A 57,671-nucleotide genomic window follows, 5' to 3' on the forward strand; every position below is an offset into this window, starting at 1 on the left:
GTCGTCTTTCTTTCTGTTAAGGCATTGATAAATCATGGGCGATCAGCAAGCTGCATGTGGATAAGTGGGCGTCTGCTCGCTACAATGGCCGCTTGTTTTTGCCTCACCGGCTTTCAACTTAGGGGATATCCGTGTCAGTGGAACTTTGGCAGCAGTGCGTAGAGCTTTTGCGCGATGAGCTGCCTGCCCAACAATTCAACACTTGGATCCGTCCACTACAGGTCGAAGCCGAAGGCGACGAGTTGCGCGTCTACGCACCGAACCGTTTCGTTCTCGACTGGGTCAACGAAAAGTACCTGGGCCGGGTCCTTGAACTGCTCGACGAGCATGGCAATGGCATGGCGCCTGCGTTGTCCTTATTAATAGGTAGCAAGCGCAGCTCCGCACCGCGGGCCGCACCCAATGCCCCGCTGGCGGCTGCGGCTTCCCAGGCCCAGGCCGTAGCGGCGCCGGTTAACCATTCCGCACCGGCCCCCGCACCCGCGCCGAGCAAACGTAACGCGCAAAAGACGGCCGAGGTCAGCGAAGAGCCCTCTCGGGACAGCTTCGATCCAATGGCCGGTGCCAGCTCCCAGCAGGCTCCGGTGCGTGCCGAACAGCGCACCGTCCAGGTAGAAGGCGCGCTCAAGCACACCAGTTACCTGAACCGCACCTTCACCTTCGAGAATTTCGTCGAGGGTAAGTCCAACCAACTGGCCCGAGCGGCAGCCTGGCAGGTCGCGGACAACCCCAAGCATGGCTATAACCCGCTCTTCCTTTACGGTGGCGTGGGCCTGGGTAAGACCCACTTGATGCACGCGGTGGGTAATCACCTATTAAAGAAGAACCCGAATGCCAAGGTCGTGTACCTGCATTCCGAGCGTTTCGTGGCCGACATGGTCAAGGCGCTGCAGCTGAACGCGATCAACGAGTTCAAGCGTTTCTACCGTTCGGTGGACGCCTTGCTGATCGACGATATTCAGTTCTTCGCCCGCAAGGAACGTTCTCAGGAAGAGTTTTTCCACACCTTCAACGCATTGCTTGAAGGGGGGCAGCAGGTCATTCTCACCAGTGACCGCTATCCGAAAGAAATCGAAGGTCTTGAAGAGCGCCTCAAGTCGCGTTTCGGCTGGGGCCTGACGGTGGCTGTCGAGCCACCGGAACTGGAAACCCGAGTTGCGATCCTGATGAAGAAGGCCGACCAGGCCAAGGTCGAGTTGCCTCACGACGCCGCGTTCTTCATTGCCCAGCGTATCCGCTCGAACGTGCGTGAGCTCGAAGGTGCTCTCAAGCGTGTGATCGCTCACTCGCACTTCATGGGCCGCGACATCACCATCGAGCTGATTCGCGAATCCTTGAAGGATCTGTTGGCGCTCCAGGACAAACTGGTCTCTGTGGATAACATTCAGCGTACGGTTGCTGAATACTACAAAATCAAGATTTCCGATCTGCTGTCCAAGCGTCGTTCGCGTTCGGTGGCTCGCCCCCGTCAGGTGGCCATGGCCTTGTCCAAGGAACTGACCAACCACAGCTTGCCGGAAATCGGCGATGTGTTTGGCGGGCGCGACCACACCACGGTGTTGCACGCCTGCCGCAAGATCAACGAACTTAAGGAATCCGACGCGGACATCCGCGAGGACTACAAGAACCTGCTGCGTACACTGACCACTTGATGACCACCAGCGCAGCTTATTAAGGCAAGGGACTAGACCATGCATTTCACCATTCAACGCGAAGCCCTGTTGAAACCCCTGCAACTGGTCGCAGGCGTCGTCGAACGCCGCCAGACCTTGCCGGTACTTTCCAACGTGCTGCTGGTTGTCGAAGGCCAGCAATTGTCGCTGACCGGTACCGACCTGGAAGTCGAGCTGGTCGGTCGTGTGCAACTTGAAGAGCCGGCCGATCCGGGTTCCATCACCGTACCGGCGCGCAAGCTGATGGACATCTGCAAAAGCCTGCCCAATGACGCGCTGATCGACATCAAGGTTGATGAGCAGAAGCTCGTGGTCAAGGCTGGTCGCAGTCGCTTCACCTTGTCGACCCTGCCAGCCAACGATTTCCCGACGGTGGAAGAAGGTCCGGGCTCGCTGACCTGCAGCCTCGAGCAAAGCAAATTGCGTCGCCTGATCGAACGCACCAGCTTCGCCATGGCCCAGCAGGATGTGCGTTATTACCTCAACGGCATGCTTCTGGAAGTGTCTGCCGGCATCATCCGCGCCGTTGCAACCGACGGCCACCGTCTGGCGATGTGCTCGATGCAAGCCGATATCGGTCAGCCGGATCGCCACCAAGTGATCGTGCCGCGCAAGGGTATCCTTGAGCTGGCTCGCCTGCTGACCGAGCCGGACGGCAACGTCAGTATCGTGCTCGGCCAGCACCACATCCGTGCCACCACCGGCGAGTTCACCTTCACCTCGAAACTGGTGGACGGTAAATTCCCTGATTACGAGCGTGTGCTGCCTAAAGGTGGCGACAAGCTGGTCTTGGGCGACCGCCAGGCGCTGCGCGAAGCCTTCAGCCGTACGGCGATTCTGTCCAACGAGAAGTACCGCGGCATTCGCCTGCAACTGGCCAATGGTCAGCTGAAAATCCAGGCGAACAACCCGGAGCAGGAAGAAGCGGAAGAAGAAGTGGGCGTTGACTACAACGGCGGCTCCCTGGAAATCGGCTTCAACGTCAGCTATCTGCTCGACGTGCTGGGCGTGATGACCACTGAGCAAGTACGTCTGATCCTGTCTGACTCCAACAGCAGTGCGCTGGTGCAGGAGTCCGATAACGACGATTCGGCTTACGTTGTCATGCCGATGCGTCTGTAATCATGCCCAGCAGAAGCTAGATGTCCTTAAGTCGCGTCTCGGTCACCGCGGTGCGCAATTTGCACCCGGTGACCTTCTCCCCTTCCCCCCGAATCAATATTCTTTACGGCGCCAACGGCAGCGGCAAAACCAGTGTCCTGGAAGCCATACACCTGCTGGGGCTTGCCCGTTCGTTTCGCAGCAGCCGTCTGTTACCGGTCATCCAGTACGAGCAATTGGCTTGCACAGTGTTCGGGCAGGTGGAACTGGCTGAAGGGGGGCACAGCGCCTTGGGGATCTCCCGGGATCGGCAAGGCGAGTTCCAGATTCGCATTGATGGACAGAACGCCCGCAGCGCCGCGCAGCTGGCGGAGATCCTGCCGTTGCAATTGATCAACCCGGACAGCTTCCGTTTGTTGGAGGGGGCGCCGAAGATTCGTCGGCAATTCCTGGACTGGGGTGTGTTTCACGTGGAACCCCGTTTCATGTCCACTTGGCAGCGCTTACAGAAGGCGCTGCGCCAGAGAAACTCTTGGCTGCGGCATGGTACACTTGACGCCGTTTCGCAAGCGGTTTGGGACAGGGAACTGTGCCAGGCCAGCGCTGAAATCGATGAATACCGCCGCGCTTACATCAAAGCCTTGAAACCGGTCTTCGAGCAGACCTTGAGCGAACTGGTTGAGCTTGAGGGCCTGACGCTCAGCTATTACCGAGGCTGGGACAAGGACCGGGAATTGAGTGCCGTGCTGGCTGGCTCGCTGCAACGGGACCAGCAGATGGGCCATACCCAGGCTGGACCACAACGCGCTGACTTGCGTCTCAGATTGGGCGCACATAACGCCGCGGACATCTTGTCCCGGGGGCAGCAGAAGTTAGTGGTGTGTGCCTTGCGTATCGCCCAAGGGCACCTGGTGAGCCAGGCCCGTCGCGGTCAGTGTATTTATCTGGTGGATGACTTGCCGTCCGAGCTGGACGAAGCCCACCGTCGCGCACTTTGCCGCTTGCTGGAAGACTTACGCTGCCAGGTATTTATCACCTGTGTAGATCACGAATTATTGAGGGAAGGCTGGCAGACGGAAACGCCAGTCGCTCTGTTCCACGTGGAACAGGGCCGTATCACCCAGACCCACGACCATCGGGAGTGAAGGCATTGAGCGAAGAAAATACGTACGACTCAACGAGCATTAAAGTGCTGAAAGGCCTGGATGCCGTACGCAAACGTCCCGGTATGTACATTGGTGACACCGACGATGGCAGCGGTCTGCACCACATGGTGTTCGAGGTGGTCGACAACTCGATCGACGAAGCCCTCGCCGGCCATTGCGACGATATCAGCATTATCATCCACCCGGATGAGTCCATCACCGTTCGCGATAACGGCCGTGGCATCCCGGTAGACGTACACAAAGAGGAAGGCGTTTCCGCCGCCGAGGTCATCATGACCGTCCTCCACGCTGGCGGTAAGTTTGACGATAACTCCTACAAAGTATCCGGCGGTCTGCACGGTGTAGGTGTCTCGGTCGTGAACGCACTGTCCGAACAGCTTGTTCTCACGGTGCGCCGCAGCGGCAAGATCTGGGAACAGACCTATGTCCATGGCGTGCCTCAGGCACCGATGGCGATCGTTGGCGACAGCGAAAGCACCGGCACCCAGATCCACTTCAAGGCTTCCAGCGATACCTTCAAGAATATCCACTTTAGCTGGGACATCCTGGCCAAGCGGATTCGTGAGCTGTCCTTCCTGAACTCCGGTGTCGGCATCGTCCTCAAGGATGAACGCAGCGGCAAGGAAGAGCTGTTCAAGTACGAAGGTGGCTTGCGTGCGTTCGTTGAATACCTGAACACCAACAAGACGCCGGTCAACCAGGTGTTCCACTTCAACGTCCAGCGTGAAGACGGCATCGGCGTGGAAATCGCCCTGCAGTGGAACGACAGCTTCAACGAGAACCTGTTGTGCTTCACCAACAACATTCCGCAGCGCGATGGCGGTACCCACCTGGTGGGCTTCCGTTCGGCGCTGACGCGTAACCTGAACAACTACATCGAACAGGAAGGCCTGGCGAAGAAGCATAAAGTCGCCACCACCGGTGACGATGCCCGTGAAGGCCTGACGGCGATCATTTCGGTGAAGGTGCCGGATCCGAAGTTCAGCTCCCAGACCAAAGACAAGCTGGTGTCTTCCGAAGTGAAGACCGCGGTCGAACAGGAAATGGGCAAGTACTTCTCCGACTTCCTGCTGGAGAACCCGAACGAAGCCAAGTTGGTGGTCGGCAAGATGATCGACGCCGCCCGTGCCCGTGAAGCGGCGCGCAAGGCCCGTGAGATGACCCGCCGCAAAGGCGCGCTGGACATCGCCGGCCTGCCGGGCAAACTGGCGGACTGCCAGGAAAAGGACCCTGCCCTGTCCGAGCTGTACCTCGTGGAAGGTGACTCTGCTGGCGGTTCCGCCAAGCAGGGACGCAACCGCCGGACCCAGGCCATCCTGCCGCTCAAGGGTAAGATCCTGAACGTCGAGAAGGCGCGCTTCGACAAGATGATTTCTTCCCAGGAAGTCGGCACGTTGATCACCGCGCTGGGCTGCGGCATCGGCCGCGAAGAGTACAACATCGACAAGCTGCGTTATCACAACATCATCATCATGACCGATGCTGACGTCGACGGTTCGCACATCCGCACCCTGCTGCTGACATTCTTCTTCCGTCAGTTGCCGGAGCTGATCGAGCGCGGCTACATCTACATCGCTCAGCCACCGCTGTACAAGGTCAAGAAAGGCAAGCAAGAGCAATACATCAAAGACGACGACGCCATGGAAGAGTACATGACGCAGTCGGCCCTGGAAGACGCGAGCCTGCACCTGAACGAAGAAGCTCCAGGCATCTCCGGCGAAGCCCTCGAGCGCCTGGTCAACGACTTCCGCCTGGTGATGAAAACCCTCAAGCGTCTGTCGCGCCTGTACCCACAGGAACTCACCGAGCACTTCATCTACCTGCCGGCTGTCAGCATGGAGCAGCTGTCCGATCACGCGGCGATGCAGGATTGGCTGGCCCAGTACGAAGTTCGTCTGCGCACCGTAGAGAAGTCCGGCCTGGTCTACAAAGCCAGCCTGCGCGAAGACCGTGAACGTAACGTCTGGCTGCCGGAGGTCGAACTGATCTCCCATGGCCTGTCGAACTACGTCACCTTCAACCGCGACTTCTTCGGTAGCAACGACTACAAGACCGTTGTTTCCCTCGGCGCCCAGTTGAGCACGCTGTTGGATGATGGCGCCTACATTCAGCGCGGCGAGCGCAAGAAAGCCGTCACCGAGTTCAAGGAAGCCCTTGAATGGCTGATGGCCGAAAGCACCAAGCGCCACACCATCCAGCGATACAAAGGTCTGGGTGAAATGAACCCGGATCAGCTGTGGGAAACCACCATGGACCCAAGCTCGCGCCGGATGCTGAAAGTCACCATCGAAGACGCCATTGGCGCGGACCAGATCTTCAACACCCTGATGGGTGATGCGGTCGAACCTCGCCGTGACTTCATCGAGAGCAATGCGTTGGCGGTGTCTAACCTGGATTTCTGATCCAGCAGCCTGCTCCAACGAAAAAGGCCAACGCTCATGCGTTGGCCTTTTTTTATACCTGAAAATCACAAGGTGTTCCCCGACAAGACCCATCGGTCAAAAACCGGGTAAGCCAGTAACACCTGAAACAAAATCTTTTAATCTCAATGGGTTGAGATTGGGACATGGGCCCCGGGATACGGGGGGATGGAAAAGCCTGGCGTAGATCTTGCGTGTTAAATAAATTACACATCGTTTTTTTATATTTACAGGGAAACGATGGTACGAGGTGGTACGAATAAATCCAAATACCAAGGGTAGTCTCAATGAGCGGTACGCAAACATCCAACACTCTGGAGCAAGGACTTAAACCACGGCATGTGACCATGCTATCCATCGCCGGCGTGATTGGCGCCGGCCTGTTCGTCGGCTCCGGCCATGCGATCGCAGCGGCCGGTCCGGCCGTGTTGTTGGCCTACGCTGCTGCGGGTGCCTTGGTGGTGCTGGTGATGCGGATGCTGGGCGAAATGGCGGTGGCGTCGCCGGACACGGGTTCCTTCTCGACGTATGCGGACCGGGCGATTGGTCATTGGGCTGGTTTCACCATCGGCTGGCTCTATTGGTGGTTCTGGGTCCTGGTGATTCCGCTGGAGGCCAACGCTGCTGCAACAATCCTGCACGCCTGGTTCCCCAACGTGGCGATCTGGGTCTTCACGTTGGTCATCACCCTGCTGCTGACGGTGACCAACCTGTTCAGTGTGAAGAATTACGGCGAGTTTGAATTCTGGTTCGCCCTGGTCAAGGTCGTGGCGATCATCGGCTTCATTGGTCTTGGCATCCTGGCGATTTTTGGCTTGCTGCCCACTAGCCAGGTCAGCGGCGTTTCGCACCTGTTTGACACCCAAGGCTTCTTGCCAAATGGCATGGGCGCGGTGCTGGGGGCGATCCTGACCACCATGTTTTCGTTCATGGGCACCGAGATCGTGACCATCGCGGCCGCCGAATCGAAGAACCCAGGCCAGCAGATTTCCAAGGCAACCAACTCGGTGATCTGGCGGATTGGCTTGTTCTATCTCGTCTCCATCTTCATCGTCGTGGCCCTGGTGCCATGGAACGACCCGATTCTCGCCAGTGTGGGTTCCTACCAGACAGTGCTGGAGCGCATGGGCATTCCTAACGCCAAGCTGATCGTCGATATCGTGGTTCTGGTAGCGGTCACCAGCTGCCTGAATTCGGCGCTCTATACGGCTTCACGCATGATGTTCTCGTTGGGCAAGCGCGGTGATGCACCGGCTGTTTCCCAGCGTACCAACAAGAGCGGCACACCTTACTGGGCTGTGATGCTGTCCACTGCTGCAGCGTTCCTTGCGGTATTCGCCAACTACGTGGCTCCGGCCGCTGTCTTCGAATTCCTCCTGGCCAGTTCGGGTGCCATTGCATTGCTGGTGTACCTGGTCATTGCGGTTTCGCAGCTGCGTATGCGCAAACAGCGTGTGGCTCGCGGTGAAAAAGTCGCTTTCAGTATGTGGTTGTTTCCTGGCCTGACCTACGCGGTGATCGTGTTCATCGTCGGTGCCTTGACCATCATGCTGTTCCAGGAAGCCCACCGCGTGGAGATCCTGGCGACCGGTCTGCTGAGTGTCTTGGTGGTGATATCCGGCGTGCTGATACAGCGTCGTCGGATCGCAAAAGCAGGAAGCTTGGTACCGACGATCGGGTGATCTCCGTTGTGTGTGGCGAGGGAGCTTGCTCCCGCTTGAGTGCGAAGCGCTCACAAAAAAGGGGCTGCTGCGCAGCCCAGCGGGAGCAAGCTCCCTCGCCACGGGATGCCATCCAATATGAGCGGTCGGTTTCCTAACTGGCCACCGACGCCTCACTGCCCGCCGCCACCCTCTCCAACCGATACCCATACCCATAAATAGTCAGCAATTGCCAACCTCGATCCGCCGTCAGCCCAAGCTTGTTGCGCAGGCGATAGATATGGGTATCGAGCGGACGCGACGAAGTCATTTCCTCGTGGGTCCAGAAGCGCTCGTAGAAATACTCCCGGGACAGTGGACGCCCCAGGTTGGCGAACAGGCAGCGGGCCAGGCGGTATTCACGTTCGGTCAGGCTGATGGGGATGCCGGCGCGGGTGACGGTCAGTTCGGCGTCGTCGAATTCCAGATCGTTGAACACCAGCACATCGCTGGTGGGGGTGCGCTGCAGGTTGTGGCGGCGCAGCACGGCGGTGACCCGGGCCTTGAGTTCGTTGGGCCTGAAGGGTTTGCTCACGTAGTCGTCAGCGCCGGCGTTGAGGGCCTGGACGATGTCGTGCTCGCCGTCGCGGCTGGTGAGCATGATGGCGGCCGGTGGCGAGTCCATGTGCTCGCGTGTCCAGCGCAGCAGCGACAACCCGCTGATATCGGGCAGTTGCCAGTCGAGGATCAACAGGTCGAAGGTTTCCCGGCGCAGTTGGCGCAACAAGTCTTCGCCGCGTTCAAAACTGTGCAGGGTCCAGGCTTGCTCGTTCTTGCTGGGGATTTGTTGAAGTGTCTGTTCCACCCGGCGCAGTTCGGCCGGTTCGTCATCCAGTATGGCGACACGCATGGGACGCGATTCCTTGATCTCGGGAGTAACGGACATCTCAGGGGGGGCATGCAATCTTGATCAGCGTTCGGTGTGCCGGCTGATTCATTGCCATTCTCCCTGTCGCTGGCTGCGACAATACCGGCTCGCGGCGCCGAGGGAAAGCCAGCTGCGCGCCACTTGGCGAGTCCGCTATAGTCTTGGGCTTTCAGCCTGCCGTTCCACTGATCAGTCAGAGTGCCTATGAGCAACCAGCGTCGCCGTGAAAGCCGTGAACCGACCCAGGTCCAGCGATTGTTTCGCCAACTGGTACGGGAGTGGTTGTGGATAAGTTTGTTTCTATTGCCGCTCACTGCCCTGCTGTCGTTCAGTGCCCAGACCATGAGCAACGGGTCGGCTGCAGCCTTGTTGTCGGTGTGCCTGGTAGCCTGCGTATTGGGATTGCTGCTGCTGCGCCCGCAGCTGGCGTTATGGACGACAGTGGGTGGCATGGGCCTGGCACTGTTGCTCAGCGCGGTGCTGGGCGCGGAGGGCTGGTGGTGGTCGCCGATGGCCAGTGTCTTGGGCATGTTGCTGGGTTACCTGATCTGGAATTGGCGGCGTCTGAGCGTGGTGCTGGCCTATTTCGGCTGGGAGTTGGCGCGCCTGGATGGGGAGCCGAAGGTGTTCCCGGAACGCCGCCGTGCCCCGTACACCGGCAGTGACCGCTTGCAGGGCCAGATCATGGCCCTGGAACAAGCCATGAGTCGAACGCGGGACACCCGTCGTTTCATCGCCGACGGCCTGGAATACCTGCCCGTGGCGACCATGATCAGCGATCCTCAAGGCAAGTTGTTGCTCGGTAACCGCAAGGCGCGTGATCTCTTCGGCCATGGCCTGGCGGGCGGCGATGTGCTGGAGCATCTCGCGCAACTGGGTTACCCGGCGCTGGAACGAGGGCCTCATCGGTTATCCACATTGCCTTTGGTGGAGTTTCGCGACACCCGCGAGCGCAGCTTGCGTCTGGAACGGGCCGCCCTATTGCCTGTCGACGGCGATGCACCGATTGGCTGGCTGCTGAGCCTCACCGATCTGAGCGCGGAGCGAGAAGCCGAGGAGCAACGCAGCGTCATGCTGCGTTTCCTGTCCCATGATCTGCGTGCGCCTCACTCGGCGATCCTCGCGTTGCTGGATGTGCAACGCCATCAGGCGGGCGATACCAACCCGGTGTTCGATCAGATCGAGCGCCAGGTGCGCCGCGCCCTAGACCTGACCGATGGCTTCGTGCAATTGGCCAAGGCTGAATCCGAGGCGTACCAATTTCGGCCGACGTTGTTTGCCATGCTGGTGATGGACGTGGTCGACCAGGCACTGCCCATCGCCCAGGCCAAGGGCATTCAGCTCACTTACGAAATACACAATGAAGAAGCAATGGTGAAAGCAGATCAATCTTTGCTGACCCGTGCTCTGTTCAATCTGCTGGAAAATGCCATCAAGTACAGCTCGCCCGACGCCTGCATCTCGCTGCGGGTTCATTGCACGATGGGTTGGTTGACCTGCACTGTCGCTGACCAGGGCAAGGGCATCAGTGCCGAAGAACTGCCGGATCTGTTCACCCAGTACCGACGGTTTTCATCCGCTCAAGGGGTGGATGGCATTGGCTTGGGACTGTCGATGGTCAAGGCGGTGGTTGACCACCATGGCGGGAAAATCGAGTGCCACAGTGTGGTGGGTAAAGGCACAACGTTTAGCTTGGGATTCCCCTTGCTGGAAGACTAAAAAAAAGTCGCAACCCCCAGCAGGAAATGCCGAAGGCCGCGATCTTTTTTGGAGCGCTATAAAAACTTATGCACCTTTTTGGCTGTTTTATGTGTTTATGAAATATGTATGAAAAACATATAGTTACAACATAAAAGCAACGCTTTCAACGAAAACGGTACACAGCTTATCCACAGATCTCAAACAGCGATTTGATCCGTAGGGGTCGGGGCTGCGGGAAGCGAACCCATCTCCCGTTGCGTCTGTTCATTCCAGGCTTGTACACGGTCATTAAGCTCGGCAATGGCGCGCGGCCCAGTCCCTTCGGCATACATCGGCGCGCCGATCACCACAGTGATGACCCCCGGCGTTTTCATCCAGCCAGCCTTGGGCCAGAATTTGCCGGCATTGTGTGCAATCGGCAGTACCGGCAGATCCGCGTTCACCGCCAATGCGCTACCACTGCGGGAGAATTTGCCGATCGTCCCGTAAGGAACACGGGTGCCCTCGGGAAAGATCAGTACCCAAGTGTTGTCCTTGAGCAGTTCGTCACCCTTCTTCGCCACTTGCTTGAGCGCCACCTTGGGATTGTCGCGGTCGATAGCAATAGGGCGCAGCATGGCCATGGCCCAGCCGAAGAACGGCACGAACAACAGCTCACGCTTGAGCACTTGGCTCAACGGCTCGAAATAGGCCGAGAGAAAGAAGGTCTCCCAGGTGCTCTGGTGGTTGGATTGGATCACGCAGGGCCGGTCAGGCACGTTTTCGGCGCCCTTCACTTCATAGGTGATGCCCAGGAACACTTTGCTCAGCCACAGCGCGCAACGGCACCAGTAGACATTGATGAAACGGTAGCGCGCCCGGAACGGCAAAAAAGGCGCGATAAAAAAACTCAAGGAGCACCACAACAAGGAGCTGGTGCCCAGCAGCAGATAAAAGAGAAAAGTTCTGGTGGCCTGCAATATCGACATAGCGGCGTTTACCATTGCGGGCAATGCCCGCCTGTTAAGCGCTTCCCGAACAGTCCTTGATCAGGATGTCTTGGGAGCTCTAATTGTGGATAAGTTCAGCGGCAATCGCCGCCAAGTCGTCAAAAATCAAGGTGCCCACCGGTAGGGTCTTGCCCAGAGTCTTTTCGCCTTTCCCGGTCTTTACTAAAACTGGCTGACAATCGACGGCTTTGGCCGCCTCCAGGTCACCGAGGCTGTCGCCGACGAACCACACACCCGCCAGCGGCACATGATAATGCTCGGCAATCGCCTTCAACATGCCCGGTTTGGGTTTGCGGCAATCGCAGCCTTCGTCCGGTCCGTGAGGGCAGTGCACGATCAGCCCGACTTCACCGCCCTGCTCCGCCACCAATTCGCGCAAGCGCTCATGCATGGCGTCCAGCACGGCGAGGTCGTAGTAACCACGGGCAATGCCCGACTGGTTGGTGGCGACCGCCACCGTCCAGCCGGCCTTGCTCAACTGCGCGATGGCTTCGATCGATCCAGGCAGTGGCAACCACTCTTCCACCGATTTGATATAAGCGTCGGAGTCGTGATTGATCACACCGTCCCGATCGAGAATCAGCAGTTTCAAGGCTTACCCCAGCAGCGAAATATCGGCGACGCCGAGGAACAAACCACGCAGGCGCGCCAGCAGCGCGTAGCGGTTGGCCCGTACGTTGGCGTCTTCGGCATTGACCATCACCGCTTCGAAAAACGCATCCACCGGTTCACGCAGGGCCGCCAGACGCGTCAGGGTTTCGTTGTACTGACGCGCCGCTGCCATTGGCTGGACCGCCTGGTCAGCCTGCTGGATCGCCGAGTACAGGGAGAACTCATTGGCGTTGTCGAAGTACTTGGCTTCGACGGTGGCCGCGATGTTGCCCTCGGCCTTGCTCAGCAGGTTCGACACACGCTTGTTCACCGCCGCCAGCGCTGCGGCTTGCGGCAGTTGGCGGAACGCCTGCACCGCTTGTACGCGCTGGTCGAAGTCCAGGGCCGAACCCGGCTTCAGGGCACGCACCGACAGGTAGGTGGCAACGTCGACGCCTTCGTCTTCATAACGCGCACGCAGGCGGTCGAAGATGAATTCCAGCACGGCATCCGCCAGGCCGGCAGACTTGACCTTGCTGCCGAACGCATTGACGGCGAACGCCACGGCGTCGTTCAAGTCCAGGTCCAGCTGCTTGTCGATCAGGATCCGCAGCACGCCCAACGCCGCACGACGCAAGGCATACGGGTCTTTACTGCCGGTAGGCAGCATGCCGATGCCGAAGATGCCGACCAGGGTGTCGAGCTTGTCGGCGATGGCCACGGCCGCACCGGTCAGGGTGGTCGGCAGTTCAGCACCGGCACCGCGCGGCATGTATTGCTCGTTCAGGGCCAGGGCTACGTCTTCTGGCTCGCCATCGTTGAGGGCGTAGTAGTAACCGGCGACACCTTGCATCTCCGGGAACTCACCGACCATCTCGGTGGACAGGTCGCACTTGGACAGCAGGCCGGCACGGGCCGCGCGCTGGGCGTCGCCGCCGATGCGTGGGGCGATGTACGCGGCCAGCTTCGATACGCGCTCGGCCTTGTCGTAGACGCTGCCGAGTTTTTCCTGGAACACCACGTTCTTCAGGCGCTCGTTGAAGCTTTCCAGCGGCTGTTTCTTGTCTTGCTTGAAGAAGAACTCGGCATCGGTCAGGCGCGGGCGAACGACTTTTTCGTTACCGGCGATGATCTGCTGCGGGTCCTTGCTTTCAATGTTGGCAACCGTGATGAAGCGCGGCAGCAACTTGCCTTCGGCGTCCAGCAGGCAAAAGTACTTCTGGTTGTCCTGCATGGTGGTGATCAGCGCTTCCTGTGGCACTTCGAGGAAACGTTCCTCGAACGAGCACACCAGCGGTACTGGCCATTCCACCAACGCGGTCACTTCGTCCAGCAAGTTGGCCGGCACGATGGCGGTGCCTTCCTGTTGGGTGGCCAGCTCTTCGGTGCGCTTGCTGATCAGCTCGCGACGTTCGTTGGCATCGGCCAGCACGTAGGCGCCACGCAGGTCGGCCAGGTAGTTGGCCGGCGAGGTGATGCGCACACTTTGCGGATGATGGAAGCGGTGGCCGCGGGAATCGCGACCGGCCTTCTGGGCCAGGATCGTGCAATCGATGACCTGGTCACCGAGCAACATCACCAGCCATTGGGTCGGGCGCACGAACTCTTCCTTGCGCGCGGCCCAACGCATGCGCTTGGGAATCGGCAAGTCATTGAGGGAGTCTTCGACGATGGTCGGCAACAGGCTGGCGGTCGGCTTGCCCTTGATGCTCTGGCTGTAGCGCAGCTTCGGGCCGCTCTGGTCGATTTCGCTCAGGTCCACGCCGCATTTCTTGGCGAAGCCCAGGGCGGCCTGGGTCGGATTGCCATCGGCATCGAACGCGGCCTGGCGTGGCGGGCCGTCGAGGTTGATGCTGCGGTCCGGTTGCTGGGTCGCCAGGGCGGTGATCAGCACGGCCAGACGGCGCGGCGCGGCGTAGACGTGCTTGGCTTCGAAGTCCAGGCCAGCGGCTTGCAGGCCTTTCTCGATACCGGCCAGGAACGCATCGGCCAGGGTATTCAGGGCTTTGGGTGGCAGTTCTTCAGTGCCCAGTTCTACCAGAAAATCTTGAGCACTCATTGTGCAGCCTCCAGCTTAGCCAACACTTCATCACGCAGGTCCGGGGTCGCCATCGGGAAGCCCAGCTTGGCACGGGCCAGCAGGTAGGCTTGCGCAACGGAACGCGCCAGGGTGCGTACACGCAGGATGTATTGCTGGCGCGCGGTCACGGAAATCGCCCGGCGTGCGTCCAGCAGGTTGAAGGTATGGGACGCCTTCAACACCATTTCATAGCTCGGCAACGGCAGCGGCTGGTCCAGCTCAATCAGGCGCTTGGCTTCGCTTTCATAGAAGTCGAACAACTCGAACAGCTTCTCGACGTTGGCGTGTTCGAAGTTGTAGGTCGACTGTTCCACTTCGTTCTGGTGGAACACATCGCCATAGGTCACTTTGCCGAACGGGCCGTCAGCCCATACCAGGTCGTAGACCGAATCCACGCCTTGCAGGTACATGGCCAGGCGTTCCAGGCCGTAGGTGATTTCGCCGGTCACCGGGTAGCACTCGATGCCGCCCGCTTGCTGGAAGTAGGTGAACTGGGTGACTTCCATGCCGTTGAGCCAGACTTCCCAGCCCAGGCCCCAGGCGCCCAGGGTCGGCGATTCCCAGTTGTCCTCGACGAAACGAATGTCATGCACCAGCGGGTCGAGACCCACGTGCTTGAGGGAACCGAGGTACAGCTCCTGGAAGTTTTCCGGGTTCGGCTTCAGCACGACCTGGAACTGGTAGTAGTGCTGCAGACGGTTCGGGTTTTCGCCATAGCGGCCGTCAGTCGGGCGGCGGCTGGGCTGCACATAAGCGGCGTTCCAGGTTTCCGGGCCGATGGCACGCAGAAACGTGGCGGTGTGGAAAGTGCCGGCGCCTACTTCCATATCGTAGGGCTGAAGTACCACGCAACCTTGCTCGGCCCAGTATTGCTGGAGGGCGAGGATCAAGTCTTGGAAGGTACGCACGGCTGGCGTAGGCTGGCTCACGAAATTCACCTGTTTCTTGGGCTGCGATTTAAAGAGCGGGAGTATACCCGATTCGTTCGTGCGCACGCCCCCTGGAGCCTTATGCCACGCTGCTTTTGGTGTTCCGAAGATCCTTTGTACATGGCTTATCACGACCAGGAGTGGGGCACGCCGCTGCGCGATGCGCAGGGTTTGTTCGAGTTGCTTTTGCTCGAAGGGTTCCAGGCCGGGTTGTCCTGGATCACCGTTTTGCGCAAACGCGAGCGTTACCGACAGGTGCTGTTTGGCTTTGACGTGCAGCGCGTGGCGCAGATGAGCGATGCGGAAATCGATGACCTGATGCTTGACCCCGGCATCATCCGCAACCGCCTCAAACTCAAGGCGGCCCGCCGTAACGCCCAGGCCTGGCTGGCCCTGGAGGATCCGGTGGCGTTCCTCTGGTCGTTCGTGGGTGACAAACCCATCATCAATCATTTCAAGGACCGCACCGAAGTGCCGGCCATCACGCCCGAGGCCCTGGCGATGAGCAAAGGCCTGAAAAAAGCCGGCTTCACCTTCGTCGGGCCGACCATTTGCTACGCCTTGATGCAGGCTTCGGGGATGGTCATGGACCATACCCAGGACTGCGACCGCTACGCCGAGCTGGCAAACGGTGGTTAGAATAGCCGGCTCGCAACACGGCCCATGAATTCAGGAGTGACCTGTGGATAAGTTGAAAGGCGCCTTGCTGGTCGGCGCTCTGCGGTTGTTTGCGCTGCTGCCCTGGCGCGCGGTGCAAGCGGTGGGCTCGGCCATTGGCTGGTTCATGTGGAAGCTGCCCAACCGCTCCCGCGACGTGGTGCGGATCAACCTCGCCAAGTGCTTTCCCGAGATGGACCCGGCCGAGCGCGAGCGCCTGGTGGGCCAGAGCCTCAAGGACATCGGCAAATCCCTGACCGAAAGCGCCTGCGCCTGGATCTGGCCGGCCCAGCGTTCCATCGACCTGGTGCGTGAAGTCGAAGGCCTGGACGTACTGAAAGAAGCGCTGGCGTCCGGCAAAGGCGTGGTGGGCATCACCAGCCACCTGGGCAACTGGGAAGTGCTCAACCACTTCTATTGCAGCCAGTGCAAACCGATCATTTTCTACCGCCCGCCCAAGCTCAAGGCGGTAGATGACTTGCTGCGCAAACAACGCGTGCAGTTGGGCAACAAAGTCGCGGCGTCCACTAAGGAAGGCATCCTCAGCGTCATCAAGGAAGTGCGCAAGGGCGGCCAAGTGGGCATCCCGGCCGACCCGGAACCGGCCGAGTCCGCCGGCATCTTCGTGCCCTTCTTCGCCACCCAGGCCCTGACCAGCAAGTTCGTCCCGAACATGCTCGCCGGCGGCAAAGCGGTCGGGGTCTTCCTCCATGCCCTGCGCCTGCCCGACGGCTCCGGCTACAAAGTCATCCTCGAAGCTGCGCCAGACGCCATGTACAGCACCGACACCGAAACCGCCTGCGCCGCCATGAGCCAAGTGGTGGAACGCTACGTGCGCGCCTACCCGAGCCAATACATGTGGAGCATGAAACGCTTCAAGAAACGCCCGCCGGGTGAGGCGCGGTGGTACTGAAGGCAGGGTTCTAATCGTGGCGAGGGAGCTTGCTCCCGCTGGGCTGCGCAGCAGCCCCACCCCCACCCTTCACCCTAAAGCTTGAGCCCCCACTGTCGATAACCCATGTATCCGCCAATCATGGACCGATGAAATGGAACTCTCCCTTAGCATTGCCTCTATCACTCCAGCCAACACCAACCTCACCCGTTCCGAGCAGAAGTTGGTCACCAATCCTCCAGTAGGTTCCGTAAAGGAACTGGAAAACGGCGGCCCGGCAGCCATCTACCACCCCAGTGAAGACACTCAAACCACGGTGGGAACACCGGTGTTCACCACCACCTGGGTCGGTCGATCCCAATCGCCAGATTTCCCGCGATTTGCCGCGATCACCGCGGGAGCGAAAAGCACGCTGGCCACCACCTTCGAGACATTCCAATCAACGCTGTCGGCAACTGATCCGGACTTGGCCAGCAAGAAATACGGCTTCACCGTCGAGGCCGACGGCAAGCTGAAAGTGCTCAACTCGGCCGGCCAGCTCAGCAGCTCGGAAACCCAGCGGCTCACCGATTTGCTCAATGAATCCAGTGACCTGAAAGCCGCCGCCAGTGCGTTCCGCGACGCCTCTATCGACATGGTCGACGCCGACTCGCCATGGTCCGGCAGCTATCTGGGTCTCTACAACCTGACCAAGGAAAACTTCGCCAGCACCATCGATCTGGCGCCGATGCTCAAGCGCGCCGGCTCGGTGCCTCCTCAGGAATTTTCGGACGGGCTGTTTTTCAACCAGCTGGCGTACAAAGGCGAACGGGCGACGCGCGAGACGGAAGCCGCGATGCTTGAACGGCGTGCTGCGCAGCGATTTAGCGCGCAGGCTTGAACGGCTGTTCACCCAGGACGAGTCCCGAATCCGGGACGAGACATTGAGTGACGGTCATTGTGGCGAGGGGATTTATCCCCGCTGGGCTGCGTAGCAGCCCCAACCGACCAGGCGCACAACCCAACGGAGGCGGAATGGATAACGCTCCAGGCAAACGCGTCATCGTCATCGGTGCGGGCATCGTAGGCGCATCCCTGGCCTACCACCTGGCGACCAAAGGCGCGAATGTCACGGTGGTCGAGGCCGAAGGCATCGCGTCAGGCGTGACCGGCAGCTCATTCGCCTGGATCAACACCACACACGTCGACCCCGACCCTATTGCGCCATTGCGCGGCGCCGCCATTCAGGAATACCACCAACTCGAAACACAGCTGCCCGGCCTGAAGATCCAATGGACTGGCGCCCTGTCTTACGGCGTGAGTACAAACACTTCGGCGAACCGGATATCCCGCTCGAGCATTCTCGAGCTTGAGCCAAACCTCAAGCACCCTCCTCAATTCGCTTCGTACGCAGCAGAAGAAGGAGCACTGGACGCCGTAGCAGCAACCCATGCATTGATCGCGGGTGCCGAGGCGAATGGTGCGAAAGTGCTCACTCAAACGCCGGTTCTCGGCTTTAAAACCCAGGGTTCCACCGTGTTGGGCGTCGAAACCGCCGCAGGTATCATCGACGCCGATATTGTCGTACTGGCAGCCGGCACAGGCATCACGAAGTTGACCGACCTGCTTGAAGTCTCCCTGCCCATAGAAGCCTCCCCGGCGATTTTCATCCGCTACACGTCGCAACCCAACGTGGTGCGCACCCTCATCTCCAACCCGGAAATGGAAGTGAGGCAAACCCCAGAGGGTACGTTGCTGGCGGCCGAAGACTACCTGGACGACGCCTTGGAAAACCAACCCTCGGAGATCGCGCTGCGAACGGCCAACGCCATCAAAAACGAGCTCCACGGCGTTGTCTCCATGGGCCTGCAGTCGGCTTGTGTCGGATACAGACCCATGCCCGCCGATGACATCCCCATCATTGGTTATCTTCCCCAGGTCGGCGGCGTATACGTGTGCGTCATGCACCCCGGCGTTACCCTGGCGGCGATTGTGGGCCGTCTGGCCAGTGAAGAAATCATCGGTGACAAACCTTCCTCTGCCCTCGACCCCTGCCGTCCGGATCGATTTTTCCAAGCTTAGTGAGGAGTGAATGGCCTAAGCTGGCCTACTCCCAAATCAGCCAAGGAAGCGTCAATGGGCATTCGCGGAAAAGACCGTCAGATCGATAACATCGAATTCAATGTCAACGACATCGCCCGAAGCAAGGCTTTCTATGGAAGCGTCTTCGGCTGGAGTTTCGTAGACTACGGCCCGACCTACACCGAATTCAGCGACGGTCGCCTGACCGGTGGGTTCACGACCGGTGAACCTGTGCGCCCGGGTGGCCCGTTGATCATCCTGTACGCCGATGATCTTGAAGGCACCCAACTCAGGCTCGAAGCCGCAGGGGCCACCATCAGCCGTGAAGTGTTCGCCTTCCCGGGTGGCCGACGTTTCCACTTTATCGACCCAGATGGCTATGAATTGGCGGTGTGGTCGGCTTCCTGAGTGACTGATCAAAAACAGCCCCCCTCGCCCTGTCAGATAAATCATCCGAACGGATAGATTCAATCGAACTGCACTCCCCTGTGGCGAGGGAGCTTGCTCCCGCTGGGCTGCGCAGCAGCCCTATCATTCCAACAGACAACCCCCACCAGCCGCTTACAACCTCGCAGTAGCGGCCTGCCAGTCGACACAGCTTCAATTGAACTGAACATCTCCTGTGGCGAGGGGATTTATCCCCGTTGGGCAGCGCAGCAGCCCGAATCATTCCTACAGACAACCCGCACGAGCCACTAGCCCACCAAGCAAAATCACCCCCTTTAACCCCGAATCCCAAGGCAATCCAAAACCCTGTTTATTCCCCCACCGCCACCCTGCCACCAACCCACACATCCTTGCGCCATTGCCTACAACTACGCCAGAATCCGCCCGCTTGTGCGCCTTGCTCCCGGGTTCTATCGTTTCCCTGCCACTGCCCATCAGTGGTCGGGTTTAGTAGCCCGTGGTAGTCGAAGCTGTACAAGTGCTTCTGTCAGACAGGATCTCTATTCCGGCCTTTGATGGTGGCTGTACGCAGGGCGCTTTGGCGCGCCGGCTTCTTCGGTTCCCCGGTCTACTAACCTGCGTACAGCTGCCACCCCCTGTTTAGTAGCTAGGGGTGTCGGCATCACATCAGGAACCGAAGCTCCTGTTCAAAGTAACTCCAAATCCTCCGGAAACGGACCGCACTTCCCCGCGCACCAAATCCAAAAAACTCGACGAAGCCGCCGAGCGCGCTCTGGATTTCTATCTGTCGCCCAAGACAAAATCTAAAGACGCAACCAAACCCGGCCAGCTATTCACCGTAGTAAAAGACATCGACTACGAATCCCTGCTCGCCAACCTCAGCGAAACCCTGGCCTCAGCCGACGCGATGGTCAATGACCTGGCCTTCGAACTGGAAGGCTCACGCCGCCACGTCGCCCTTGGCATCCAGCAATTGATCGAACTGAGTTCATTGCTGGCGAACCGGGCGTTGGATAACGTCGATCCGCGATAGCGGGTAAAGATCTTTTCAATAAAACGAACCCGACAATTTGCGTCGGGTTCGTTTACTTCCACTCAGGCTGTCCGTCACAACAACACCCACAAAGAGGCGCAAATCCCCAATCGCGTCCATGATTAACCCCCTGCGATATCGAAAACGCTAGGTGGACGACGATTCGAGACCCTCGAAGATCCATCTCTAACCCCGTTTAACTATCATCCAGCCAAAAATATCGCACAGCCCCCCAGGTCCATTCATCAAGGAGTCCCTCCATGAAAATCGACTTCACCGGCCGTCACGTATTGGTCACCGGCTCCACCAGCGGTATCGGTTTTGCCACAGCCAAAGGCTTCCTCGAAGCCGGCGCCCACGTGGTCATCAACGGTCGCAGCGAGAGCAGCGTGGAAGATGCGTTGCAGCGCTTGGGCGACCTTGCCTCCAGAGCCGACGGCTTCGTTGGCGATCTCAGCAACGAGCCTGGCTGCCAGGCATTGATCGCCAAGTACCCAAGCTTCGACATCGTCATCAACAATCTCGGCATTTTCAAACAGCAGGATTTCTTCGAAACACCGGACAGTGAATGGCAGCGCTTCTTCGAAACCAACGTGATGTCGGGCGTGCGTGTTTCCAGGGCCTACGCGCAGGGCATGGTCGAGCGCGGTTGGGGGAGGATTGTGTTTATCTCGTCGGAATCTGGCGTGAACATTCCCGCGGACATGATCCATTACGGCTTTACTAAAACCGCCCAGCTTTCCATTGCTCGCGGCTTGGCCAAGCGCCTTGCCGGCACGGGCGTTACGGTGAACTCGGTGCTGCCTGGGCCGACGCTTTCCGAAGGGGTTGCCCAGATGCTCCAGGCAGATGTCGAGCGCACGGGGGAAAGCCTGGAAAAGGTCGCGGCGGATTTCGTCAATGAGCACCGTAGCACCTCGATCATCCAGCGCGCGGCGCGTGTCGAGGAGGTTGCCAACATGATTATCTATGTGAGTTCGGAGCAGGCTTCAGCTACTACCGGTGCGGCGTTGCGCGTTGATGGTGGTGTGGTGGATAGCATCGTTTAGGATCCTATGACACGTTGCAAAAAAACGCCGCTTCCTCATGAGATAAGCGGCGTTTTTCGTTTTGGAAGCAACATGGGTTAATTCGACCGACTTTGGAGTGGTGAAGGGCTTATTCAGACCACTCTGTTTTCCATCAGGCGATCCGAGCCACCTTCGGCCACACGGTTCTCGATCAGGCGATCCGAGCCACCTTCGGCCACACGGTTCTCGATCAGGCGATCCGAGCCACCTTCGGCCACACGGTTTTCGATCAGGCGATCCGAGCCACCTTCGGCCACACGGTTTTCCATCAGACGATCCGAGCCACCTTCGGCTACACGGTTTTCGATCAGACGGTCCGAGCCTCCTTCGGCTACACGGTTTTCGATCAGGCGATCCGAGCCACCTTCGGCTACACGGTTTCCGATCAGGCGGTCCGAGCCACCTTCGGCTACGCGGTTTTCCATCAGGCGGTCCGAGCCACCTTCGGCTACTCGGTTTTCGATCAGACGGTCCGAGCCGCCTTCGGCTACACGGTTCTCGATCAGACGATCCGAGCCACCCTCGGCTACGCGTTTTTCAATCAGGCGATCCGAGCCACCTTCGGCTACACGGTTTTCGATCAGGCGATCCGAGCCACCTTCGGCCACACGGTTCTCGATCAGACGATCCGAGCCACCCTCGGCTACACGGTTTTCGATCAGGCGGTCCGAGCCACCCTCAACGAACGTAGGTTGAACAAAAGAAGTGGCGAACGCATTGCCGATGGACAGTGCCAGAAGCGAGCCAACGAGAGTTTTGGTGAGAGTGTTCATGTTCTGATCCTTTTTATTCGTAGATAAAGTGAGTTAGACGGTGACGTGCAAGCGGACGTCGACGTTGCCGCGTGTCGCGTTGGAGTACGGGCAAACCTGGTGAGCCGCGTCGACCAGCGCTTGAGCCTCGGCTTGATCCAGACCTGGCAGGCTGATGTGCAGGTCGATGTCCAGACCGAAACCACCAGGGATCTGGCCGATGCCAACGTGTGCCGTGATCGAGGCGTCAGCGGGAATGCTGCGTTTGCTCTGGCTGGCGACAAACTTCAGTGCGCCGATGAAGCAGGCCGAGTAGCCGGCTGCGAACAGTTGCTCAGGGTTGGTGGCTTCACCACCGGCACCACCCAAGGCTTTTGGCGTGGCCAGTTTCACGTCGAGAATCTTGTCGCTGGAAACAGCACGGCCATCACGGCCACCGGTGGAGGTTGCGACTGCGGTGTAGAGAACGTTCATGGTGTTTCCTCTTGCTGAATGGGCTGATCGAGTTTTGTTTTGGTTTGCGCTAAATGTTTGTGCGCTAACCAGTTGAGATAAAGTTAACGCTCAAATACTTTGTGCGCAAGATAAATTTTCAAGAAATGATCAATTTCGAATTAACTGGTTGATCTAAAAAGGAATTTATTTTTCAGACAGCGCAGTATCACCAGCCGCGAGGTGAACCAAGGAGAAGGAGGTGTCAGAGGGATCAGTGCCCGCGCAATTGCAGGCCTTTGAAGAGAGGGCGTCTAGGGTTTCTCGATCATTCCCACGCTCCCGCGTGGGAATGCCGCCAGGGACGCTCCGCGTTCCGCTTCCAAAAGGTGACGCAGAGCCTGGATACGATCAAATTCCGACTGATGAGGCAAAGCCAACCCGACTAAGCAACAGCCACTCGATTGCGTCCCAGCGCCTTCGCCCGATACAGGGCCTTATCCGCATCGTTCATCAAGCCGTGAAGATCCTTATTACAGGCCTCCGTAGACGCGACGCCAAGGCTGGCGGTTATGCAGTGAACAGGCTCGATCATCAAACCCGCAATCGTATCGATGAGCTGTTCTGCAATCTGGGTGGCGACCTCAATAGACGTGTCCGGAAGCAGAATGGCGAACTCTTCCCCACCTAGCCGGCCGTGAATGTCCGTCGCCCGAAACGACGAACTGATGACCGCCCCCATCTCGCGCAAAACCTGATCCCCGACCTGATGGCCGTAGGTGTCGTTGATGTGCTTGAAGTGATCCATGTCCAACATAACGGCGCACAACCCTAACCGGTTGGTCTTACATTCGTCATAAAGCTGCTGGGCATGCTCGAAAAAAGCCCGCCGACTCTTCAGGCCGGTCAGTTCATCGGTTTGGGCTGCACGGGTCGAAATGCTGTTCGCCTGTTCCATTTCACGGGTGAGTCGAAAAGCGGTTTCCAATGCCTGGGACATTTTGCTGGTAGCGCGGGCAGCAAATGCGGTGAACACCACGATCGACAATGCCATGCCGACTTGAATCGGGGACGGTTGAAACAGCAGCCAGGCGGTGCACGGCAACAGAACCAGGCCAATGGAGACGAGTGTCATATTGCGGTAGGCGGAGTAGCAGGACACCGCGCTGACAGACATCCCGACAGTAAAGAGCATGACCAAGGCCTGGGACAAAAGATCGTCTGCCGGCATGATCGCTAATGCGCCTGCGCCCCAGATGCTGGCGGACAGCACGAGCGTGATCCAGTATTTGCGCTCCCAGCGTTGAGGCGTTCGCTCACTTTTGTCGCTGCGAACGTAGGCAACAAACAACGAGATACGCAACAGCGTCGATCCGGTCAGGATGGCCAGCCACCAAAAGATAACGCTGTGTTCAAAACGATCCCAGCATAGCCAACTCAGCAGGATGGCAGCGAGGTAGCTACCAAAAACGGCAGACACGGATTGGCTAAAGAGTTGCTGCAATCGGTCAGTTCGCACCTGCTCGGCTATGAAAATCGCCTGGTCATTCCGTGATCTTGGGCCATGCATGTGATCCACCTGATCGTGACGCAACGAAAACGGCGATTGTGGCACCCTGCCACCAATGCAAACAACTGAATTACACCCACGGCCCCGATTGAACCAAAACCCGTGGCGAGGGAGCTTGCTCCCGCTGGGCTGCGAAGTACTGATAATGAAAAAACCCGACGCTTTACGTCGGGTTTTTCGTGGAATACGACTTGGGTTACTCGACTTGCGACAGCTTGGCGTCGTCGCAACCGGCAGCACGGCACTCGCGCTCGACAGCTTTGAGTATGACGATACGCGCCTCGGTCTTCTCATTGGCACAGTCCAGGTAGAGCAGGCCATCGTTGGAACAGGCGCTGTCACGATTTTTGATCCACTGGATTTGAGCGGCTTTCACTTTTTTCTTTTGATCCGGGTTCAAGGCACTCATCGTCTTCTTGTATTGATCATTGATTTCCTGATCCGACTGAACCATTTTCAGCGACGCGCAATAGGTTCTGTCATAGGCGTTTCTAGGGTTATCGCAACTCATCGCAGATGCCGATGCGGATGCCATTGCCAGCAATGCCCCAACCAACAAAGACTTGATCACTTACTTCTCTCCCTGAATGCCCTCTATTGATTAGAGGTCGCGGCGGGGAATTTATCATGAGGGTTGTTGAACAATGAAGCAGAACTGCAACGCCCTTGGCCGCCGCGCAGCCGGCGACTGCCTTTCGTTACAACTTTGACTTTCTCGACCAAAGATCGAGGTCGCTGCTGCACGCCGCAACGATGTAGTTCCCACACCAGGAGAATCCGAACGCCCTCACGTGGTCCCTGTAGATCACCGTGCAATCCGCCTGATGACCCTCAATCAGAGCATTTTTGAAGGGTTTGCTCAGAATAAGGCTGTTTTCAGGCCAATCCGGGGAAACCAACTCCAGTCCTTCCCCGGCGACGTTGCCAGTTGGCAAGCCACCACCCTGAATGCCACACAGCGGTATGACTTCATCGGCGATCACGCCAATGCCCTGGCAATGCAACCCGAGCTCGCTCAGGCCCGCATATTCTTCATAGTCGCGCTCAATTTTTTCTCCTGTGTCGCAGTGCACGACACTCCGACCCGAGCTTGAGACGACCAGCAAGTAGGGACCTTTTTGTGAAAAACCTACCGATAGCAGCCCACCGACGGCTATCGAAGCAATATGAGTCCAACCCTCGGGGTTCTCATCGACAGGGATCTGGTCGATGAGTCGTATCAAGCGCTTTCGATTGTCTTCGCGTAATGAATTCATGAGTGCATTCGGATAAAAAAGGGGCAAGTCTACCCTGCCCTCCACCCCCCTTTGCAGACCGAAAGACAGTAGCCACCAGGCATCGAGCGAGGGACCGGTCAAACATTCGTGGCGAGGGAGCTTGCTCCCGCTGGGCTGCAAAGCAGCCCCACTTCAACCTCCCCAACCAAACCCGTCTAGCGCCAATTTACGGGTCAAAACCAAGCCCTGTTTATCCTCGCATCCTTCCCCGTCCGCCAGGCTACCCAACCTTGCGCCTTTGCCTACAACTACGCCAGAATCCGCCCGCTTGTGCGCCTTGCCCCCGGGTTCTATCGTTTTCCTGCCACTGCCCATCAGTGGTCGGGTTTAGTAGCCCGAGGTATTTAGTAGGTGCATTAGCTCCGTCAGACAGGCGTCTCCATGCCTGTATTTGATGGCGGTTGTGCGCAGGGCGCCTTCGGGCGCGCCGGCTTGCTAAGTCCCCGGTCTACTAACCTGCGTACAGCTGCCTCCCCTTGTTTAGTAGCTAGAGGGTTGCGGCTTCACCTATAGGACTTAGTACATGTTCAAACCTACACCGAATCCGCCACAGGCGGACCGTACTTCCCCGCATACCAAATCCAAGGCCAAAAAGCACGACGAAGCTACCAATCGCGCCTTGGATTACTACCTGCTACCAAAATCGGAAAGGTCCGAAGATGCGTCCCAACCGGGTCAGCTCTTCACCGTCGCAAAAAACGCTGACAACGAATCCCTTCTCGCAAACCTCAGCGAAACCCTGGCGGCAGCCGACGCGATGGTCAGCAACCTGGCTTTCGACCTGGAAGGCCCTCGCCGTCACATCCTCCTCGGCATCCAGCAGTTGATTGAATTGAGTTCATTGCTGGCGAACCGGGTGTTGGATAACGTTGATCCGCAATAGCAGATAAACATCTGTCGATAAAAGCGAACCCGACACCTCGTGGCGGGTTCGTTATTTGGTGCCGACAGCCCGCATAACTCAATAATGCATTTGCTTTAGGTGGAAATAAATCCGTCACGTTTTTTGTCACGTTTTTTAATTGTTCTTTAGTCCGTTCTTTAATTAGGGTGTAAATAACATGGGGATTCTGGAATCACTTAAAACGCACCGGAACATATCGTTGGTTGACTCCCTTGAGCCCGACATTCATTCCGTACTCAGGTTCCTCACCCAAGTCTCTAGGCGCCACGGAAAACTGATTGTCTTGATAGGTAAACACCGTGTCATAGACGTGCTTAGCTTCCATATGCGTTATATGCAAATCGTCCTCTCCGTGCTTGTATGAGTTGATACCGTAAAAAATGCTAAATCTTACCTTGAATACATGATCACCCGGCGTTACCCGTACCCAACCAGGGCAACCAGCCCTCCAACAGCTTGTCTCAACACCGTCTACACTAATTATTTGCCCCAAGATATTTCCGGAGAATTGAACCGCTGAAAAAACGGCCGTATCCGACATAGGGTGTTGTCGAACTTCATCAGTAATATAAGGGTCTATATACTCGGCGCTCAAACAACCCGATATAAGAAACGAAAACAAAAAAATGAAATTCAGCTGAAGTGCCTGGCGATACAACGGTCTTAAATATTCTAGGCCTGATAGCGATTTTAGTGCGACTCTTTGAAAGCTAATATTCTTCATTTGTCGCTCCTTGTTTTTATATGTCGTAGCATAAACAGCCTTCGATTGCTCAGACAAATACGGAATTTTTTGATAATCAAGTTTATAACTTATTCCATCCCCACAAGCTAAGTCATGGTTCCTCAAAGCAAGCTTTTATCCGAGTTCAACGCTTCCAATAAAGCCACTAGCCTTTTTTATAAAACTGGTTGCGGGAAAAACTCTCTAGGAGATAACTACTTTGTCGTGGGCTGGCTTTATCCAGCCCCATTAAACGAAGCGAAACGACTTTATCCAGTAAAAATCAATAACCACGACCCAACGAGATAAGCCAACGAATCTGAGACTTTCTATCGTTCGAAAAAATGGCCCATATCACGATTATTGAGAACAGCGCTTGAAGTGTGCTTATAAAAAGGAAAGCAGGAATTGACGGGTTTGACGGGTACGGTTGTGTCCCAATGATCATGAGGGCTGGGAACATGGCTAGAGTCCATGAAATCCAGTACACAATAATTGAACGCCAAATATAGCCCCAAATTGTTATAGGTTTTTTTGTTTTCAGAAGACCGTCTTCGGTGGCTAATTTATTCAATGAAAATATAACAAAAGCAATGTAGATGGCTAACCAGACTGAACTTATTAAAAGAAAGCCTACTGAGTAGGATATTGTTGAGGGTAGAATGCTAATCATCACCCCGCTGATTACTAGGATGAGCCATGATTTTTTCATGAATGGATCAAAGTTTTTCACTGGAACTCCTATTGTTTTACGGTCGAGCTACAGACGAACAAAAGTATAGCTTTGCGAATATCTTGAGCGGAGCGAGCGGTGTTTGTTGAGCGTAATACTATAGATGGAGCTGGAAGAGCGCGTCAGGAAGGTGATATAAAAACAATCGTGTCAAATAAAATAACATGATTTCTTCTAGGGCCTCTTCTAAAACAGCGCGGTGATTATTACCACATCTCACCGGTTTACAACCACTACTGGGCGGTATGTGATTGTTGTGTTCTTGTCATTGATGGCGCGCTCGTAAAAAGTTTCTTTTTTTCTACAAAACCCTGTCTAGCTCGAGCTGGCCCTGGCAGACTTGACACTAGTCAGGGAAGAAACACGAGATAGATGACGACAAGCCTTGCTAGCTGATAATAATGCTATCTATTTGCCATCACCTTGTCCACTGTCCACACATGTCAATTGCACAGGCTGCAATAGGACTATGAAGCCTAATCGGTTCGCTCTATCGACGGCGAAAGTGAGCTATCCATGAGCTTCTCGACATTCCGAGCATAAAAAAACGGGCCTGCATTCCCACGCAGCCCCGTTTTTTCACCACCCGATCAGATCAAAACGCCGGCAAAACCGCGCCTTTGTACTTCTCAAGAATAAAAGCCTTCACTTCCGGCGTGTGCAACGCCGCAACCAGCTTCTTCATCGCCTCACTGTCCTTGTCGTCGTCACGAGCCACCAGGATGTTCACATACGGCGAGTCGCTACCTTCAATCACCAGCGCATCCTTGGAAGGATCAAGCTTCGCCTCCAACGCATAGTTGGTATTGATCAACGCCAGATCCACCTGGGTCAGCACCCGCGGAATGGTCGCCGCTTCCAGTTCACGGAATTTCAAATCCTTCGGGTTCTCAACAATGTCCTTGGTAGTCGACAGGATGTTGTTCGAATCCTTCAACTTGATCACCCCAGCCTTCGCCAGCAGCAACAGCGCGCGGCCGCCGTTGGTGGCGTCGTTCGGGATCACCACGTTGGCGCCGCCCGGCAGTTCTGTAAGTGCCTTGTACTTGCTGGAGTACGCGCCCAGGGGTTCCAGGTGCACACCGGCCACGCTCACCAGGTGCGTGCCCTTGGCTTTGTTGAACTCATCCAGGTACGGCTGGTGTTGGAAGAAGTTGGCGTCCAGGCGCTTTTCCGCGACCTGTACGTTCGGCTGGATGTAGTCGGTGAAGACTTTGACCTTCAGGTCGACGCCTTCTTTGGCCAGGGCCGGTTTGACGAATTCGAGGATTTCCGCGTGCGGTACCGGCGTTGCGGCGACGGTCAGGGTGTCGGCGGCGTGGGCGGAAAACGCTGCGGCGGCAGCGAAGGCAACCAGTAGTTTTTTCATTCAGCTAACTCCTTGTGAGGCGCCTGCTCTCGGCGCCTGCCAGCGAATGGCCGGCTCATGGTTTATTGGCCGCGAGGCCTTATTTTCTAGAAAAATGTACAACCAGTTTGTCGCCCGCGGTCTGCAGGACCTGGACCAGCACCAGCAGCAACACCACCGTGACCACCATGACGTCGGTCTGGAAACGCTGGTAACCGAAACGGATCGCTAGATCGCCCAAGCCACCGGCGCCCACCACACCGGCCATGGCCGTGTAGGACACCAGCGTAATCGCTGTCACCGTAATCGCTGCAAAAATGCCTGGACGGGCTTCCGGCAGCAAGGCGTTGACGATGATCTGCCGGGTCGTCGCGCCCATGGCCTGGGTCGCTTCGATGATGCCGCGATCGACTTCGCGCAAGGCGGTTTCCACCAGGCGGGCGAAGAACGGCGTCGCGCCGACCACCAGCGGGGGAATCGCGCCAGCCACGCCCAGCGACGTGCCAGTGATCAATACCGTGAACGGAATCATCACGATCAACAGGATGATGAACGGCAGCGAGCGCAGGATATTCACGATCAGCGACAGCAGCGCATATACGCCCCGGGCTTCGAGCAACTGGCGCGGGCTGCAGAGGAACAGCAACACGCCCAAGGGCAGGCCGAGCAGCACGGTAAACAACAGCGAACCGAAGAGCATCAGGAAGGTGTCGCCGGTGGCTAGCCAGATTTCCAGCCAGTCGATGTTGGAGAAGAACGAACTCAACAGTTCCATTAGCGCAGCACCTCCATGTGGACATCAGCCGCGGTGAAGCGGGCAAACGCCGCCTCCATATCACCGCCGGTGATGGCGAGGGTCAGTTGCCCGTAGGGGGTGTCTTTGATGCGGTCGATGCGACCGGCCAGGATGCTGTAGTCCACGCCGGTTTCCCGGGCGACGGTGCCGAGCAATGGCGCGTAGGTTGCTTCGCCCTGGAATGTCAGACGCACGATGCGCCCCGGTACGTGAGCAAAGTCGTCGCGCTGTTCGCTTTCGTCAATCTGCTCGTCTTCCTGGACAAAACGCTTGGTGGTCGGGTGCTTGGGATGCAGGAACACCTCGGCCACCGAGCCTTGCTCGACAATCACGCCGGCGTCCATCACCGCCACTTGATCGCAGACCCGGCGGATTACGTCCATTTCATGGGTGATCAGCACGATGGTCAACTTCAGCTCGCGATTGATCTCCGCCAGCAGTTGCAAGACCGAGGCGGTGGTTTGCGGGTCGAGGGCACTGGTGGCTTCGTCGCACAGCAGGATCTTGGGTTTGGTCGCCAGGGCGCGGGCGATGCCGACGCGTTGTTTTTGACCGCCAGACAATTGCGCCGGGTATTTCTTGGCGTGATCGGATAAGCCCACGCGAGCGAGTAACTCGGCAACACGGCGGTCGATTTCGCTGCGGGACAATTCGCCCGCCAGCGTCAGCGGCAGCGCCACGTTATCGGCCACGGTCTTGGACGCCAGCAGGTTGAAGTGCTGGAAAATCATCCCGACCTGTTGACGGAAACGCCGCAGGCCGCTGGCGTCCAGGGCGGTGACTTCTTCGCCGTCGACGATGATCTTGCCGCCGCTGGAGTCTTCCAGGCGGTTGATCAGGCGCAGCAGGGTACTTTTTCCCGCACCGGAATGGCCAATCAGGCCGAAGACCTGCCCGTTCTCAATCGTCAGACTGGTCGGGTGCAGGGCGGGGATATCCTTACCGGCGACCCGGTAGGTTTTATGGACGTTTTGAAACTCGATCACGTAGCGAACCTTGTGGGGCGCGTTGGAAAAGGGTCAGCGGTTAGCCGGGGGCGCATTTTAGCCTGTCCGTATAGAGGTTCTTAGCATTTATTTGCGATCAGACCTGTGATTTGGCAATAACACGATCAAAGGCCATAAAAAAGGAACACGGCCAAACGGCATCGGTCACTCATTAAGCCACTCGAAAATGCCCGGGTACGGAACCTGCGGTATCGAACTCAAGAGTCCTGGCCTCCGGGATCGCAAAGAGGAGTTATGCCTGATGAGTACCAAAAAGCCCACGGTCAACAAGAGCCAACTGGCCGGGACCGACACCTTGGATCGCGGCAACACCAACGCCAAGCTCGAGAGCCTGGAGCCGTTTCGCTCCGACGCCACCGAGCAGGCTTTGCGCACCAATCAGGGTGTGAAAATCGCCGATAACCAGAACACCCTCCGGGCCGGCGCCCGCGGCCCGTCGCTTCTGGAAGACTTCATCATGCGTGAAAAAATCACGCATTTTGACCATGAACGGATCCCGGAACGCATCGTTCACGCCCGCGGTACCGGCGCCCATGGATACTTTCAGAGCTATGAAGCGCATTCGGCACTGACCAAGGCCGGATTCCTACAAGACCCAAGCAAGAAAACCCCGGTGTTCGTGCGTTTTTCCACCGTGCAAGGCCCACGGGGTTCCGGCGACACCGTGCGGGACGTTCGTGGCTTTGCGGTCAAGTTCTTCACCGAGGAAGGCAACTTCGATCTGGTGGGCAACAACATGCCGGTGTTTTTCATCCAGGATGCGATCAAATTCCCCGATTTTGTCCACGCGGTGAAACCCGAACCCCACAATGAAATCCCTACCGGCGGTTCAGCCCACGACACGTTTTGGGATTTTGTCTCGCTGGTGCCGGAATCGGCGCACATGGTGATCTGGGCGATGTCCGACCGGGCCATTCCGAAAAGCCTGCGGAGCATGCAGGGCTTCGGTGTGCACACCTTCCGCATGATCAACGCCGAAGGCAAAAGCAGCTTCGTCAAATTCCACTGGCGGCCAACAGTCGGTACTTGCTCGTTAGTGTGGGACGAAGCCCAGAAGCTGGCGGGTAAGGATACTGACTACCACCGTCGCGATCTCTGGGAGTCGATCGAGATGGGGGACTACCCAGAATGGGAATTTGGCGTACAAATCGTCGCCGAGGAAGACGAGCATAAATTCGACTTCGACCTGCTCGACCCGACCAAGATCATCCCGGAAGAACTCGTGCCTATCACGCCCCTGGGCAAGATGGTGCTGAACCGTAACCCGGACAATTTCTTCGCCGAGGTCGAGCAAGTCGCCTTCTGCCCTGGGCACATCGTGCCGGGCATCGACTTTTCCAACGACCCCTTGCTGCAGGGCCGGTTGTTTTCCTACACCGATACGCAAATCAGCCGACTCGGCGGGCCGAATTTTCATGAGCTGCCGATCAACCGGGCGATCACCCCGGTGCACAACGGTCAGCGTGACGCCATGCACCGCACCACCATCGATAAGGGGCGCACGTCCTACGAGCCGAACTCCATCGATGGTGGCTGGCCGAAGGAAACCCCGCCAGGCCCTGAAGACGGTGGCTTCGAAAGCTATCCGGAGCGCATCGATGCCTACAAGATCCGCCAGCGCAGTGAGTCGTTTGGCGATCACTTCTCCCAGGCCCGGCTGTTCTACAAGAGCATGAGTGCCCACGAGCAAGAGCACATCATTGCCGCCTACAGCTTCGAACTGGGCAAGGTAGAGCGTGAATTCATCCGGGCGCGGCAGGTCAACGAGATCCTGGCTAACATCGATCTGGAACTGGCTGCGCGGGTGGCAAAAAACCTGGGGCTGACCGCCCCCACTGCGGGCACCGTCGATGTGCCGAAAACCTCTCTGGAGCAATCGCCGGCCTTGAGCCAGGCGAACCTGCTGCCTGGGGACATCAAGACGCGAAAAGTGGCGGTGCTGGTGGCTAACGGTGTCGATGGCGCGATCATCGATGCGCTCAAGCAGGCTTTGAAGGCGCAGGGCGCCCACGCCAAGGTGCTGGGGCCGACTTCTGCGCCAGTGACCACCGCTGATGGGAAAACGCTACCGGTGGATGCGTCCATGGAAGGGTTGCCGTCCATTGCCTTTGATGCGGTGTTCGTGCCGGGTGGCGCGGAGTCGATCAAGGCCTTGAGTACCGACGGCGTGGCCCTGCATTACTTGCTTGAAGCCTATAAGCACCTCAAGGCCATTGCTCTGAATGGCGAAGCGCGGCAATTGCTGGTGTTGTTGAAGCTGGAGGCGGATGCGGGGCTGATTCCTGACGCGGATGCTGGCAAGTTCCAGGCATTCTTCGACGCGATTGCCCAGCATCGGGTGTGGGCGCGGGAGCCTAAGGCGAAGGCGATTCCGGCTTGATGGGTGTCCGAAAGAGACTTGTTGTCTGGTAGGGCGCTATCGCGAGCAAGCTCGCTCCCACATTGGATCTAGGGTGATCACAGTTTAGTGATCGACACATGACTACTGTGGGGGCGAGCTTGCTCCGGGCGGCGTTCCGACGATGCTTTCAGGGCTTGCGCGGAGTCAGCACCATCTGCGCCGGCACATTGCGCAGGGTCTGCTTGCGAAGGTTCAGTTCAAACCCCGGATCAAGCTTTTTAACCCGCTTGGTCAGCAAGGTCGCTAGCCACGGATAGTCATCGGTGCGCGGCGCCTGGATGCTGACGTCACACTGATAATTCACTACATCGGCGGCAATGGCGTCCAGTTGGCGCCGCATTTTCTGGATATCGCCGATATTAAGCGCAACGGTGGTGCTCTCGGCACTCGGATCAATCACTTTGGCAACCGGTTTGGCTTCGGCGGCCTGGAGGGCGGCCTCGGCTTTTTCCAGCTCGGCCTTGCGGGCTTCGGCAATGGCGCTGTTGACCTCACCGGACAGTGCCGGCGCCTTGGGCATCAAGGCACGTGCACGGCTCAGTGCGGTGGTGGCGGCGTTTACATCGCCTTTTTGCAGATCGATCTGGCTGCGGCGCAGATACGCCTCGGCCAATTGCCGTTGGTAGGGTTCCAGCGCCGGATCTTCGGGCGTCTGGGCCTGCAAGGCGGCCAGTTGATCTTCAGCGGTGGCCAGCTCATTGCTGGCCAGGCTTTGTTCCAGCTGCGCGATGGCCGGGCCCCGCGTATCGGGAGCCTCGGTGACCGGCGGTGAACTCTGGCAAGCGCCCAGTAGCAGGGAAAATGCGACAAGGAGCAGATAACGGGAGGCGAACGGCTTCATTCCTGCGACTCTCTATTTGCGCAAAAAGCGAGCAAGTCTACACCCCTCGGCGGGGCAGGACAAAACTCAGCAGAAACAGCGCAGCGGCGCTGACCACGATCGACGGCCCCGCCGGGGTGTCCTTGAACCACGACAACGCCAGCCCGCCACACACCGCGAGCATGCCCAGCAGGCTCGCGCCCAGGGCCATCTGCTCCGGGGAGCGGGCGTGCCGCTGTGCCGCCGCCGCCGGAATGATCAGCAACGACGTAATCAGCAACACACCGACGATTTTCATCGCCACGGCGATCACCACGGCAATCAGCAGCATCAGCGCCAAACGCAAACCCACCACGGGCAGGCCTTCGACCCGCGCCAATTCCTCGTGCACGGTGACGGCCAGCAACGGGCGCCAGAGCGCAACCAGCAACAGCAGCACCGCCGCGCTGCCGCCCAGGATCCACGACAGGTCCATGGGGCTGATGGCCAACAGATCACCGAACAGGTAGGCCATCAGATCAATTCGCACGTCGTGCATGAAGCTTAGTACCACCAGCCCGAGGGACAGGGTACTGGGGGCCAAAATGCCCAGCAGCGTGTCGGATGCCAGCGGTTGGCGCTGTTGCAAGGTCACCAGCAGCACCGCCAGCAACAGGCAGCCGACGGTCACCGCCACCGCAGGACTGACGTCTAGCAGAAACCCAAGCGCTACGCCCAGCAACGCCGCGTGGGACAGGGTGTCGCCGAAATAGGCCATGCGCCGCCAGACCACGAACGAACCCAAGGGGCCGGCCACCAGCGCGAGGGCCAGGCCTGCGAGCAGGGCGTACAACAGAAAATCAGCCATGCTTGCAGCCATCTCCATGAACATGGGTAGAAACAGAGGATTCGCTGACCACTGAGCCATGCAGGTCATGGGCGTGGTCATGATGGTGGTGATAAATCGCCAGGCTTTGTGCGTTCTTTCCGAACAGCTCGACGAAAGCCGGATCGCCACTGACCTGCTCAGGGTGCCCGGAACAGCAAACGTGCCGGTTGAGGCAGACCACCTGGTCGGTGGTGCTCATCACCAGGTGCAAGTCGTGGGACACCATCAGCACGCCGCAACCGTGGCGGTCGCGCAAACGAGTGATCAGGCTGTACAGCTCGGCTTGGCCGGCCACGTCGACGCCTTGCACCGGCTCGTCGAGTACCAGCAATTCAGGTTCACGCAGCAGGGCACGGGCCAGCAGCACGCGCTGCATTTCGCCACCGGAAACACTTTGCACCGGGCTGTCGATCACCTGTTCGGCGCCGACTTCCTTGAGCGCCGCCAAGGCTCGCTCGCGATCCACCCCCGGCACCAGGCGCAGAAAGCGCAACACCGACAGCGGCAGCGTCGGGTCGACATGGAGTTTTTGCGGCATGTAGCCAACCCGTAGCTTCGGCTTGCGCCAGACACTGCCGCTGTCGGGCTTGAGCAAACCCAGCACGGCGCGCACGAGGGTGGTCTTGCCGGCGCCATTGGGGCCGATCAGGGTGACGATCTGCCCCGGCTCGACGCTCAGCTGGATGTTGTCCAGCACGCTTTGCCCGGCGAACGTCACGGCCACCTGCTCGAGGCGGATCAAGGCGTTGCTCATCAGGCCCCCTGGCAGCCGGAGCACAGACCCACCACTTCGACGGTCTGGCTGTCGACCACGAAGCCGACGTCCTTGGCGCTGGCGATGATCGCATCGCTGATGGACTTCTGTTCCAGCTCGATGGCGGCGTGGCATTGCCGGCAGATCAGGAACTGGCCTTGGTGGGCGTGCTCCGGATGGTTGCAGCCGACGAAAGCGTTCAGCGACGAGATGCGGTGCACCAGGCCGTTCTCCAACAGGAAATCCAGCGCCCGATAGACCGTTGGCGGCGCGGCGCGGCGGCCATCCTGCTCACTGAGCACGGCGAGGATGTCGTAGGCGCCCAGCGGCTTGTGGCTTTGCCAGACCAGCTCGAGCACGCGTCGACGCAGCGCGGTCAGGCGCAACCCCTGGCGTGCGCAGATGGCATCGGCCTCGGACAGCGCGGTGTGCACGCAGTGAGAGTGATCGTGGGGGCGACTGGCAAGGGGTGTGATAGGCATGGGCAGCGACGAGTTTAGTGAGAGACGTTATTATGTTACCCGTTCTCAGCACTTCGAGTGGTCATCGTGTCCCGGATTTTTTCGATCTTTGTCGTTTTTGTCGCAAGTTTTCTGCTGACTGGCCCGGCCTGGGCCGACGTGAAAGTACTGACCAGCATCAAGCCGCTGCAGCTGATCGCCGCGGCGGTGCAGGACGGCGTGGCCGTTCCCGAGGTGCTGCTGCCACCCGGCGCTTCGCCCCATCACTATGCGCTGCGGCCATCCGACGTACGGAAGGTGCAGTCGGTGGATCTGCTCTATTGGATCGGCCCCGACATGGAAAGCTTCCTGCCGCGCGTGCTCAACGGTCGTACGCTCCCTTCCGTGGCCATACAGGATTTGCCAGGGCTCAAATTGCGTCACTTTGCCCAGGACAGCCAATCCCACGCCGAAGATGACCATGACGGCGACGAGCATGATCACGACCATCGCCCGGGTACGGTCGACGCCCATCTGTGGCTTTCGCCGACCAATGCGCGGGTGATCGCCGCAAAAATGGCGGCCGACTTGAGTGCGGCCGACCCGGCCAACGCCGCTCGCTATCAGAGCAATCTCAAGGGCTTCAACCAGCGTCTCGACGCCCTCGATACACGGCTGAAGGCGCGTCTGGCCGGGGTCGTGGGCAAGCCGTATTTCGTGTTCCACGAAGCATTCGACTATTTCGAGGACACCTACGGCCTCAAGCACGCCGGGGTGTTCGCCGTGGCCGCCGAAGTCCAGCCCGGTGCCCAACACGTGGCGGCGATGCGCACGCGCTTGCAGGCCGTGGGCAAGACCTGTGTGTTCAGCGAGCCGCCCTTGCGCCCGCGCCTGGCCGAGACCCTGGTGGCCGGGTTGCCGGTGAAGCTGGCGGAGCTGGATGCACTCGGCGGCTATACCCCGGCGACAGCGCAGGGGTATGAGCAGTTGTTGGAGAAGTTGGGCAATGATCTGGCGGGGTGCTTGGAGTCGTTATAACGCCGTCGATGCACAAACCTGTGGCGAGGGGATTTATCCCCGCTGGGCTGCGAAGCAGCCCCTGTTTTCGATCTGACGGACCGCAGCGGCAGATATTTCTTGGGGGCCGCTGCGCGCCCCAACGGGGATAAATCCCCTCGCCACAAGAGCATCCTGTTTCGCGCCTGGTTACAGGGCGAAAGGCAACAACGCGCTGACCGTCTGCCGCTGCGCCAACCGCTGCTGGAACTCCATCGGATCGTGAATCAACACGTCCTGCCCGGCAAACGATTCGGCGGCGATCAACCGTGACAGCCAGAACCGCACGCACGCCACGCGCAGCAGGGTTGGCCATAGCTCGGCCTCGGCGGCGGTGAACGGTCGCAGCGCCGCATAGGCTCCCAGCAACGCCCGCGCCCTTGCGCCATCGAGCACACCGTCGTCATCCGAACACCAGTCGTTCAAGGCAATGGCGACGTCATACAGCATCGGCCCGGAGCAGGCATTGTAGAAGTCGATCAGCCCGGTCAGGTGCGTGCCCTCGAACATCGCGTTGTCGCGGAACAGGTCCGCGTGGATGTTGGCTCGGGGCAGCGCCAGGATGCCTACCTTCTTCAGCGAAATTTCCTCCAGCGCAGCCTCCAGCAACTGACGCGGCGCGGCATCGAGGTGCGACAGCAGCTTCGTGCCCTCCTCCTGCATCCAGTCCAGGCCGCGATCGGTCTTGCGCTTGATCATGTTGTCCCGGGTCGCCAAGTGCAGATGCGCCAGCAACTCCCCGACCTGGGCGCAATGCTGCGCGTTGGCCTGCTTGATGTGCTTGCCCGCCAGGCGCGGTTGCAACAGCGCCGGCTTGCCCGCTAGTTCCCGCAGCGCCACGCCGTCAGTGGTGCGCAAGGCGTAAGGTACTGGCAGGTTGGCGTCGTGCAGCACGTCCAGCAGTTCGATGAAGAACGGCATTTCCTGCACCGGGCCGCGCTCGACCAAGGTCAGGACGAATTCGCCCTGCTCCAGGCTGATAAAGAAATTGGTATTTTCGCTACCGGCGGCGATCCCCTGGAAATCAAGCAGACGGCCAAGCCCATAAGGGGCGAGAAAGGTTTCCAGCTCGGGCCGAGCCAGGGGCGTGAACACAGACATGGTTAAAACTGCCAGTACGGGCGCCCTTCAGCGGGCGCCGGTTGAAGTGCAGAGCGGTATTACCACTCAAAGATTTTCCAGGACGGAATCAGCATATCCGGCTGGTCCGAACGGATGAAGTTTGCATCGCTGCCGTCGGCCCGCACCAAGAAATAGGGCTTGCCGTTCTTGGGCGTGACCTTGATCGCGTACAAAAATCCGTTTTGCCGGTACTCCTGAATGGTTTTATCGCCTTCGGTGCGGATGGTGACATCCGGGTCCGCCGAGGGTGCGTCGTCCGCCGCCATGACGGCCAACGGGGTGATTGCAAACAAGCCAGCCAGTAACAGGCGATTGAGTGTACGCATGATAACCTTGTCCCTTTGTCGTCAACGGTCCCGCTATTCTAGCCCCGGACCCGCCGAAAAGGTTGATCCTGCTCATGAGCCAAGCCCCCCTCGTCCTGGTGGACGGTTCTTCTTATCTGTACCGCGCCTTTCACGCGCTGCCACCGCTGACCACTTCCAAGGGCCTGCCGACCGGCGCGGTCAAGGGCGTGTTGAACATGCTCAAGAGCCTGCGCAAGCAGTATCCGGACAGCCCGTTCGCCGTCGTGTTCGACGCCAAGGGTGGGACGTTTCGTGATGCGCTGTACGCCGAATACAAGGCCAACCGCCCGAGTATGCCCGACGACATGCGCGTGCAGATCGAGCCGCTGCATGCCAGCGTCAAGGCCCTGGGCTTCCCGCTGCTGTGCGTAGACAACGTCGAGGCCGATGACGTGATCGGCACGTTGGCTCGCAGCAGCGCGGCGGCCGACCGTCCGGTGGTGATCTCCACCGGTGACAAAGACATGGCGCAACTGGTCGACGGGCACATTACCTTGGTCAATACGATGACCGGTAGCGCCCTGGACGTGGCTGGCGTGAAGGAGAAGTTTGGCGTCGCTCCAGAGCAGATCATCGATTACCTGGCGCTGATGGGCGATTCGTCCGACAACATCCCCGGCGTACCGGGCATCGGTCCGAAGACCGCATCCGGCCTGCTGGTGGGCGTCAATGGCGGCCTGACCGAGCTGTATGCGCAACTGGACATCGTTGCCACCTTGCCAATCCGTGGCGCCAAGACCCTGGCCGCCAAGCTCGAAGAGCACAAGGAAATGGCGCTGCTTTCCTATGAGTTGGCGACGATCAAGACCGACGTGCCTCTGGATGTCGGTCTCGACGACCTGCAGATGGGTGCGCCGGATCACGAGAAACTCGCCGAGCTATACACCCTGTTGGAATTCAAGAGCTGGTTCGAAGAAAACCAGCGCGACGCCAAGCGTGCCGGCCAGGAGATCGTCGAAGTCACCGAAGAACAGCCCGGTGCTGCCGAGGCCCAATATGAGGTCATCCTCGATCAGGCGCGCTTCGATGCCTGGTTGGCCAAACTCGACAAAGCGCCGCTGTTTGCCTTCGTCACCGAAACCAACGGCGGCGATGCCCAGCATTCGCAACTGGTGGGATTGTCGTTCGCCGTTGCCCCGTTTGAAGCGGCCTACATCCCACTGACTCATTCCTACATGGGCGTGCCGGAGCAATTGGACCGCGACACAGTGCTCAGGGCCCTCAAGCCGCTGCTGGAAAACCCGAACAAGCTCAAGGTTGGCCAGCACGCCAAGTTTGAAACCAACATCCTGGCCAACTGCGCCATCGGCGGTGATCAGAGCAACGGCATCCTGGTTCAAGGCATCGCTTTCGACACCATGCTGGAGTCCTATGTGCTGGACTCCACCGCGACCCGCCACGACATGGACAGCCTGGCGCTCAAGTACCTGGGCCAAAGCAAGACCGATTTCCAGGACATCGCTGGCAAAGGCGTCAAACAGCTGACTTTTGACCAGATCTCCCTGGAACTGGCTGGCCCTTACGCCGCCGAAGACGCGGATGTGACGTTCCGTCTGCACCAGGCACTACAGGAAAAACTGGCCGCCACGCCAAGCCTGGGCAAAGTGCTCACCGAAATCGAAATGCCGCTGATGCCGGTCCTGGCGCGCATCGAACGCCAGGGTGCGCTGGTCGATGCCAACCTGCTGGGCGTGCAGAGTGTCGAGTTGGGCGAGAAGTTGGTGGCGCTGGAGCGTGAGGCGTTTGCCATCGCCGGTGAAGAATTCAACCTGGGCTCGCCGAAGCAATTGGGCGTGATCCTCTACGAAAAACTCGGCTTGCCGGTGCTCAGCAAGACCGCCAAGGGCCAGGCGTCTACCGCCGAAGCGGTGCTCGCCGAGCTGGCGGAGCAGGATTACCCCCTGCCCAAGGTGCTGATGCAGTACCGCTCGCTGAGCAAGCTCAAGAGCACCTACACCGATCGCCTGCCGGAGCAGATCAACAGCCGCACCGGTCGCGTGCATACCAATTACCAGCAGGCCGTCGCCGCGACCGGGCGCCTGTCCTCCATCGACCCGAACCTGCAGAACATTCCGATTCGCACTGCCGAAGGCCGGCGGATTCGCCAGGCATTCGTCGCGCCCAAGGGCTACAAGCTGTTGGCGGCGGACTACTCGCAGATAGAATTGCGGATCATGGCGCACCTGGCCAAGGATGAAGGTCTGCTCCATGCGTTCCGCAACGATCTGGACGTGCACCGGGCCACGGCCGCCGAGGTGTTCGGCGTTGAGCTGGAGGCCGTCACCCACGACCAGCGTCGCAGCGCCAAGGCGATCAACTTCGGCTTGATCTATGGCATGAGCGCGTTCGGCCTGGCCAAGCAGATCGGTGTCGATCGCAAGCAGTCCCAGGCTTACATCGACCGCTACTTCGCCCGCTACCCAGGTGTGCTGGCGTACATGGAGCGCACCCGCGCCCAGGCGGCCGAGCAAGGTTTCGTCGAAACCATTTTCGGTCGCCGGTTGTACCTGCCCGATATCAATGCGAAAAACCCGGCCTTGCGCAAAGGCGCCGAGCGCACGGCGATCAACGCGCCGATGCAAGGCACGGCCGCCGACATCATCAAGAAAGCCATGGTGGCGGTGGATCGCTGGCTGACGGCCTCAGGGCTGGATGCCAAGGTCATCCTGCAGGTACACGACGAACTGGTGCTGGAAGTGCGCGAAGACCTGGTCGACCAGGTGCGCGAGGAAATTCGCCAGCACATGAGCGCCGCCGCCACGCTGGACGTGCCGCTGCTGGTGGAAGTGGGCGTGGGGAATAACTGGGATGAGGCGCACTGAGTCGTGGGCTCTGAAGCTGGCGCAAGTCCCGTGGCGAGGGAGCTTGCTCCCGCTTGAGTGCGAAGCGCTCACCAAATGTTTGGGGGCGGCTGCGCCACCCAGCGGGAGCAAGCTCCCTCGCCACATTGGCTCACTGAAACCCCGGGACGGTGTCTTTAGTTCGGAAAATTCCTAAGGCTATTTCCAAAAATAATCTGAACTAAACCCGTCAAATGCCACTCAGAGATTTTGAATGGGTGGTGAAGCCCTTCAATGCTCCTATGTTGTGTTAAGTGTTGGCAGATATCTGGACCCCGCCCTAGCGGTCCGGAACTTGAACCCCGAACTTCCCCCTCCCCATAAGAAGTCCGGGGTTTTTTTTGCCTGCGATTTGGCTTACTCGGCCGCTTCGCTGCCCTTGTCAGCCAATTCCATCCAGTCGGCCAACACAGTGTAGGCCTCTTCCAGGCCCATGCGCTTGGGGGCCGAGAACAGCTGGATGGTGATCGTGTCGCCCCAGCCTTTGCGAATTTCCGACTGCACTTTGAGCAAGGTGTTTTTTGCCGCGCCGTAGGTGAGCTTGTCCGCCTTGGTCAGCAAAATGTGCATGGGCATGCCGCTGGCGACAGCCCAGTCGAGCATCAGCAGGTCGAAGTCGGTCATCGGATGGCGGATGTCCATCATCAGAATCAGGCCTTTCAAACTCTCGCGGCTGCCCAGGTAAGCTTCCAGATGGCGCTGCCAATGTTGTTTGAGCGGGATCGGTACTTTCGCGTAGCCGTAGCCGGGCAGGTCGACCAAACGGCGTTCATCGTCTAGCTTGAAGAAGTTCAAGAGCTGCGTGCGCCCCGGGGTTTTCGAGGTGCGTGCCAGGCTTGCATGGGTCAAGGTGTTCAGCGCGCTGGATTTGCCGGCATTGGAACGCCCGGCGAAAGCCACTTCAAAGCCTTCATCGTCGGGGCATTGATCGACTTTGGCGGCGCTGAGCATGAAGGTGGACTGTTGGCACAGGCCAAGGATGGGGTTCTTCAGTTGCATGGGATTTCCGATGTGGGCGGCGTCGGGAATGGACGCGGCAAGCTGTGTCGTTTCCGTTTCAGTGACGCCAGTATATAATGCCGCAGATTTTGTGTGCGCTTTGTCCCAGCGTAGGATGAAGCTCACGGGAGCGATCGACCGAAATTGCGCATTAGAACGCAGCTCGCTCTCAACCCTGAAAAGGTCGTTTTATGACGAAATGGCTGCTAGCTGCCGGTGTCTTGATGCCGCTTTACAGCGCTCAGGCTACACAGGATCCGGAAGCTGTGTACAACCGTGTTTGTGGTGCCTGTCATTCCGGCCAACTCCCCACGGCACCTCGCAAGGGTGATCAGGAAGCTTGGACGCCGAGGTTGGCGAAAGGTATGGAGACGCTGGTGCAACACGTGACCCAGGGTTTCAAGGCGATGCCGCCGCGTGGTTTGTGCATGGACTGCAGTGCCGAGGATTACCGAACCATCATCCAGTGGATGAGCGAGTAAGCCCGGTCCATAACTCTTTAACCCTTAGCCGTAGTTGGATTAGCTGATGAACAAATTGATCGTGAGTCTGCTGTTGACCTTGGGGATATCCGGTGTAGCCCACGCCGCTGGCGATGCCGCCGCCGGTCAGGCGAAAGCGGCCGTATGCGGGGCCTGCCATGGCCCGGATGGCAATAGCATGGCGCCAAACTTTCCGAAACTGGCGGGCCAGGGCGAACGTTATCTGAACAAGCAGTTGCACGACATCAAGTCCAATAAGCGCACGGTGCTGGAAATGACCGGCCTGCTGACCAACCTGAGCGATCAGGACCTGGCGGACATCGCGGCCTATTTCGCCAGCCAGAAGGGCAGTATCGGCGCTGCCGATCCGAAGCTCGTGGCTCGTGGTGAAGCGCTGTTCCGCGGTGGTGACTTGAACAAGGGGCTTCCAGCGTGCACCGGTTGCCACTCCCCTGACGGTAAAGGCAACGCTGCAGCCGGGTTCCCGCACCTGGGCGGCCAGCACGCCCAGTACGTTGGCAAGCAACTGACCGACTTCCGAAAAGAAGAAGGCGGCCGCACCAACGACGGCGATACCAAGCCTATGCAGAGCATTGCGAAAAAGCTGAGCGACGAAGATATCGCGGCGGTGTCCAGCTACATCCAGGGCCTGCACTGAGGCTTTGGCTGGCGTTGCGAGGGGGGTACTCCCCTTGCAACGTTAACGCTCGATTAATCTCTCGATGCGAGCATCAAAAGGGTGGCTTTGGCTGCCCTTTTTTGTGGCCGCTGCCGTTACACTAGCGAACTTGAACCTGCCAGGGCCTGTCTTAAAAAAGGCCTTGCGAGGTCCCCTCATTGTCCAGGAGTAAAGCATGCGTAATCTGATCATCAGCGCCGGGCTCGTCCTCGCCAGCCTGTTCGGCATGGCCGTCCAAGCCAACGCCGACGAATCGAAGGCCCCCTACGTCGAATTGACCAACCCCGTTCCGGTGGCCGTGCCTGGCAAGATCGAAGTGGTGGAGCTGTTCTGGTACGGCTGCCCGCATTGCTACGCTTTTGAGCCGGTCATCAACCCGTGGGTCGAGAAACTGCCTTCGGATGTGAACTTCGTACGCATTCCCGCCATGTTCGGCGGCCCTTGGGACGCCCACGGCCAGATGTTCCTGACCCTCGAGGCCATGGGCGTCGAGCACAAGGTTCACGCTGCGGTCTTCAACGCGATCCAGAAAGAAGGCAAGAAACTGGTCAAGAAAGAAGACATGGCTGACTTCCTCGCCACCCAAGGTGTCGATAAGGACAAGTTCCTGGCTACGTTTGACTCCTTTGCCATCCAGGGTCAGATCAAGAAGGCCAGAGAGCTGGCGAAGAAGTATGAGATCACCGGCGTACCGACCATGGTCGTCAACGGCAAATACCGTTTTGACATCGGCTCTGCCGGCGGTGCCGAGCAAGCGCTGCAACTGGCCGACCAGCTGGTCGCCAAAGAGCGAGCGGCCACCAAGGCTGCTGCCAACTAAGCGCGGCCTCGCCCATGGCCCGCTGGAGCACCGAACGCATCGTTGGCCTGCATGAACCGCGGGTCAACGAGCATCATGTCACTTCCACGGGCCTGCCCGCCGACGGCTGTCTGCGGCTGCTCAGTTTCAATATCCAGGTGGGTATCAGCACCGAGCGCTATCGGCATTACCTGACCCGAGGCTGGCAACACCTGCTGCCACACACCGGGCGAGCCGGCAACCTGCAGAAAATCGGCGACCTGCTGAAAGATTTCGACCTGGTGGCCCTGCAAGAGGCCGATGGCGGGAGCTTGAGGTCAGGCTACGTCAATCAGGTGGAACACCTGGCCCAACTGGGCGCTTTTCCCTACTGGTATCAGCAGCTCAACCGCAACCTCGGTCGTCTCGGCCAACACAGCAATGGTGTGTTGAGTCGCTTGCGACCGTGGGCGATTGAAGACCATCCGCTGCCGGGCCCCAAGGGGCGCGGGGCGATCCTGGCGCGTTTTGGCGAAGGTCCGGAGGCGTTGGTGGTGGTCATGATGCACCTGGCCCTCGGGGCGCGTACCCGGACGATGCAACTGGCCTACATCCGCGAACTGATCGGCGGGTACAAGCATCAGGTGCTGATGGGCGACATGAACACCCACGCCACCGACTTGCTGCAAACCTCACCTCTGCGTGATCTCGGCCTGCTCGCCCCGCAACTGGAAGCGACGTTCCCCAGCTGGCGCCCCCAGCGCTGCCTGGACCATATCCTGCTGAGCCCGACCCTGACCCTCGAACGCGTCGCGGTGCTGGCCCAGCCCATTTCCGATCACCTGCCTGTCGCGGTCGAAATTCGTTTGCCGGGTTCGCTCACGGTTGATGCATTTCCCGCGCTGAGTCCTGCCCCTCGCGGATCCGATGAATGAGCGACGACGCCGAACGCTGGAGAGAGAAGTACCTCAAGAGTATCGAACAGCAGGAAAAGCTTGAGCGCCGCTGGGACGCTCGGCTCGACTTGCTGCGTCGTGGCCTGGTGCGTAGCACCCTGGCCGCCGAGGGCACTGACCGGGCTGTTGATCAATGCATGAAAGAGATGCGCGATGTGGTGCGCACCGATGACATGGATGCCGCCCTCGCCGCCCTGTTACCGCGCCTGGAGAAAGCCGTACTCGATTCCGAGCAGCGCCGCGAGACCCGGATCGAACAGATGAGTACCGCATTGACGGCCCTGGTTGATCAGTTGCAAACCCTGCCGCTGCCAAAGGAAGTCAGTCGACCGCTGAAGAAATTTTCCAAGCAGTTGGAGGACCGTGTCGGCCAGGCCCGGGAGATGCCGCTGTTGCTCAGCGAGCTGAGCAGCTTGCAGGGCAAGGCGTTGAGTGCGCTGGATGCACCCGCCGAACCGAATCGCCCCGGCCTGTTGCAGCGACTGTTTGGTGGGTCTGGCCACGAAGAAAGCGCGCCCCAGCCAAACGAGCCTGCCCAGGCGCGCGCGGTGCCTGTGTCGGAAGCGAAGCCGCCGGTACCTGTGCTGCCGGCAGCCGAGGCCGAGACTGTGGCTGTGGCTGTGGCTGACTCGCCTGCACCTGCTGCACCTGCACCTGCACCTACGGCACCGACTCCTGCTCCACCTACGCCTGCACAAGAACCGATACCGGTACCGGAGCAAGCCCGAGCCTTGGAGGCGGCGCCCGAGCCGGTCGCCAGCATTGTGCCGATGGACGGGCCTGATCCAGCGCCCACCCCGTCCCTTGTATCCGAAGCTTCTCAAGCCGCCATTGAGCCGGATGAAGCCGCTGAACCGGCGCCGATCCCAGGCGAACGCACGGAACCGCTCCCCGCCGTCGAAAATCCTGATGAGCTGCTGTCGGAGGAGCCGTCCAAGGCGCTGCCCGAAGTGCCGCTCCCCCCAGCCGAACCAGCGGAACCAGCCGAAGCAGCCGAGCTTCTGGCAGCCGTCGATCCGCTGCCCACCGAAACGGATGAGGCCCACTACGCCCTACCCGACTCACCGGAGCCCTCCTACAGCTCGGTGGCCAGGCATATCGAAGACACCCTGCTGGGTCTGTTGGGCGACCTGACCCTGCCCGAGCGGCATCGCCCCCAAGCCGAGGCCATGCGTGAACGGCTGAAAAATGGCTTGAACTGGTACGAATTGCTGCCGATCCTCGATGATCTTGCGGTACTCATGCTGGCCATTACCGACAGCGGCCAGCATGAGTTTGAAGCTTACCTGCAGCGGCTCAATGACCGACTTGAGTCATTCCAGAACAGCCTACGGGCTGCCAGCGAAGACCATGCCGATAATCTGTCAGCCTCCAGGGACATGGACACCCAGATTCGCGAACAGGTGGACGGCCTGCAAAGTAGCGTTCAAGAGGCTGATGATCTGGAAGGCCTCAAGCGAGTGTTGGAGAATCACCTCGAAGGCTTGCTGGGTACCATGGATCAACACCAGAAGCAGCGTGATCTGCGTGAGCAAGAAGTCTCGGCTCGCCTGAAAAGCCTGGCCGAGCGCGTGGCGTTGATGGAGCAGGATGCTCAGGTCGTGCGCGATAATCTCGAAGAACAGCGGCAAAAAGCCCTCATCGATCCGCTCACGGGGTTACCTAACCGCGCCGCCTGGTCCGAGCGCCTCGAACATGAAGTCACCCAGTGGCAGGAGCATGGCAATAGTCTGTTGTTGGCCATGCTCGATCTCGACCATTTCAAGCGCATCAATGATAACTACGGCCATCTGGCCGGTGACCGAGTGTTGAAGCTTATCGCCTCGGTGCTGCGTAGACGCCTGCGGGGCGGCGATTTCATTGCCCGCTTCGGCGGCGAAGAGTTTGTCCTGTTGGTTCCCAACACGCCCCTGGCGGCTGGTGTCAAATTGGCGGAGGCCTTGCGCGCGGCCATCGAGGTCTGTCCGTTCCACTTCAAGGGCGAACCGGTGACGGTGACGGTGTCCATAGGCATGACCGCCTTCAAAGCTGGAGAACGCAGCGATCTGGTAATCAAAAGAGCCGATCAGGCGTTATATCGAGCAAAAAATGCCGGACGCAACCGGGTGGAACTGGGCTGAAACCTAATTGTTCCATTTTGTTTATATCGGCGGGTGAGCCCGATCATTCGCCAGGCTATACGTTACACTGTTGCATTACTTCCAGCGTGTAATGCATTCCGCCATGAAATTTTTTTCGCTCATTGTCGCTTTATTGGTGCTGGCCGGTTGCGCCAGCGGCCCTCGGCTCGATACCAGCCACCCTTCAGTCAATCAGGACAGCCGCATCCAATTCGTGGTGGTGCATTACACCTCGGCCTCCCTCGAGCGATCCCTGGCGTTGCTGACCCACGGCGAAGTCAGCGCTCATTATCTGATTGGCGACGATAAACACGCGACCGTTTACAAGCTGGTGGATGAGAACCGTCGCGCCTGGCACGCCGGGGAAAGCGAATGGGAAGGCCGGACCTGGCTCAACTCCAGCTCCATCGGTATCGAGATCGTCAATCCAGGTTTCGTCGACACGCCCACCGCGCGCCTTTGGTATCCCTACAGCGAAGCTCAGGTCCAGGCCTTGATCGTGTTGCTCAAGGACATCACCCAGCGTAACGCGATCAACCCGCGCAACATCATCGGCCACAGCGACATCGCTCCCCTGCGCAAGCTCGATCCGGGCCCCCTGTTCCCCTGGAAGCGCCTGGCAGAAGCAGGCCTGGGAGTCTGGCCAGACGAACAGGCCGTGGCGCGCCAGCAGGCAGTCTTCGCCGCGCAGTTGCCGAGTGCCAGCTGGTTCCAGGGCGAACTGGCCCGCCTCGGCTACCCGACGCCCCAGACGGGCGAATGGGATGTAGCCACCCACCATGTGCTGGCCGCCTTCCAGATGCACTACCGGCCGACCCGCTTCGACGGTACCCCAGACGCGCAAAGTGCGGCGATTTTGCAGGTGCTTAACCAGACAAAATAATGACGCCCGTCTGACGGTTAGCGCTAAATCCAAATCAGAAGCTATAACTCATTGGTAACTTTCGGATTACCCATGATGACGGCTGCCCGAGAAACCCTGCAGAGCTGGCTCCATCGCCCTCTTTTCCTGGCGATGATGGCGGCTGCCTTGAGCGCGGTGCTGTTGCTGGCGGGGAGTCTGGCTGTGGTGATGCAGCAGATCCAGCAGCGTGAAAGCGATCAGATGAATGCCCAGGGCGAGCGCTTTCTGCAACGCTTGGAGCAACTCTTCGGACAGCTGCGCGAAGGTCTAGACGATCTGCAAAACCAGCCGTTGCGCGGATGCGACGATGACATGATCGCGACCTTGCGCCAGGTCAGCTTCAATTACCGCTTCGTCTACGAAGCGGTGTACATCGACGGCAGCGGCGTCTGCTCCAATCGTCCACACCAGAGCGGCTTGTCAGTGACCCGGCCGCCCGACATCCGGGGGCCGACCTACAATTACTGGCTTAACACCACCACCGAACCCGATGAAGACCGCGCGGCATTGATGCTGGGGCGCGGTAATTTTCGGGTTGCCACCTCTCGCGGACATTTGACCGATGTGGTTGATCTCCCGCCGGGCAGCAGTCTGCTGGTCGTCCTGGATCACGGTGAGCGAGCCATTCCCGTGCTGGGCACCGACCAATACTGGCCGCCGACAGAGCCCTGGCCACCGAAAAGCCACAATGCCTTGCAAGTGACCCAGACCCGGCTGATCTATCGGATGCCGACCGACAGCCCGGAATATCAACTGGTGCTGATCGCTCCGCGCAACGGATTTATCGTTCCGGCCAACGCCTGGTGGATGTTGCCCATCAGTTTGATGCTGGGCCTGGGGATCGGCTTCCAGGTGTTTCTGTTGGCGCGCCACCGTCAATCCATGGATGCCGAATTGCATGGAGCCATCCGGCGTGGCGAGTTGCAGGTGCTGTACCAGCCGATTTTCGACCTGAGCAGCCGCAACTGCGTGGGGGCCGAAGCGTTGTTGCGTTGGCGACGACCGGACGGCACCCTGACTAGCCCGGACTTGTTTATCCCGATGGCCGAGAACACCGGGCAGATCCGCCAGATCACCGATTTCGTGCTGCAGCGGCTGTTTGATCAATTGGGCCAACTATTGCGGGCTAATCCACAGCTTTACATCTCGGTGAATCTGGCCGCGTGCGATGTGATGGTGCCGCGTATCGGCGAAGTGATCGCCCGCCTGCTGGCGCTGCATCGGGTCTCGGCGCACCAGATTGCCTTCGAAGTGACCGAGCGCGGGCTGATCGATGTGCTGGTCGCCCGGGATAACCTGCAGTCGTTGCGCGACGTCGGGCATCAGGTGTTGATCGACGATTTCGGCACCGGTTATTGCAGCCTGGCCTACCTGCAAACCCTGCCGGTGGACTGCCTGAAAATCGATAAGGCCTTCATTGACGCCTTGGGCCACGATGCCGCCAGCAGCGGTGTCGCGCCGCACATCATTCGCATGGCCCACGCGCTGCAACTCAAGGTGATCGCCGAAGGGGTCGAGTATGAAGCCCAGGCCTCCTATTTGAGCAGCGAAGGGGTGAAGTTTGGCCAGGGTTGGCTATTCGCCCATGCACTCAGTGCGGTGCAGCTCATCGAACTGATTACCCGCGGTCGGCGCCTGCGCGGACGACGCCTGGACGACGAAGCCTGAGTCGCCTCAGACCGCCAGGGCCATGTAGAACTGCGTGCCCTGCCCCGGCCTTGAATAAACCCCCATGCGCCCGCCGTGGAGCTGGACGATCTCCTTGCACAGCGCCAGGCCGAGGCCAGCGCCACCCTTCTTGCGTCCGACCTGGACGAAAGGCTCGAAGATCCGTCCCTGCTGACCGTAGGCAATACCTTCACCGTTGTCTTCGACGCTGATGATCACCCGTTCGCCGTGGCGCCGGGCCTGCAGGCGGATCTGGCCGTCGTCGCCGGTGTGACGCAGGGCATTGTCGATCAGGTTATCCAGCACCTTTTCCAGCTGCGCAGCGTCGGCATGCAGACGCGGCAGCGGGTCTTGGATCGCGACGAGCAATTTGATGCCCTTGGCCTGCGCTTGCGCGGTGAACCGCTGCCGGGCCGCTTCCAGGAGGTCTTCGATGGAGCAAGGTCCCAAGGTCAACTTTTGCAAGCCGTTCTGGTAGCGAGAGAAGTTCAGCAGGTCATTGATGAGCTGCATCAGGCGCTGCATTTCTTCATTGACGGTGTTGAGCAGGTCGGCTTCACGGGATTCTTCGGGAAAATGCACACGCTCCTGCAACAGGCCGAACGCCATATGCATGCCGGTGACGGGGGTGCGCAGCTCGTGGGACGCGCGCAACACGAACTCACTGCGTACCCGTTCGAAAGCACGCTGTTCCGTGACATCGTGCAGCACCATCACCGCGCCGAGGATGTGGCCTTGGGTATGACTGACCGGCGTGAGACTGTAGGTCAGCACGCGCGTCTCTCCATCGACCTCGATGCTCAGGTCGTCCGGTGCCCGGTCCTGGGTACCGCCGCGAAGCACCAGTTGTAACTCTTCATCCAGTTCCAGGCGTCCCAGCGCCTCGCCCAGCCCCTGCCCCAGGCGTTCTTCATCCCAGCCCAATTGGCGCTGTGCCACGGGATTGAGATGCTCCAGGTGGCCTTGGCGATCAATCATCAGCAGCCCGTCATCGATGCTGTCCAGTACGGCCTGCAAGCGTTGCTGGCCGGCGAGCAGTTCATCGACATTGGTGGCCTGGTGCTCCCGCAAGGCCTGGGCCATGACTCCGAAACGACGTGTCAGAAGATTCAACTCGGAGGCGGAAGAAACGGGCAGCATCACTTCGAAATTGCCCTGGCCGATGTCATCCGCCGCCGCGGCCAATGCCTCGATCGGCGCCCCGTAACGCCGAGCGATGCCATGGGCCGTGACGAAACCAATGATCAACACCGCCAGCCCTACCAACCCCAGTAGCCCGGAAATCAACAGTGCACGGTCACGGGCACGGGTCTGGGTTTCACTGATATTGTTCAAGGCGACGCGATATCCCTCCACCAGTCCATTGCGCAGCGCGTTGAATTTTGTAGTCAGCTCCTGGAGGTTTTTTTGCTGGGCCGGCTGTTGGTGAGTCGCCGTGAAGGCCTCGAGAAAGGCGATGTAGTCGGCCTTCGCCCTGCTGAAGGTGTTCGTCGGATTCTCCTGACCACGTTCATGGGCGATGCCCTCCTCCAGCAAATCGAGATATTGCCGCTTGGAAACCTCCAGCGCAGCCAGGTCAGGCTTATCGTTGAGGATCACCATCAACTGGTCGCCCAGGGTCTGGCGCAGCTTGAGGCCCAGGTCCAGCAGGATGAAGTTGTCGCGTACCGATTGTTCCTGGGTGTTGGCCATTTGCAGCACGCTGACCAGGCCAAGTACCAACCCCAGCAATGCCACGGTGATCAGGGCCGAGATGCTGAGAAACAGTCGCGTGCGCAGCTTCATCGCCAGTTTCATAGGGTGTTGCTCACAGGTTGTACTGCTTGCGTTTGCGATACAGCGTGGATGCATCGATACCGAGGGTCTTGGCCGCCTGGTCCAGGGTGTCGGCGGTGGCCAATACTGCGCCGATGTGCGCTTTCTCCAGCTCGTCGAGGCTCAGCGCGGCACCGATTCGCGGCGCATTGTTGACCGGTTGCTCGGCCATGCCCAAGTGGCTGATTTCGACTTTTTCCTGGGGGCAGATAATGCTGGCGCGCTCGACCACGTTACGCAGCTCGCGGATATTGCCTGGCCAGCGATAGCCTAGCAGTGCTTCGCGAGCCTCGTCGCTGAAGCCCCGGGCCGGGCGCGCGTATTCCTTGACGAAGCGCGCCAGGAAGCGATCGGCCAAGGTCAGGATGTCTTCGGTGCGCTCGCGCAGCGGCGGCAGGTGCAGGGTAATGACGTTCAGACGATACAGCAGGTCTTCGCGAAAACGTCCGTCGCGCACCATGTCTTCAAGGTTGAGGTTGGTGGCCGCGAGAATCCGTACATCGGCGCGACGGGTGATCGGATCACCGACCCGCTCATATTCCTTGTCCTGAATGAAACGCAGCAACTTTGGCTGCAACGCCAAGGGAAAATCGCCGATCTCGTCGAGAAACAGCGTGCCGCCGTCAGCCTGGTTGACGCGCCCCAGGGTGCTCTCACTGGCGCCGGTGAACGCGCCGCGGCTGTGACCGAACAATTCGCTTTCCATCAACTCAGTGGTCAGCGACGGGCAATTGATGGTGACGCAGGACTTTTTCGCGCGCTTGCTCCAGCCGTGGATCGCCCGGGCCAATTCGCCCTTACCCGTACCGGACTCGCCGAGAATCAGGATATTGGCGTCGGTGCTGGCGACCTGGCGGGCGGTTTCAAGGACGACTTTCATCGCCGGGCTGTGGGAATCGAGGCCGTCCTTGGGTTTGCGCACTTCCCCTTCGAGGGCTTCGAGCCGTGCCGACAACTGGCGCACTTCAAGTTGCTTGGCGGTCGCCAGGCGTAATTGATCCGGGCTGCAAGGCTTGACCAGGTAATCGGCGGCGCCGGCCTGGATCGCATCGACCGCAGTGTCGACCGCCGAGTGGGCGGTGACGATCACGACTCGCATCCACGGCGCCTGAATGCGCATTTGCGCCAGGACATCGAGGCCGTTGTCTTCGCCCAGGCGCAGGTCGAGGAAACACAGGTCGAACACCTGGCGCTGCAGCAGGGTGTCGGCCTGGGCGGCGCTGTTGGCGGTGGCGACGGTATAGCCTTCGTCTTCCAGGCAGTAACGGAACGTACGCAGGATGGCGGACTCGTCGTCTACCAGCAGAATGCGGCCTTGATGCTCGGTGGCGGATTCCATTTTCCTACGCTCCTTAATGAATGATGTTGGTTAGTGTCAGAAAAATCGGGCAAGTTGCATGGTCGTTTCTGAGGGGATATTACCCACCGACAGCCTCCCTGTAGACGTCTGACTCCTAAAAGATTGATTTGAGTTCCTTTTTTTGTTGTTCGCCCGTCTCGGACGGCTCGGCTTGCTCATTCCGACAGCTGTTTGGGACGGGCAATTCAAAAAGAATCTGATGCCCCCCTTCGCTTCGCTCGTGCAATACGCACGACTCGCTCCGACGTCATCGTGCAGGATGCGCCCCCGGTGTTTTACGTATCAGATGTAACCTATTGATTTTAGTCGTATTTTTTTTGCCAAAAATCTGGCACGGCGACTGCAATGATCTGATCAACGTGGCGCTAAAGGCGCTTCAACCAGATCACCACTCGGGTGGGGGAGGAATTCCAGGATGAATCGTCAAAGTGCCGCCCAATTTCGAATCACTTCCCTGCACGTTCAGCAGATCTTGTGGGCTGTCGTGGCGCTGCTGGTCACCCTGGTAGCAGGCCAGCAATTGCTCCTCTGGCATCAGAGTCAACAGCCCGAGGCGCCGCTGGTGTCGATTCAGCGTGCTCCCCAAACCCATTTCAGCGCCGTTGGCAATTTCTCGGAAGTTTCCGCTTCCATGCGAATGATGGACGTCGATCAGGCACAGCCTGTGGCCGACATGCCCCGTCAGGAGCGCTGGGTGTTTTAACTTGATGGACCGGTCGTCTACCGCGCCGGAACCATCGCCGCAAGACCCAAACTAAGTAGAAAAGCGTAAGGAGAATCACCATGTTGAGCTGGGCAATTACTTTCCTGATCATCGCCATCATCGCCGCCGTACTGGGCTTTGGTGGTATCGCGGGCACCGCCACGGGCATCGCCAAGATTCTCTTTGTCGTGTTCCTGGTGATGTTCATCGCTTCCTTCTTCTTTGGCCGTCGCGGCCGTGGCTGACCATGAACGCTTCATTTAAAGGACTGGCCGCCGCCCTGCTGTTGGGCGGCAGTGCCATGGCAATGGCTGCCAACGATGGGCAGATGCGGGTCAATCAATTGCTTGAAGCCGACCCGCAATACCGTGAGACCTGGCAGCACCTGGTCCAAAAAGAAGAGCGCCTGCCGGAATGGGTGATGAATTTGTCGGGCGACTCGGAGCAGATGAATGCTGTCGAGGAAGATGGCGATAAGTATCTGGTGGGCCCGTTGTGCGAAACCCAAGCGACGTGCCGCAGCAAACGCCTGATCGTTGCCTTCAGTTTTGATAAGGACGAGGCCTACGCCATGTTGGTTGAAGTCCCCGCCGGACTACCAGCCGACAAGTCGCCGACCCGTCACGCTGACTACCGTTTCCTCGGCAAGCCCGATGACGGTATGCAGAAACTGTTAATGGAACAACTCAAGAAAGATCCCAACTGGTATTGAGTTTTGAAAACGAGAGAAGCAGCCCTGCTTTTCTCTTCTGCACAGCCCGAGGAGGGCCGATGCATGACCAGGGGGCCGGGACGTTCTGACCGTTCAGGGTCGGAGTGACCTACGGGCACAAGGGGTGCCTGCGAAAGGGCCGGGTCAGGTAAGAGCTGCGACGCAGGTTCGCGAAGTCGTGAAGGCTTGGCGAACTTGCGTAGAGCTTGTGCTTCAAAAGGCTTGTGCCAGAGCGGCCTGTTAATAGGGGCGCCACCAGCAGGTTCACGCTGCGGCATATTGTCTCCCGCGCTCAACTTATTCCCCCTTGGCTGACCGTATATCGGACAATACCCAGGCGAGTCACCTGCGCAGGCGCATTTCGGATCGCCACCCTTTTATCGGTTCTCCACTTTTATGAAAGAAAGCCCGGCTACGCTGAAACGGCCGTTTCACGGCACTTATGCCTGCTGAAATGTCGTATTCGAACCGGTTGGGACGTGCGTTCCGTTTGGAGAATCTCATGCCGATTCGGCATAGGGTAGGCCGTTACGGCATTAGACGGGGCACCCTCGCATCGCAATAGTTGCGCCTTTTTTCGCCTGGCAGTAAGCCGCAAGCGCGTGCTCGAGGTGACCTTATATGGGGGCAGAGGCACGAGTTCGGATCGCCGTCGGCGTTTCGGTTCGTGCAACTGCCCGAGTCCAACTGAAGTAAGGGTAATGATATGAAGAAGGCAAGACTAAGCCTCGCTTGGCAGATCCTCATCGGTCTGGTGCTCGGGATTGCACTGGGCGCGCTGCTCAACCATTTCAGTGCCGAGAAGGCCTGGTGGATCAGCAACGTGCTGCAACCGGCGGGCGATATCTTTATCCGTCTGATCAAGATGATCGTGATCCCGATCGTGATTTCCTCGCTGATCGTCGGTATTGCCGGGGTCGGTGACGCCAAGAAACTCGGGCGTATCGGTCTGAAGACCATTCTTTACTTCGAAATCGTCACCACCATCGCCATCGTCGTTGGCCTGTTGCTGGCCAACTTCTTCCAGCCGGGCAGCGGCATCGACATGAGCACCCTGGGGACGGTGGATATTTCCAAGTACCAGGCCACCGCCGCTGAAGTCCAGCATGAACACGCCTTCGTCCAGACCATCCTCAACCTGATCCCGTCGAACATCTTCGCAGCGGTTGCCCGTGGCGAGATGCTGCCGATCATTTTCTTCTCCGTACTGTTCGGCCTGGGTCTGTCCAGCCTGCAATCGGACCTGCGCGAACCGCTGGTAAAAATGTTCCAGGGCGTGTCGGAAAGCATGTTCAAGGTCACCCACATGATCATGCAATACGCGCCTATCGGCGTGTTCGCACTGATCGCGGTGACCGTCGCCAACTTCGGTTTCGCCTCCCTGCTGCCGCTGGCGAAACTGGTGATCCTGGTTTACGTCGCCATCGCCTTCTTCGCCTTCGTGGTGCTGGGCCTGATCGCCCGTCTGTTCGGCTTCTCGGTACTCAAGCTGATGCGCATCTTCAAGGATGAGCTGGTGCTGGCCTACTCCACCGCCAGTTCCGAAACCGTGCTGCCGCGGGTGATCGAGAAGATGGAAGCCTACGGCGCGCCGAAGGCCATTTGCAGCTTCGTGGTCCCCACCGGTTACTCGTTCAACCTCGACGGTTCGACCCTGTACCAGAGCATCGCGGCGATCTTCATCGCCCAGTTGTACGGCATCGATCTGTCTATCAGCCAGCAATTGCTGCTGGTGCTGACCCTGATGGTCACCTCCAAGGGTATTGCCGGCGTGCCGGGCGTGTCCTTCGTGGTCTTGCTGGCCACCCTGGGCAGCGTGGGCATTCCGCTGGAAGGCCTGGCCTTCATCGCCGGTGTCGACCGCATCATGGACATGGCCCGTACCGCGCTGAATGTCATCGGCAACGCCTTGGCCGTGCTGGTCATCTCCCGCTGGGAAGGCATGTACGACGATGCCAAGGGCCAGCGCTACTGGAACTCCCTGCCGCACTGGCGCAGCAAAGAGCCGCTGCCAGCGGGGGAAGTTTCCAGCCATTGATGCGCCTATCCCCCTGTGGGAGCGAGCTTGCTCGCGATTGCGGTGTGTCAGCCAACATCAGTACTGACTGAGCCGACGCCATCGCGAGCAAGCTCGCTCCCACAGGGGGGCCTGTGCAGTGACCACCAAACCCCGGGGAAATCCGGGGTTTGTCGTTTCTGCCAGCCCCGCTATCATTCGCCGCATCTTCCGGGGGATTTAACCGATGCTCAATGGCCTGTGGCTTGGCTTCTTTATCGTGGCAGCCGTGTCGGCGCTGGCGCAGTGGCTGATCGGCGGCAACGCCGGGATCTTCGCGGCCATGGTGGAAAGCATATTCGCCATGGCCAAGCTGTCGGTGGAGGTGATGGTCCTGCTGTTCGGCACCTTGACCTTATGGCTGGGATTCCTGCGGATCGCCGAAAAAGCCGGCATCGTCGACTGGCTGGCCAAGGCCCTCGGCCCGCTGTTTCTGCGCTTGATGCCAGAAGTACCGGCTGGCCATCCGGCCATCGGCCTGATTACCCTCAACTTTGCCGCCAACGGCCTGGGACTGGACAACGCGGCCACCCCCATCGGCCTGAAAGCCATGCGCGCCCTGCAGGACCTCAACCCCAGCCCGACCATTGCCAGCAACGCGCAGATCCTGTTCCTGGTGCTCAACGCCTCGTCGCTGACGCTGCTGCCGGTGACGATCTTTATGTATCGCGCCCAACAAGGCGCACCGGATCCGACCCTGGTGTTCCTGCCGATCCTGCTCGCCACCAGCGCCTCGACCCTGATGGGGCTGCTGTCGGTCGCGTTCATGCAGCGCCTAAGGCTGTGGGACCCGGTGGTGCTGGCCTATCTGATTCCGGGTGCGTTGGTACTGGGCGGCTTCATGGCGCTGCTGGCAACGCTCTCGGCCACGGCGCTGGCGGGGTTGTCATCGATCCTGGGCAACCTGAC

51 protein-coding genes and 1 pseudogene (1 of these 52 running past the window's edge) are annotated in these 57,671 nt (G+C 59.1%); 29 read left to right on the plus strand and 23 right to left on the minus strand.

Translation table 11 applies throughout. From position 1 onward, the window contains the following. Positions 1-131 precede the first annotated feature (131 nt). From dnaA to gabP, 5 genes are all read left to right on the plus strand, one after another. Complete coding sequence (gene dnaA, locus CD58_RS00005) at positions 132-1,652, plus strand: chromosomal replication initiator protein DnaA (protein WP_025211053.1); 1,521 nt, start codon at positions 132-134, stop codon at positions 1,650-1,652. A 39-nt stretch (positions 1,653-1,691) separates the two neighbouring features. Continuing rightward, entirely contained in the window at positions 1,692-2,795 is a 1,104-nt protein-coding gene (gene dnaN, locus CD58_RS00010) for a DNA polymerase III subunit beta (RefSeq protein ID WP_025211054.1), read from the plus strand. A 20-nt stretch (positions 2,796-2,815) separates the two neighbouring features. Beyond that, complete coding sequence (gene recF / locus CD58_RS00015; RefSeq protein WP_025211055.1) at positions 2,816-3,919, plus strand: DNA replication/repair protein RecF; 1,104 nt, start codon at positions 2,816-2,818, stop codon at positions 3,917-3,919. 5 nt (positions 3,920-3,924) lie between these two features. After that, positions 3,925-6,342, plus strand: a complete 2,418-nt coding sequence (gyrB, locus tag CD58_RS00020; protein WP_025211056.1) for a DNA topoisomerase (ATP-hydrolyzing) subunit B — start codon at positions 3,925-3,927, stop codon at positions 6,340-6,342. Between the two features lie 305 nt (positions 6,343-6,647). Next, complete coding sequence (gene gabP / locus CD58_RS00025; protein ID WP_025211057.1) at positions 6,648-8,042, plus strand: GABA permease; 1,395 nt, start codon at positions 6,648-6,650, stop codon at positions 8,040-8,042. A 133-nt stretch (positions 8,043-8,175) separates the two neighbouring features. Here the strand turns inward: gabP and CD58_RS00030 are convergent, their stop codons facing one another. Continuing rightward, positions 8,176-8,910, minus strand: a complete 735-nt coding sequence (locus CD58_RS00030; protein WP_025211058.1) for a response regulator transcription factor — start codon at positions 8,908-8,910, stop codon at positions 8,176-8,178. A gap of 222 nt (positions 8,911-9,132) precedes the next feature. Between CD58_RS00030 and CD58_RS00035 the strand changes: the two genes are divergently transcribed. Then, complete coding sequence (locus tag CD58_RS00035) at positions 9,133-10,647, plus strand: sensor histidine kinase (RefSeq protein ID WP_025211059.1); 1,515 nt, start codon at positions 9,133-9,135, stop codon at positions 10,645-10,647. Positions 10,648-10,826: 179 nt separating this feature from the next. On the opposite strand, the gene CD58_RS00040 is transcribed toward CD58_RS00035, so the two are convergent. From CD58_RS00040 to glyQ, 4 genes are all read right to left on the minus strand, one after another. Then, positions 10,827-11,597, minus strand: coding sequence for a lysophospholipid acyltransferase family protein (locus CD58_RS00040; protein WP_025211060.1), 771 nt, complete (start codon positions 11,595-11,597; stop codon positions 10,827-10,829). A 79-nt stretch (positions 11,598-11,676) separates the two neighbouring features. Beyond that, positions 11,677-12,210, minus strand: coding sequence for a D-glycero-beta-D-manno-heptose 1,7-bisphosphate 7-phosphatase (gene gmhB / locus CD58_RS00045; RefSeq protein ID WP_025211061.1), 534 nt, complete (start codon positions 12,208-12,210; stop codon positions 11,677-11,679). 3 nt (positions 12,211-12,213) lie between these two features. Next, entirely contained in the window at positions 12,214-14,268 is a 2,055-nt protein-coding gene (gene glyS / locus CD58_RS00050) for a glycine--tRNA ligase subunit beta (protein WP_025211062.1), read from the minus strand. After that, the gene (gene glyQ, locus CD58_RS00055) at positions 14,265-15,218 is read right to left on the minus strand and encodes a glycine--tRNA ligase subunit alpha (RefSeq protein ID WP_003177094.1); all 954 of its coding nucleotides are present in this window, start codon (positions 15,216-15,218) and stop codon (positions 14,265-14,267) included. The genes glyS and glyQ overlap by 4 nt, the downstream gene beginning before the upstream one ends. An 81-nt stretch (positions 15,219-15,299) precedes the next feature. Between glyQ and CD58_RS00060 the strand changes: the two genes are divergently transcribed. The 7 genes from CD58_RS00060 (at position 15,300) to CD58_RS00090 (ending at position 21,318) form a co-directional block, all read left to right on the plus strand. Continuing rightward, entirely contained in the window at positions 15,300-15,857 is a 558-nt protein-coding gene (locus CD58_RS00060) for a DNA-3-methyladenine glycosylase I (RefSeq protein ID WP_025211063.1), read from the plus strand. A 43-nt stretch (positions 15,858-15,900) separates the two neighbouring features. Further along, complete coding sequence (locus tag CD58_RS00065) at positions 15,901-16,788, plus strand: lysophospholipid acyltransferase (RefSeq protein ID WP_025211064.1); 888 nt, start codon at positions 15,901-15,903, stop codon at positions 16,786-16,788. A gap of 133 nt (positions 16,789-16,921) precedes the next feature. Then, positions 16,922-17,647, plus strand: coding sequence for a hypothetical protein (locus CD58_RS00070; protein WP_025211065.1), 726 nt, complete (start codon positions 16,922-16,924; stop codon positions 17,645-17,647). A gap of 134 nt (positions 17,648-17,781) precedes the next feature. Then, a complete protein-coding gene (locus tag CD58_RS00075) occupies positions 17,782-18,828 on the plus strand; it encodes an NAD(P)/FAD-dependent oxidoreductase (RefSeq protein ID WP_025211066.1) in 1,047 nt (348 codons plus the stop codon). A 54-nt stretch (positions 18,829-18,882) separates the two neighbouring features. Next, positions 18,883-19,236: a VOC family protein gene (locus CD58_RS00080; RefSeq protein WP_025211067.1), complete on the plus strand. Its 354-nt coding sequence runs from the start codon at positions 18,883-18,885 to the stop codon at positions 19,234-19,236. Positions 19,237-19,918: 682 nt separating this feature from the next. After that, on the plus strand, positions 19,919-20,269 hold the full coding sequence (locus CD58_RS00085; RefSeq protein ID WP_025211068.1) for a DUF6124 family protein: 351 nt from the start codon (positions 19,919-19,921) through the stop codon (positions 20,267-20,269). A gap of 260 nt (positions 20,270-20,529) precedes the next feature. Then, positions 20,530-21,318, plus strand: coding sequence for an SDR family NAD(P)-dependent oxidoreductase (locus tag CD58_RS00090; protein ID WP_025211069.1), 789 nt, complete (start codon positions 20,530-20,532; stop codon positions 21,316-21,318). Between the two features lie 239 nt (positions 21,319-21,557). Here the strand turns inward: CD58_RS00090 and CD58_RS00095 are convergent. The 5 genes and pseudogenes from CD58_RS00095 to CD58_RS00115 form a co-directional block, all read right to left on the minus strand. Continuing rightward, positions 21,558-22,112, minus strand: a pseudogene (locus CD58_RS00095) (phage infection protein); the annotation flags it as partial. A 33-nt stretch (positions 22,113-22,145) separates the two neighbouring features. Then, positions 22,146-22,565 carry an organic hydroperoxide resistance protein gene (locus CD58_RS00100; protein WP_025211071.1) on the minus strand — a complete coding sequence of 140 codons (420 nt, stop codon included), beginning with the start codon at positions 22,563-22,565 and terminating at the stop codon, positions 22,146-22,148. A 403-nt stretch (positions 22,566-22,968) separates the two neighbouring features. Beyond that, the gene (locus CD58_RS00105) at positions 22,969-24,093 is read right to left on the minus strand and encodes a sensor domain-containing diguanylate cyclase (protein ID WP_025211072.1); all 1,125 of its coding nucleotides are present in this window, start codon (positions 24,091-24,093) and stop codon (positions 22,969-22,971) included. A 196-nt stretch (positions 24,094-24,289) separates the two neighbouring features. Beyond that, entirely contained in the window at positions 24,290-24,664 is a 375-nt protein-coding gene (locus tag CD58_RS00110) for a lysozyme inhibitor LprI family protein (RefSeq protein WP_080712484.1), read from the minus strand. Positions 24,665-24,791: 127 nt separating this feature from the next. After that, positions 24,792-25,349, minus strand: a complete 558-nt coding sequence (locus tag CD58_RS00115) for a hypothetical protein (RefSeq protein WP_038436740.1) — start codon at positions 25,347-25,349, stop codon at positions 24,792-24,794. A 544-nt stretch (positions 25,350-25,893) separates the two neighbouring features. Here CD58_RS00115 and CD58_RS00120 point away from each other — a divergent pair. Next, positions 25,894-26,253 (plus strand): DUF6124 family protein, encoded by a 360-nt coding sequence (locus CD58_RS00120; protein ID WP_025211075.1) that lies wholly within the window; start codon positions 25,894-25,896, stop codon positions 26,251-26,253. 193 nt (positions 26,254-26,446) lie between these two features. On the opposite strand, the gene CD58_RS00125 is transcribed toward CD58_RS00120, so the two are convergent. The 4 genes from CD58_RS00125 to CD58_RS00140 all read right to left on the minus strand — a co-directional run bounded on the left by CD58_RS00125 (position 26,447) and on the right by CD58_RS00140 (position 30,861). Next, the gene (locus CD58_RS00125; RefSeq protein WP_025211076.1) at positions 26,447-26,998 is read right to left on the minus strand and encodes a hypothetical protein; all 552 of its coding nucleotides are present in this window, start codon (positions 26,996-26,998) and stop codon (positions 26,447-26,449) included. Positions 26,999-28,326: 1,328 nt separating this feature from the next. Next, a complete protein-coding gene (locus CD58_RS00130) occupies positions 28,327-29,100 on the minus strand; it encodes a MetQ/NlpA family ABC transporter substrate-binding protein (protein ID WP_025211077.1) in 774 nt (257 codons plus the stop codon). A gap of 79 nt (positions 29,101-29,179) precedes the next feature. Further along, positions 29,180-29,854: a methionine ABC transporter permease gene (locus tag CD58_RS00135; RefSeq protein WP_025211078.1), complete on the minus strand. Its 675-nt coding sequence runs from the start codon at positions 29,852-29,854 to the stop codon at positions 29,180-29,182. Then, positions 29,854-30,861, minus strand: coding sequence for a methionine ABC transporter ATP-binding protein (locus CD58_RS00140; protein WP_025211079.1), 1,008 nt, complete (start codon positions 30,859-30,861; stop codon positions 29,854-29,856). Before CD58_RS00140 ends, CD58_RS00135 begins: the two co-directional genes overlap by 1 nt. A 262-nt stretch (positions 30,862-31,123) precedes the next feature. Between CD58_RS00140 and katE the strand changes: the two genes are divergently transcribed. Continuing rightward, the gene (katE, locus tag CD58_RS00145; protein WP_025211080.1) at positions 31,124-33,262 is read left to right on the plus strand and encodes a catalase HPII; all 2,139 of its coding nucleotides are present in this window, start codon (positions 31,124-31,126) and stop codon (positions 33,260-33,262) included. Between the two features lie 148 nt (positions 33,263-33,410). On the opposite strand, the gene CD58_RS00150 is transcribed toward katE, so the two are convergent. Genes CD58_RS00150 through zur form a run of 4 tightly spaced genes read right to left on the minus strand, consistent with a single transcriptional unit; the run spans position 33,411 to position 36,207 of the window. Then, positions 33,411-34,124, minus strand: a complete 714-nt coding sequence (locus CD58_RS00150) for a PA5502 family lipoprotein (RefSeq protein WP_025211081.1) — start codon at positions 34,122-34,124, stop codon at positions 33,411-33,413. A 37-nt stretch (positions 34,125-34,161) separates the two neighbouring features. Next, a complete protein-coding gene (gene znuB, locus CD58_RS00155; RefSeq protein ID WP_025211082.1) occupies positions 34,162-34,950 on the minus strand; it encodes a zinc ABC transporter permease subunit ZnuB in 789 nt (262 codons plus the stop codon). Next, entirely contained in the window at positions 34,943-35,725 is a 783-nt protein-coding gene (gene znuC, locus CD58_RS00160; RefSeq protein WP_025211083.1) for a zinc ABC transporter ATP-binding protein ZnuC, read from the minus strand. Before znuC ends, znuB begins: the two co-directional genes overlap by 8 nt. After that, a complete protein-coding gene (gene zur, locus CD58_RS00165) occupies positions 35,725-36,207 on the minus strand; it encodes a zinc uptake transcriptional repressor Zur (RefSeq protein ID WP_025211084.1) in 483 nt (160 codons plus the stop codon). The genes znuC and zur overlap by 1 nt, the downstream gene beginning before the upstream one ends. 66 nt (positions 36,208-36,273) lie before the next feature. Here zur and znuA point away from each other — a divergent pair, with 66 nt between their 5' ends. Then, a complete protein-coding gene (gene znuA, locus CD58_RS00170) occupies positions 36,274-37,203 on the plus strand; it encodes a zinc ABC transporter substrate-binding protein ZnuA (protein WP_025211085.1) in 930 nt (309 codons plus the stop codon). Positions 37,204-37,371: 168 nt separating this feature from the next. Here znuA and CD58_RS00175 read toward each other — a convergent pair whose 3' ends face one another. Continuing rightward, positions 37,372-38,322 (minus strand): homoserine kinase, encoded by a 951-nt coding sequence (locus CD58_RS00175; RefSeq protein WP_025211086.1) that lies wholly within the window; start codon positions 38,320-38,322, stop codon positions 37,372-37,374. Positions 38,323-38,381: 59 nt separating this feature from the next. Beyond that, positions 38,382-38,669 carry a DUF2782 domain-containing protein gene (locus CD58_RS00180; protein WP_025211087.1) on the minus strand — a complete coding sequence of 96 codons (288 nt, stop codon included), beginning with the start codon at positions 38,667-38,669 and terminating at the stop codon, positions 38,382-38,384. Positions 38,670-38,743: 74 nt separating this feature from the next. Between CD58_RS00180 and polA the strand changes: the two genes are divergently transcribed. Further along, entirely contained in the window at positions 38,744-41,512 is a 2,769-nt protein-coding gene (gene polA / locus CD58_RS00185; RefSeq protein ID WP_025211088.1) for a DNA polymerase I, read from the plus strand. 375 nt (positions 41,513-41,887) lie between these two features. Here the strand turns inward: polA and yihA are convergent, their stop codons facing one another. Further along, entirely contained in the window at positions 41,888-42,529 is a 642-nt protein-coding gene (gene yihA / locus CD58_RS00190) for a ribosome biogenesis GTP-binding protein YihA/YsxC (protein WP_025211089.1), read from the minus strand. 191 nt (positions 42,530-42,720) lie between these two features. Between yihA and CD58_RS00195 the strand changes: the two genes are divergently transcribed. The 7 genes from CD58_RS00195 (at position 42,721) to CD58_RS00225 (ending at position 50,116) form a co-directional block, all read left to right on the plus strand. Beyond that, entirely contained in the window at positions 42,721-43,011 is a 291-nt protein-coding gene (locus tag CD58_RS00195; RefSeq protein ID WP_025211090.1) for a c-type cytochrome, read from the plus strand. A 46-nt stretch (positions 43,012-43,057) separates the two neighbouring features. After that, the gene (locus CD58_RS00200; RefSeq protein WP_025211091.1) at positions 43,058-43,669 is read left to right on the plus strand and encodes a c-type cytochrome; all 612 of its coding nucleotides are present in this window, start codon (positions 43,058-43,060) and stop codon (positions 43,667-43,669) included. Positions 43,670-43,865: 196 nt separating this feature from the next. Next, entirely contained in the window at positions 43,866-44,510 is a 645-nt protein-coding gene (locus tag CD58_RS00205; RefSeq protein ID WP_025211092.1) for a thiol:disulfide interchange protein DsbA/DsbL, read from the plus strand. A gap of 14 nt (positions 44,511-44,524) precedes the next feature. Continuing rightward, positions 44,525-45,403 carry an endonuclease/exonuclease/phosphatase family protein gene (locus tag CD58_RS00210; RefSeq protein ID WP_025211093.1) on the plus strand — a complete coding sequence of 293 codons (879 nt, stop codon included), beginning with the start codon at positions 44,525-44,527 and terminating at the stop codon, positions 45,401-45,403. Further along, positions 45,400-47,544, plus strand: a complete 2,145-nt coding sequence (locus CD58_RS00215; RefSeq protein ID WP_025211094.1) for a GGDEF domain-containing protein — start codon at positions 45,400-45,402, stop codon at positions 47,542-47,544. Before CD58_RS00210 ends, CD58_RS00215 begins: the two co-directional genes overlap by 4 nt. Before the next feature lie 103 nt (positions 47,545-47,647). Further along, a complete protein-coding gene (locus tag CD58_RS00220) occupies positions 47,648-48,427 on the plus strand; it encodes an N-acetylmuramoyl-L-alanine amidase (RefSeq protein WP_025211095.1) in 780 nt (259 codons plus the stop codon). 75 nt (positions 48,428-48,502) lie between these two features. After that, positions 48,503-50,116, plus strand: coding sequence for an EAL domain-containing protein (locus tag CD58_RS00225; RefSeq protein WP_025211096.1), 1,614 nt, complete (start codon positions 48,503-48,505; stop codon positions 50,114-50,116). Between the two features lie 6 nt (positions 50,117-50,122). On the opposite strand, the gene CD58_RS00230 is transcribed toward CD58_RS00225, so the two are convergent. Next, a complete protein-coding gene (locus CD58_RS00230) occupies positions 50,123-51,913 on the minus strand; it encodes an ATP-binding protein (protein WP_025211097.1) in 1,791 nt (596 codons plus the stop codon). A 10-nt stretch (positions 51,914-51,923) separates the two neighbouring features. After that, a complete protein-coding gene (algB, locus tag CD58_RS00235) occupies positions 51,924-53,270 on the minus strand; it encodes a sigma-54-dependent response regulator transcription factor AlgB (protein WP_025211098.1) in 1,347 nt (448 codons plus the stop codon). Positions 53,271-53,706: 436 nt separating this feature from the next. Here algB and CD58_RS00240 point away from each other — a divergent pair, with 436 nt between their 5' ends. From CD58_RS00240 to CD58_RS00260, 5 genes are all read left to right on the plus strand, one after another. Further along, positions 53,707-53,994, plus strand: a complete 288-nt coding sequence (locus CD58_RS00240; protein WP_025211099.1) for a hypothetical protein — start codon at positions 53,707-53,709, stop codon at positions 53,992-53,994. A gap of 80 nt (positions 53,995-54,074) precedes the next feature. Further along, positions 54,075-54,239 (plus strand): DUF1328 domain-containing protein, encoded by a 165-nt coding sequence (locus CD58_RS28830; protein ID WP_003177151.1) that lies wholly within the window; start codon positions 54,075-54,077, stop codon positions 54,237-54,239. A gap of 2 nt (positions 54,240-54,241) precedes the next feature. Next, positions 54,242-54,706: an inhibitor of vertebrate lysozyme family protein gene (locus CD58_RS00250; RefSeq protein ID WP_025211100.1), complete on the plus strand. Its 465-nt coding sequence runs from the start codon at positions 54,242-54,244 to the stop codon at positions 54,704-54,706. 706 nt (positions 54,707-55,412) lie between these two features. After that, positions 55,413-56,744, plus strand: a complete 1,332-nt coding sequence (gltP, locus tag CD58_RS00255) for a glutamate/aspartate:proton symporter GltP (RefSeq protein WP_025211101.1) — start codon at positions 55,413-55,415, stop codon at positions 56,742-56,744. Between the two features lie 205 nt (positions 56,745-56,949). Further along, on the plus strand, positions 56,950-57,671 hold the 5' portion of the coding sequence (locus CD58_RS00260) for a nucleoside recognition domain-containing protein (RefSeq protein WP_025211102.1). The gene runs 508 nt beyond the window's last position; the window shows 722 of its 1,230 coding nt (coding positions 1-722); the start codon lies at positions 56,950-56,952; the stop codon falls past the right edge of the window.

This window comes from Pseudomonas brassicacearum, from assembly GCF_000585995.1.
In the GTDB taxonomy this organism is placed as follows: Bacteria; Pseudomonadota; Gammaproteobacteria; order Pseudomonadales; family Pseudomonadaceae; genus Aquipseudomonas; species Aquipseudomonas brassicacearum_A.

Bases quoted from the DNA above. Each gene is read 5' to 3' on its own strand.
- polA (WP_025211088.1), top strand. From the start codon at position 38,744: ATGAGCCAAGCCCCCCTCGTCCTGGTGGACGGTTCTTCTTATCTGTAC.
- znuC (WP_025211083.1), bottom strand. From the start codon at position 35,725: ATGAGCAACGCCTTGATCCGCCTCGAGCAGGTGGCCGTGACGTTCGCC.
- CD58_RS00200 (WP_025211091.1), top strand. From the start codon at position 43,058: ATGAACAAATTGATCGTGAGTCTGCTGTTGACCTTGGGGATATCCGGT.
- yihA (WP_025211089.1), bottom strand. From the start codon at position 42,529: ATGCAACTGAAGAACCCCATCCTTGGCCTGTGCCAACAGTCCACCTTC.
- CD58_RS00115 (WP_038436740.1), bottom strand. From the start codon at position 25,349: ATGAATTCATTACGCGAAGACAATCGAAAGCGCTTGATACGACTCATC.
- glyS (WP_025211062.1), bottom strand. From the start codon at position 14,268: ATGAGTGCTCAAGATTTTCTGGTAGAACTGGGCACTGAAGAACTGCCA.
- CD58_RS00060 (WP_025211063.1), top strand. From the start codon at position 15,300: ATGCCACGCTGCTTTTGGTGTTCCGAAGATCCTTTGTACATGGCTTAT.
- gltP (WP_025211101.1), top strand. From the start codon at position 55,413: ATGAAGAAGGCAAGACTAAGCCTCGCTTGGCAGATCCTCATCGGTCTG.
- CD58_RS00175 (WP_025211086.1), bottom strand. From the start codon at position 38,322: ATGTCTGTGTTCACGCCCCTGGCTCGGCCCGAGCTGGAAACCTTTCTC.
- CD58_RS00195 (WP_025211090.1), top strand. From the start codon at position 42,721: ATGACGAAATGGCTGCTAGCTGCCGGTGTCTTGATGCCGCTTTACAGC.
- CD58_RS00040 (WP_025211060.1), bottom strand. From the start codon at position 11,597: ATGTCGATATTGCAGGCCACCAGAACTTTTCTCTTTTATCTGCTGCTG.
- CD58_RS00220 (WP_025211095.1), top strand. From the start codon at position 47,648: ATGAAATTTTTTTCGCTCATTGTCGCTTTATTGGTGCTGGCCGGTTGC.
- gabP (WP_025211057.1), top strand. From the start codon at position 6,648: ATGAGCGGTACGCAAACATCCAACACTCTGGAGCAAGGACTTAAACCA.
- CD58_RS00125 (WP_025211076.1), bottom strand. From the start codon at position 26,998: ATGAAGAATATTAGCTTTCAAAGAGTCGCACTAAAATCGCTATCAGGC.
- CD58_RS00230 (WP_025211097.1), bottom strand. From the start codon at position 51,913: ATGAAACTGGCGATGAAGCTGCGCACGCGACTGTTTCTCAGCATCTCG.
- CD58_RS00250 (WP_025211100.1), top strand. From the start codon at position 54,242: ATGAACGCTTCATTTAAAGGACTGGCCGCCGCCCTGCTGTTGGGCGGC.
- CD58_RS00240 (WP_025211099.1), top strand. From the start codon at position 53,707: ATGAATCGTCAAAGTGCCGCCCAATTTCGAATCACTTCCCTGCACGTT.
- CD58_RS00080 (WP_025211067.1), top strand. From the start codon at position 18,883: ATGGGCATTCGCGGAAAAGACCGTCAGATCGATAACATCGAATTCAAT.
- dnaN (WP_025211054.1), top strand. From the start codon at position 1,692: ATGCATTTCACCATTCAACGCGAAGCCCTGTTGAAACCCCTGCAACTG.
- CD58_RS00225 (WP_025211096.1), top strand. From the start codon at position 48,503: ATGACGGCTGCCCGAGAAACCCTGCAGAGCTGGCTCCATCGCCCTCTT.
- CD58_RS00030 (WP_025211058.1), bottom strand. From the start codon at position 8,910: ATGCGTGTCGCCATACTGGATGACGAACCGGCCGAACTGCGCCGGGTG.
- znuB (WP_025211082.1), bottom strand. From the start codon at position 34,950: ATGGCTGATTTTCTGTTGTACGCCCTGCTCGCAGGCCTGGCCCTCGCG.
- CD58_RS00150 (WP_025211081.1), bottom strand. From the start codon at position 34,124: ATGAAGCCGTTCGCCTCCCGTTATCTGCTCCTTGTCGCATTTTCCCTG.
- CD58_RS00090 (WP_025211069.1), top strand. From the start codon at position 20,530: ATGAAAATCGACTTCACCGGCCGTCACGTATTGGTCACCGGCTCCACC.
- CD58_RS00205 (WP_025211092.1), top strand. From the start codon at position 43,866: ATGCGTAATCTGATCATCAGCGCCGGGCTCGTCCTCGCCAGCCTGTTC.
- CD58_RS00105 (WP_025211072.1), bottom strand. From the start codon at position 24,093: ATGCATGGCCCAAGATCACGGAATGACCAGGCGATTTTCATAGCCGAG.
- CD58_RS00210 (WP_025211093.1), top strand. From the start codon at position 44,525: ATGGCCCGCTGGAGCACCGAACGCATCGTTGGCCTGCATGAACCGCGG.
- CD58_RS00215 (WP_025211094.1), top strand. From the start codon at position 45,400: ATGAGCGACGACGCCGAACGCTGGAGAGAGAAGTACCTCAAGAGTATC.
- CD58_RS00035 (WP_025211059.1), top strand. From the start codon at position 9,133: ATGAGCAACCAGCGTCGCCGTGAAAGCCGTGAACCGACCCAGGTCCAG.
- CD58_RS00135 (WP_025211078.1), bottom strand. From the start codon at position 29,854: ATGGAACTGTTGAGTTCGTTCTTCTCCAACATCGACTGGCTGGAAATC.
- CD58_RS00070 (WP_025211065.1), top strand. From the start codon at position 16,922: ATGGAACTCTCCCTTAGCATTGCCTCTATCACTCCAGCCAACACCAAC.
- CD58_RS28830 (WP_003177151.1), top strand. From the start codon at position 54,075: ATGTTGAGCTGGGCAATTACTTTCCTGATCATCGCCATCATCGCCGCC.
- algB (WP_025211098.1), bottom strand. From the start codon at position 53,270: ATGGAATCCGCCACCGAGCATCAAGGCCGCATTCTGCTGGTAGACGAC.
- CD58_RS00075 (WP_025211066.1), top strand. From the start codon at position 17,782: ATGGATAACGCTCCAGGCAAACGCGTCATCGTCATCGGTGCGGGCATC.
- CD58_RS00120 (WP_025211075.1), top strand. From the start codon at position 25,894: ATGTTCAAACCTACACCGAATCCGCCACAGGCGGACCGTACTTCCCCG.
- CD58_RS00130 (WP_025211077.1), bottom strand. From the start codon at position 29,100: ATGAAAAAACTACTGGTTGCCTTCGCTGCCGCCGCAGCGTTTTCCGCC.
- CD58_RS00180 (WP_025211087.1), bottom strand. From the start codon at position 38,669: ATGCGTACACTCAATCGCCTGTTACTGGCTGGCTTGTTTGCAATCACC.
- zur (WP_025211084.1), bottom strand. From the start codon at position 36,207: ATGCCTATCACACCCCTTGCCAGTCGCCCCCACGATCACTCTCACTGC.
- katE (WP_025211080.1), top strand. From the start codon at position 31,124: ATGAGTACCAAAAAGCCCACGGTCAACAAGAGCCAACTGGCCGGGACC.
- recF (WP_025211055.1), top strand. From the start codon at position 2,816: ATGTCCTTAAGTCGCGTCTCGGTCACCGCGGTGCGCAATTTGCACCCG.
- CD58_RS00100 (WP_025211071.1), bottom strand. From the start codon at position 22,565: ATGAACGTTCTCTACACCGCAGTCGCAACCTCCACCGGTGGCCGTGAT.